At 58.5% G+C, this 57671-nt stretch carries 31 protein-coding genes, 1 tRNA gene and 3 pseudogenes (2 of these 35 only partly in view); 10 read left to right on the top strand and 25 right to left on the bottom strand.

All coding sequences use genetic code 11. From position 1 onward, the window contains the following. Positions 1-607: the 3' portion of a sensor domain-containing diguanylate cyclase gene (locus MRY17_RS00925; RefSeq protein ID WP_181283852.1), read on the top strand. It extends 395 nt beyond the left edge of the window; 607 of the gene's 1002 nt are visible here — the last part of the coding sequence; the start codon falls outside the window, past its left edge; the stop codon is at positions 605-607. 114 nt (positions 608-721) lie between these two features. Here MRY17_RS00925 and gabT read toward each other — a convergent pair whose 3' ends face one another. Both gabT and gabD read right to left on the bottom strand, forming a co-directional pair. After that, positions 722-1999: a 4-aminobutyrate--2-oxoglutarate transaminase gene (gabT, locus tag MRY17_RS00920; protein ID WP_191956672.1), complete on the bottom strand. Its 1278-nt coding sequence runs from the start codon at positions 1997-1999 to the stop codon at positions 722-724. Positions 2000-2179: 180 nt separating this feature from the next. Then, positions 2180-3622: an NADP-dependent succinate-semialdehyde dehydrogenase gene (gene gabD, locus MRY17_RS00915; protein ID WP_191956673.1), complete on the bottom strand. Its 1443-nt coding sequence runs from the start codon at positions 3620-3622 to the stop codon at positions 2180-2182. A 369-nt stretch (positions 3623-3991) separates the two neighbouring features. On the opposite strand from gabD, the gene MRY17_RS00910 reads away from it, so the two are divergent. From MRY17_RS00910 to MRY17_RS00880, 6 genes and pseudogenes are all read left to right on the top strand, one after another. Next, positions 3992-4068: transfer RNA gene (locus MRY17_RS00910), tRNA-Arg, on the top strand. Positions 4069-4153: 85 nt separating this feature from the next. Next, a pseudogene (locus MRY17_RS26460) lies at positions 4154-5716 on the top strand (DUF927 domain-containing protein); the annotation flags it as partial. Between the two features lie 98 nt (positions 5717-5814). Next, on the top strand, positions 5815-6657 hold the full coding sequence (locus MRY17_RS00895) for a chromosome segregation protein SMC (protein WP_243353134.1): 843 nt from the start codon (positions 5815-5817) through the stop codon (positions 6655-6657). Positions 6658-6721: 64 nt separating this feature from the next. Beyond that, entirely contained in the window at positions 6722-6931 is a 210-nt protein-coding gene (locus MRY17_RS00890; RefSeq protein WP_243353133.1) for a hypothetical protein, read from the top strand. Positions 6932-7396: 465 nt separating this feature from the next. Next, positions 7397-8467: a metallophosphoesterase family protein gene (locus MRY17_RS00885; protein ID WP_243353132.1), complete on the top strand. Its 1071-nt coding sequence runs from the start codon at positions 7397-7399 to the stop codon at positions 8465-8467. After that, positions 8425-10695, top strand: a complete 2271-nt coding sequence (locus MRY17_RS00880; protein ID WP_243353131.1) for a hypothetical protein — start codon at positions 8425-8427, stop codon at positions 10693-10695. Before MRY17_RS00885 ends, MRY17_RS00880 begins: the two co-directional genes overlap by 43 nt. A gap of 377 nt (positions 10696-11072) precedes the next feature. Here MRY17_RS00880 and MRY17_RS00875 read toward each other — a convergent pair whose 3' ends face one another. Then, positions 11073-15155 carry a KAP family P-loop NTPase fold protein gene (locus tag MRY17_RS00875; RefSeq protein WP_243353130.1) on the bottom strand — a complete coding sequence of 1361 codons (4083 nt, stop codon included), beginning with the start codon at positions 15153-15155 and terminating at the stop codon, positions 11073-11075. A 143-nt stretch (positions 15156-15298) separates the two neighbouring features. Here MRY17_RS00875 and MRY17_RS00870 point away from each other — a divergent pair. After that, positions 15299-15487 (top strand): annotated as a pseudogene (locus tag MRY17_RS00870) (transposase); the annotation flags it as partial. Between the two features lie 848 nt (positions 15488-16335). Then, positions 16336-16620, top strand: a complete 285-nt coding sequence (locus MRY17_RS00865) for a hypothetical protein (protein ID WP_243353129.1) — start codon at positions 16336-16338, stop codon at positions 16618-16620. On the opposite strand, the gene MRY17_RS00860 is transcribed toward MRY17_RS00865, so the two are convergent. From MRY17_RS00860 to MRY17_RS00820, 9 genes are all read right to left on the bottom strand, one after another. Further along, on the bottom strand, positions 16579-17202 hold the full coding sequence (locus tag MRY17_RS00860) for a LysE family translocator (RefSeq protein ID WP_065893848.1): 624 nt from the start codon (positions 17200-17202) through the stop codon (positions 16579-16581). The genes MRY17_RS00865 and MRY17_RS00860 overlap by 42 nt on opposite strands. A 175-nt stretch (positions 17203-17377) precedes the next feature. Next, the gene (locus MRY17_RS00855; protein ID WP_243353128.1) at positions 17378-17929 is read right to left on the bottom strand and encodes a hypothetical protein; all 552 of its coding nucleotides are present in this window, start codon (positions 17927-17929) and stop codon (positions 17378-17380) included. After that, complete coding sequence (locus tag MRY17_RS00850) at positions 17926-18498, bottom strand: RNA polymerase sigma factor (protein WP_243353127.1); 573 nt, start codon at positions 18496-18498, stop codon at positions 17926-17928. The genes MRY17_RS00855 and MRY17_RS00850 overlap by 4 nt, the downstream gene beginning before the upstream one ends. Before the next feature lie 139 nt (positions 18499-18637). Then, positions 18638-20272 carry a vWA domain-containing protein gene (locus MRY17_RS00845; RefSeq protein WP_243353126.1) on the bottom strand — a complete coding sequence of 545 codons (1635 nt, stop codon included), beginning with the start codon at positions 20270-20272 and terminating at the stop codon, positions 18638-18640. A gap of 211 nt (positions 20273-20483) precedes the next feature. After that, positions 20484-21134 carry a DUF799 domain-containing protein gene (locus MRY17_RS00840; RefSeq protein ID WP_057725334.1) on the bottom strand — a complete coding sequence of 217 codons (651 nt, stop codon included), beginning with the start codon at positions 21132-21134 and terminating at the stop codon, positions 20484-20486. Next, positions 21131-21493, bottom strand: a complete 363-nt coding sequence (locus MRY17_RS00835) for a DUF4810 domain-containing protein (RefSeq protein ID WP_057010471.1) — start codon at positions 21491-21493, stop codon at positions 21131-21133. The genes MRY17_RS00840 and MRY17_RS00835 overlap by 4 nt, the downstream gene beginning before the upstream one ends. A 29-nt stretch (positions 21494-21522) precedes the next feature. After that, positions 21523-22203: a CsgG/HfaB family protein gene (locus tag MRY17_RS00830; protein WP_181283834.1), complete on the bottom strand. Its 681-nt coding sequence runs from the start codon at positions 22201-22203 to the stop codon at positions 21523-21525. A gap of 445 nt (positions 22204-22648) precedes the next feature. Further along, a complete protein-coding gene (locus MRY17_RS00825; protein WP_243353125.1) occupies positions 22649-25237 on the bottom strand; it encodes an autotransporter outer membrane beta-barrel domain-containing protein in 2589 nt (862 codons plus the stop codon). Positions 25238-25654: 417 nt separating this feature from the next. Next, positions 25655-26347 carry a hypothetical protein gene (locus tag MRY17_RS00820; protein ID WP_065936142.1) on the bottom strand — a complete coding sequence of 231 codons (693 nt, stop codon included), beginning with the start codon at positions 26345-26347 and terminating at the stop codon, positions 25655-25657. 243 nt (positions 26348-26590) lie between these two features. Between MRY17_RS00820 and MRY17_RS00815 the strand changes: the two genes are divergently transcribed. Further along, the gene (locus MRY17_RS00815; RefSeq protein ID WP_005783616.1) at positions 26591-26848 is read left to right on the top strand and encodes a hypothetical protein; all 258 of its coding nucleotides are present in this window, start codon (positions 26591-26593) and stop codon (positions 26846-26848) included. Between the two features lie 100 nt (positions 26849-26948). On the opposite strand, the gene MRY17_RS00810 is transcribed toward MRY17_RS00815, so the two are convergent. The 13 genes and pseudogenes from MRY17_RS00810 to pgaA form a co-directional block, all read right to left on the bottom strand. Next, positions 26949-27398, bottom strand: coding sequence for an SMI1/KNR4 family protein (locus tag MRY17_RS00810; RefSeq protein WP_243353124.1), 450 nt, complete (start codon positions 27396-27398; stop codon positions 26949-26951). A 140-nt stretch (positions 27399-27538) separates the two neighbouring features. Next, on the bottom strand, positions 27539-27982 hold the full coding sequence (locus tag MRY17_RS00805) for a hypothetical protein (protein ID WP_243353123.1): 444 nt from the start codon (positions 27980-27982) through the stop codon (positions 27539-27541). Between the two features lie 149 nt (positions 27983-28131). Beyond that, entirely contained in the window at positions 28132-28857 is a 726-nt protein-coding gene (locus tag MRY17_RS00800) for a hypothetical protein (protein ID WP_243353122.1), read from the bottom strand. 115 nt (positions 28858-28972) lie between these two features. Continuing rightward, entirely contained in the window at positions 28973-29668 is a 696-nt protein-coding gene (locus MRY17_RS00795; RefSeq protein WP_243353121.1) for a hypothetical protein, read from the bottom strand. Between the two features lie 166 nt (positions 29669-29834). Further along, the gene (locus MRY17_RS00790) at positions 29835-30431 is read right to left on the bottom strand and encodes a hypothetical protein (protein WP_243353120.1); all 597 of its coding nucleotides are present in this window, start codon (positions 30429-30431) and stop codon (positions 29835-29837) included. Beyond that, positions 30428-38686, bottom strand: a complete 8259-nt coding sequence (locus MRY17_RS00785; RefSeq protein ID WP_243353119.1) for a DUF637 domain-containing protein — start codon at positions 38684-38686, stop codon at positions 30428-30430. Before MRY17_RS00785 ends, MRY17_RS00790 begins: the two co-directional genes overlap by 4 nt. 656 nt (positions 38687-39342) lie before the next feature. Then, on the bottom strand, positions 39343-39801 hold the full coding sequence (locus tag MRY17_RS00780; protein WP_083227352.1) for a hypothetical protein: 459 nt from the start codon (positions 39799-39801) through the stop codon (positions 39343-39345). Continuing rightward, positions 39802-50172: a hemagglutinin repeat-containing protein gene (locus MRY17_RS00775; RefSeq protein WP_243353118.1), complete on the bottom strand. Its 10371-nt coding sequence runs from the start codon at positions 50170-50172 to the stop codon at positions 39802-39804. It abuts the gene before it with no gap. Between the two features lie 31 nt (positions 50173-50203). After that, complete coding sequence (locus tag MRY17_RS00770) at positions 50204-51925, bottom strand: ShlB/FhaC/HecB family hemolysin secretion/activation protein (protein WP_279308380.1); 1722 nt, start codon at positions 51923-51925, stop codon at positions 50204-50206. Positions 51926-52487: 562 nt separating this feature from the next. Continuing rightward, positions 52488-52970 (bottom strand): poly-beta-1,6-N-acetyl-D-glucosamine biosynthesis protein PgaD, encoded by a 483-nt coding sequence (gene pgaD, locus MRY17_RS00765; protein WP_124425735.1) that lies wholly within the window; start codon positions 52968-52970, stop codon positions 52488-52490. Positions 52971-52972: 2 nt separating this feature from the next. Beyond that, the gene (pgaC, locus tag MRY17_RS00760; protein WP_191952593.1) at positions 52973-54313 is read right to left on the bottom strand and encodes a poly-beta-1,6-N-acetyl-D-glucosamine synthase; all 1341 of its coding nucleotides are present in this window, start codon (positions 54311-54313) and stop codon (positions 52973-52975) included. A 2-nt stretch (positions 54314-54315) separates the two neighbouring features. Beyond that, a pseudogene (pgaB, locus tag MRY17_RS00755) lies at positions 54316-56313 on the bottom strand (poly-beta-1,6-N-acetyl-D-glucosamine N-deacetylase PgaB). 12 nt (positions 56314-56325) lie between these two features. Further along, positions 56326-57671: the 3' portion of a poly-beta-1,6 N-acetyl-D-glucosamine export porin PgaA gene (pgaA, locus tag MRY17_RS00750; protein ID WP_243353117.1), read on the bottom strand. It continues 1135 nt past the right edge of the window; the window shows 1346 of its 2481 coding nt (coding positions 1136-2481); its start codon lies off the right edge, out of view; its stop codon occupies positions 56326-56328.

Genomic DNA, 57671 nt, shown 5'->3' with positions numbered 1-57671 from the left:
GCTCAGCGACAAATGCTATATCAACCAGCAGGCCGAGCCGGGCAAGCCGCTGATCGTTGTGGGTATGGCGGAGGACATCACCGAAAAAAAGCACCTGGAGCTGGAACTGCATCGCCTGGCCACCACCGACGTGCTGACCCAGAGCAGCAACCGACGGCACTTCTTCGAACTCGCCAACCAGGCCTTCGACAGCGCCTGCGCGCAGGGCACACCGCTGGCGTTCCTGCTGCTGGACATCGATGATTTCAAAGACATCAACGACACCTACGGCCATCTGGAGGGCGACCAGGTGCTGCGGCGTATCGCCGAAAGCGGGCGTGGGGTGTTGCGCCGTGGCGACCTGTTCGGACGTATCGGTGGCGAAGAATTCGCCGCCGTCCTGCCCGGTTGCGCCCCGGAGATGGCCCTGCAGGTGGCCGAGCGGCTGGGCAAGGAAATCCAGGCGTTGAGTTTCAGTGTCGAAGGCCACGCCTTTACCGTGACGGTCAGCCAGGGATTGACCAGCCTGCGCGAGGATGACTCAACGCTGGACAAACTGTTCGGCCGCGCCGATGCGGCGATGTATGAAGCCAAGCGTCAGGGGAAGAATCGCGTGATTGCAGCCTGACACTGTTCGAAATGTGGGAGGGGGCTTGCCCCCGATGGCGGTGTGTCAGCCGGTATATTCATCAACTGACACACCGCTATCGGGGGCAAGCCCCCTCCCACAGGGGTTCAGCGCTTACAGCTCGGCAAAGCACTCTTCAATGATTGCCAGGCCCTTGTCCAATTGCTCGTCAGGCGAGGTCAGCGGCACCAGTACGCGCAACACGTTGCCGTAGGTACCGCAGGACAGCAGGATCAGGCCCTTGTCACGCGCCTTGGCCACTACGGATGCAACGGCAGCGGCGTTCGGCTTGTGGCTGTCGCCATCTTCAAACAGCTCCACCGCGATCATCGCGCCCAGAGCACGTACTTCACCGATCACCGGGTATTTGGCCTGGATGGCCTTGAGACCGGTCACCAGGCGCTCGCCGACAGCCTTGCAGCGGTCCAGCAGGTGCTCTTCTTCGAACACTTCCATCACCGCCAATGCGGCCGCGCAAGCAATCGGGCTGCCGGCATAGGTACCGCCCAGGCCGCCTGGAGCAATGGCGTCCATGTATTCGGCCTTGCCGCACACACCGGCCAGCGGGAAGCCGCCGGCGATGGATTTGGCGAAGGTGGTCAGGTCGGCGGCAACGCCCATCTGTTCCATGGCGAAGAAGGTACCGGTACGGCCGGCACCGGTTTGCACTTCGTCGGCGATCAGCAAGATGCCGTGCTTGTCGCACAGCTCGCGCAGGCGCTTCATGAAGGATTTAGGCGCGACGTAGAAACCGCCCTCGCCCTGCACCGGCTCGATGATGATCGCAGCGATATCACGCGGCTCGGCATCGTTCTTGAAAATACGCTCGATGCTGGCGATCGCGTCGTCGTCGCTCACACCGTGCAGTTCGTTCGGGAACAGCGCACGGAACACGCCGCCCGGCATCAAGCCCATGCCGGCCGAGTACGGCACGACTTTGCCGGTGAGGCCCAGGGTCATCATGGTGCGGCCGTGGTAAGCGCCGGTGAACGCGATCACGCCGGCACGGCCGGTGGCGGCGCGGGCGATTTTCACGGCGTTTTCCACCGCTTCGGAACCGGTGGTGACCAGCAGGGTCTTCTTGGCGAAATCACCTGGGACCTTGGCGTTGATTTTTTCGCACAGTTCCACGTAAGGCTCGTAAGCCAGGACCTGGAAGCAGGTGTGAGTCAGCTTGTTCAGCTGTTCGGTCACGGCGGCGATGATTTTCGGGTGCACGTGGCCGGTGTTCAACACGGCGATACCGCCGGCGAAGTCAATGAACTCGCGACCTTCAACGTCGGTCACGGTGGCGTTCTTCGCGGATTCGGCGAAGATCGGGTGAATCTGGCCGACACCGCGCGGTACAGCGGCTTCGCGGCGTTTCATCAGGGAAGCGTTGGTCTTGCTCATAAAGTCCTCATTCGCCGCTCATCGGGCGGCGTGGCTCAAGGATAGGTGGCGGGGAGGCAACTACGGCAGCATGCGATGATCGACTGCCACAGCTTTCCCGGCCACTGCGAATAACGGGTAAAACACGCAAAGGGTCAGCGCTCTCGTGCCCTCTGCGTTTACTGCATTCCCTTACAGGGCTTAGATGCCCAGGCAGAGGTATTTGATTTCCAGGTAATCCTCGATCCCGTACTTGGAACCCTCACGGCCCAGGCCCGAAGCCTTGATGCCGCCAAACGGCGCCACTTCGTTGGAGATCAACCCGGTGTTGACGCCAACCATGCCGTATTCCAGGGCTTCAGCCACACGGAACACACGACCCAGGTCACGCGCATAGAAGTACGACGCCAAGCCGAACTCGGTGTCGTTGGCCATCGCGATCACGTCGGCTTCGTCTTTGAAACGGAACAGCGGCGCCAGTGGGCCAAAGGTTTCTTCCTTGGCCACGGCGGCGTTTTTCGGCACGTCGGTGAGGATAGTCGGCTCGAAGAAGTTGCCTTCCATCGCCTTGCCACCGGCCAGCAGCTTGGCGCCTTTGCTCAGGGCATCGGCAATGTGCTCTTTGACCTTGGCCACGGCTTTTTCGTCGATCAGCGGGCCAGTGGTGGTGCCTTCTTCCAGACCGTTGCCGATCTTGAGTTTGGCCACGGCCACTTTGAGCTTTTCGGCAAACGCGTCGTACACCGAATCCTGGATATACAGGCGGTTGGCGCACACGCAGGTCTGACCGTTGTTGCGGTACTTGGATATGATCGCGCCTTCAACGGCCTTATCCAGGTCGGCGTCGTCGAACACAATGAACGGCGCGTTGCCGCCCAATTCCAGGGAGACCTTCTTGATGTCCTTGGCGCATTCGGCCATCAACTGGCGACCGATCTCGGTAGAGCCGGTGAAGGACAATTTGCGCACGATCGGGTTGCTGGTCAGCTCGCCGCCGATGTCGCCGGCGCTGCCGGTGACCACGCTGAGCACACCTTTGGGGATACCGGCGCGGTGTGCCAGCTCAACCAGGGCCAGGGCCGAAAACGGCGTTTGCGAGGCCGGTTTGATCACCATGGTGCAACCAGCGGCCAGGGCCGGGCCGGCTTTACGGGTGATCATCGCGGCCGGGAAGTTCCACGGGGTGATGGCTGCGGTCACGCCGATAGGCTGCTTGATCACGATCAGGCGCTTGTCGGGCTGGTGGCCGGGAATCACGTCACCGTAGATACGCTTGGCTTCTTCGGCGAACCACTCGATAAAGGACGCGGCGTAGACAATTTCACCCTTGGCTTCGGCCAGCGGCTTGCCTTGTTCGAGGGTCATCAGGCGGCCGAGGTCGTCCTGGTTCTCGATCAACAGCTCGAACCAACGACGCAGCTTGTTGGCGCGCTCCTTGGCGGTGAGTGCACGCCAGGCCGGCAGAGCCTTGTCGGCAGCTTCGATGGCACGGCGGGTTTCCGCGGCGCCCATCTTTGGCACAGTACCGAGAATCTCACCCGTGGCCGGGTTGTTGACCTTGATGGTTTGACCGTTGTCCGCATCGACCCAAGCGCCATCAATGAAGGCTTGCTGGCGGAACAACTGGGTGTCTTTAAGCTGCATGTCGGCTTTCCTTAACAGCACCGCGCGCACGCGGAGCGAATTAGAGTTGTTGAAAGGCGCCTTGTGGGCTGCCGTCAGGAAATCAGCCTCGGTGCGCAACATCAATATAGAGCGCACGGGAGACAGAGCGTTTGAAATCTCAAACGAATCCTAGGATCAATGGGGGGAAGGGGCAATAGGCTGTTCGAAAAAAAGAACGTAAACGGGGCTTTTGCCGGATTTTTCTGATCAGCGTAGTTGGCCCGGATTTCATTGCATCGTTCAGTGGCGCCCAGCGCAGGGCCTCTATACGGCAGCTTCCTACACTCAAACGCCCAAAGACCAGCATGGACGCCCAAGGTCGACATGGGTATGATGTCGCCCGCACAAGCATCCGTAGCTCAGCTGGATAGAGTACTGCCCTCCGAAGGCAGGGGTCGTGGGTTCGAATCCCGCCGGGTGCACCATATACTGGTTTCTGGTTGTCTCAGACAATCTACGAAACACCCCAAGAAGCCCGCCCTGTGCGGGCTTTCTTGTTTCTGGCTATTCGTCGCCTGTAATCGCGACGACAAGGGCCACTACTGGGGCTTGTTGGTCGAGTCCGATGACCCGGACGGGCACCAAAAAGCGCTGGAACATTCCAGACCGAACCATGAGTGGTGACTTCGGCGAGAACGTGCTCGCGTGCTGGTAGACATGAGTCTTCGCCGTGCCGGAAGCCGGTCACGACGCAATGCCTGCAACTACCTGCAGAATAATCTCGGCGGCTTCGACAGCGCCCAGCGCGCACGATTGATGACGCGCCTGGGTTGGCACGACAACGCCTTCTTTTGCCAGGACAGCAAATCGGCGCGCTGTGCGTTGGTAATCACCACTTGGCGTTTGTCGTCTCTGTGGCCTTTGCAGACCCACTGTTGAACATGCTCGGACATGAGTCGGGCGGCTTCCACCTCTACGGCGACAGCTCAGGCGGCAAGACCACACACTTGCAAGTCGCCGCCTCGGTCTATGGCGGTCCGCGTCTGGTGCGTTCGTGGCGCTCGACAGATAACGCCCTGGAGTCCATCGCCGCTGCACACTCAGACGGCCTCCTGGTGCTGGATGAAATAGGCATGTGCGATCCGCGCATTATCGGCGAGACGGTTTACATGCTCGGCAACGGCACCGGTAAGGCCCGGGCGAATGATCGAGGACAAGCGGGCCGACAGGTGCAGGAGTGGCGCTTGCTGTTTCTCTCGACGGGCGAAAAGACGTTGGCGCAGCACATGGCGGATGCCAACTAGGAGCTGAAAGCGGGCATGGAGGTGCGCATGCTCGCCGTGCCTGCGGATGCCAGCAAAGGCCTCGGGATGTTCGATGTGCTTAACGGTTTTGAGGACGCTGCCGCCCTCTCCGATGCCCTCAAGGCCCGTGTAGCCAAATACTACGGCACGCCCCTCACCGCCTTCCTGCACGCACTATGCGCGCCAGGAGAAATGCTCAGGTGGTCGGTGATCGTTCGCCGCACGGTGGAGCAGTTCATCAACCAAAACCTACCCGCATCGGCCAGTGGTCAAGCCCAACGTGCCGCCCTTCGCTTTGGCCTCGCAGCAGCGGCCGGAGAGTTGGCCACCGCCTTCGGTGTCACCGGTTGGCCTGATGGTACGGCCACGACCGCCGCATGTGTGTGTGTGTCTGCATGCGTGGCTAGCAGAACGCGGAGGCGCCGGAAACTTCGAGGGCGATGCGATTTTGGCGCGGCTGAGGCAGGTCATCGAGCGCTTTGGAGAAAGCCGCTTTACGCGCTGGGAATCTGCCGCCGCCAAGATCGACGAACACGGCCCACGCACGATTGATCGGTTGGGCTTTCGCAAGACGATGGAGCACGGCATGGGCGAAGCCTTGCACACCACCAACACCTACTACGTGCTGCCGGAAGCCTGGAGGGCCGAAATCTTCAAGGGCATGAATATCAGTGCGGTGAACAAGGAACTGCTGCAACGGGGCGTGCTGGAGCCCGGAAGCGACGGAAAGGCGTACAGCTTGATTCGCCTGCCGGGGTTAGGACCTCAACGCTGCTATGTGGTGAAGACAGTTCCTGGAACGGATGAAAGCGAGGCCAAGGCCGCCTGATGGCATGCCTGCTGATCGAGGTAGCGCCGGCTCAATCCCGGCCTCGCCAGCCATTCGACAACCATCTCTATCAACCACACCACCCAGAGACAATACAGATGAACACTATCCAAGAATTGAAAGACCGCCGCGACCAACTGACCCTTGAAGTGGAGAACATTCAGCTCGACCTGGCGCCCTTTGAAGCGGCACTGGAAAGTCCAGAGGTTATCCAACAGGGCCGTCAACGGGCCGTGCAGGATGAAATCAACGATCACAAAAGATGCATCGACTCGCGAAATCTCGAGATCAGCGCACTGAACCAGAAGATTGATCGCTTTGAGACATTGGGAAACCGTGAGAGCTTGGCTGCGGGCTATCTCAGCGATATGGCGAACTGGAAAGCCGATGAGATGGAACTCAACGAAAAGCGCAGCAGCATCGAGACCCGGTTGCAGCAGGTCCGCCAGAGCGATCAGGAAGACATGGCAAAAGCTCGACAAGCTGAAACGGATGCAGCCACCGCCTATGCGCAGGCTGTCGCATGGGGCGACGTGGAGGGCGAGAAAGCCGCTAATGCAGAAGCTCAAAAGGCAGCAAAAAACCTCACAGCCGCGGTTGAGCATCACCGCCGTCAACAACTGCTTATCACCGCCCTGGAACAAGAGCTGGTGACGATTGATCTGCACATCACAGAGGCACAAAAAGAACGCGCCAAGATCGAGAAAAAAGCGGCTCACCTGGCTAACACTGTGCTGGAGGAACAATGGAATGAGGCCGCGAAAGCGCTGCTGGAAACAGGCGGTAAGTTGTGGGCCGCACGCGACCTGATTAATAGAGACCCGGTTGCATTGATGAAGCTGGATATCCCTGAACAGGGCGAGCGCTTTGGAAGCTGGACCTGGCAAGAACTCGCAGATCGCTCACGCCAACACAGTCTGCTTGACCTATTGGCGGCCTAAACCAAACCTCCCCCGAAGCAGCCTGCGAAAGACAGGTTGTTTCGGGCATACCATCGGTCTAACCATGAACAAACCACCACAGAACAGCGCACAGATGCCTGATTACCTAAAAACCCGAAAGCTGCATTTGAACGGAATAATTGCCGGCATGGAGGGCGTGAAAAAGCTCAACGTAAGGGCAAACACTGACACTAAAGTTGAGACGCTCACGATTGATGCAATCAACGCAGAGCTTGACTTCATTGACCTTCAACTCAAGAAAAAGGACGGGTAATTGAGAAGCGGAAGCCTAAGCAGCTTCCGCATCGCTAAATCCCTTCTTCACAAGCAAGGGTTCAGATTTACTCGGCTTTCGGCCTGTGGCGCCTGCGAGCTTATGACCGCTTCCGGCCAGAAGCGGTCATTCAGACAAAAACAACAACTCGGCTCGCTAATCCCACTTTTGACACTCTCATGTGGTCAAAGGCACTTGGCTTCGCCATAAAAAATTGTGATTCGCATGCTGGCCAGTTGACGCTATGGATTTGTCCGCGTAAATAGGAACCTAGCCAAGGAATTTTTTCAAGGAAGAGCCGCAGATGAGCAAGCCATTGTTCGCATACAACATCCTAATCAATCATTACGTTTTGCAGCGTCGTAGTTTATCTATTAAAAATTTGAAGAGTGGACTCTGAACTTCATCTTTTGTTTGCTTGGTACTGAACCAGCAGTCGTTATCGCCTGAAAGGATTATCATTTAGTGAAAACTGGAAATAGATTTAACTGGCTGCATATTAGCGACTTCCATCAAGGTATGCGAAGCTCAGAGCATCTTTGGTATGACGTAAAAGGAAGTTTTTATGAGGATATCAAGTATCACTGCCTTAAGTACGGAGACTTGGATGTCGTCATTTTTTCTGGTGATCTGACTCAACAGGCTCAGAAAGGGGAGTTTGATGCCGTAACAAAAGAAATCGAGGCGCTTTGGGAACAGTTCAAAAGTGTTGGCCAAAACCCATCTTTGTTTCTCGTGCCCGGTAATCATGATCTCGAAAGGCCTAAAGCTCACTCACCAGTCGCAATGGCTCTCCAATCATGGATGAATCCTGATGTTGTCGAAGCATTTTATCAAAAAGACGGCCCATATGTTGACCAAGTCAAAGCGATGTTTAAGACCTATTCTCAGTTCTTAAATAAACTAAGGTCTTCTAAAATCCCTTTATTAGAAGATAGTGTTGGCGTGCTACCGGGAGACTGCTGCGGAGTCTGGAAGCAAGGGGAAAATCGTGTTGGCCTGATAGGTTTGAATACTGCTTGGAGCCAACTTACCGGCGGAGCGCTTCAAGGCAAACTAGAATTAGGCGTCAAACAAATTCATCACATCACTAAACAACATATTGGTGAGTGGGCATCTGAGAATCATGCCAATTTTCTTGTAACGCATCATCCTGCAAGCTGGTTGTCTCCTAAGTCCGAAAGTGATTTCAACCTAGAAGTCAATCCCTTAGGCCGCTTCACAGCTCATCTTTTTGGTCACATGCATGAGTCTATAGCTGTACAGGAGGACTACGGTGACTCCGAAGTAAAACGCTCGTTCCAAGCCTCATCTTTGTTCGGGTTAGAAACTTACGGTGAAAAAAAGGAGCGACGGCACGGTTATAATTTTGGACAGATAGATTTCTCCAATGACGTCATTATGTGGTGGCCCAAGCGAGCAGAGCAGAGAGCTGGAGCCGGAGGCTGGACTATTCGTCCCGATACAGGTTCGCTGCCAAGGCAACAAAACGAGTGTGTTACCTACAAGATTCAGTTAAACAAAAAAAAAAATTAACTGAAGAGGCATCTATCCAAGGCAGAGTTGGCTCTATAGCGGCCTCAGTCCAGAAAGAATCGGATTTTGCGCATAGGAAAGAGTACATTAGTTCAAAATACCCTCTGCCAGCTTTCCATAAACATATGCTTAATGCTTTTCCAGCGAACGCTTTTAGGGAGGCGATTAGGCAGTTGCACTCAGAGAGAACTTTGTGGCTTGTCGCCTCATGGGATATGTACAGTGACGAGTTTATTCGCTGCTTGGAACATCAGACGGGCAGTAGCAAGGTTTGGGTTCAGTTAAATCTGGCAGAATACAAAGGTATAGACTATTTTTTTGAGAACGTTAATAACTGTTTAGGCTTCAGGCTTCAAGAGTTTTGCGCGATTTTAGCATCTCATCCAGATCATGCAGTTCTTATTGACAATGTTCCCGCGGAGTCACGAATTTCAAGCAAGGCTATTATAGATGAGGTTCTATCAATAACTCAGTACCTTAAGGATATGGTACCAAACATTCAGATAATTGTGAGAAGTCGTGCGCTTAGTTCTCGCGTCCCTGTCAACCCTGTTGTTCTGTTAGCCTTGGATGAACCAGCCTGTAATAAATTCACACTGTCTCACCCCTCAGGAAGTCAAGTTCCGGAAGCGGCGATGGCAGCAGGTGAGATTTACAGAATGTCTAACGGCCGCCCAGGAATTATCAATCAGATTTTATCTAAATTATCGTATACGCCTTTTACGGACTTAGCTAATGAAACTTCAGAGCTGGCAGTGCGCAATATAAATGTTGATGACTTAGCGCCATCATTAATTGCTGCAATTGACCGTCTACACAAAGCATCGAACGATGATCTTTTTCAACTACTGGCTTGCCTTTCCGTCTTTCCGTATGGTGAAGATATTGTTAGGCTAAAATATTTCCGCAAGAATCAGCCGTTTTATCCCGTGCAGACAGGTCAGTTGGTAAATGTTGGCCTGATTGATGCTATTACACATAGTTTTTTCGAACGTGAAAAAATCGAGCTGCCTAAAATAGTTAACGCTATTCGCCCAGCCCAGCTATATGTCCGTTACTTATCTAGAGACAGCTACAAAGATCTAACAGAAAAGGCAATTGCACTTTATTTTGGAAAAGATTGGCGCTTAAAAGAGTACAAGATCGGTTCAAATTTCTCTCAGAACAAATTAAATGAGTTTGAGTATGCAACGCTAAACGCAAATACTTTGTTGCGTCGATTTTTTAACGATTCTTTGATTTCATCTGAGTCCAGTGATCTGCTGGATAGCTTAGGGCTTTTGTCATTCTATACAAAAAAAATGGACACTGCTTGTCATCATCGCGAAATATGCAATCTTTGCTATTTGATTGTCCCCAAACTCAAGGAGAATATTAAACAGCGTCTTGCTCAAGACATTTTGTTTCGATATGCAAATAGCCTGCGCATTCTTGACGATGATAATAAAGCAATTGAGCTTTACGAGTATTTGCTCGGGGCGGAGAATCAAACACGCCAACGTAGGGCGAGCATTTATCTAAATATAGCTATGCTTCATGACGATAATGGCAACGCTTCTGATGCTGTTAAGTTTGCAAAGATGGCAAAGGATGAAACAGATAAAAAGGCCGCAACTTATCGGCATGCAGATTCAATTGTCATTGGCAGGTCAAACTCAAAGCACAAAATATTAAAGCTTCAGAGGTTGAATCGAGCATGTTTGCGTGACTCCCATTTTACTACAGCAAATAATATTGAACTTCGTATTGCGGCTTATCTTGACCCTGCGCTCAGAAAGGATATCTGTCTTCGGATGGCAAATAGAGCATTAAAAGAAAAAGACATCTTTAATTATGTTAAGTCCACAATTAACTATGCTTCGTTAGCACTTGAACAGGGTGATAAGCTATCTCACAGCATGCTAAACAACCTTAAAGGTTGTTACGATTATGTGAGGGCGCAGCGAAAAACCTTACTATTTAATCGTGCTCATATAAGCCTTTGGCAAGTGCTGCATGAGCGCGGAGAGTTGGCAGAGCTAGCGCATTTGTTCTCTCTAAGTTCTGTAACCTATCGATTAGCTCAGAATGGAAAAGCAGAGTTGAGCTTTTTGAGGCTTTTATTAGCCTCTGGCGCTCTTGGGTCTTCAATTCTCGAAGAGGATCGCCTATATATTATGGAGCGAATGAATACGTATGAGGCTGAGCTCGCTGAGTTGGCTGATCAAAAAAGCACATTGTTAAGCTGACTGTGTTTTCTTGTAGAGAGAGTGCCCATTTATATGGGCTACTTCCCTAAGCAAATAGTACGCCCCCGACTTGGTACGTTTTGCGGTGCGTTCGATTTCTAATTTTTTTGGTTTGTTTTTGTGTATGCGAATCGCCTCTGGTTTCCTAAACGCATCCGATTGGCTGTTTTTGGCCAACGGCACCTTGGGGTCGAAAGCTGCCGGTCGTGGGTTACTGCTTTCGACCCATACGACTCTCGGCAGTGATCACGAAAGGCGACGCCACTCACTCATTTGGGTCTGGCGGTATGATTGAAAGTCGTGAGTGTTTGGTTTATGAGTAGATCCTCTAGCCAACGGGCTGCCCCATCAGGGCAGCCTCAGACCTAGAAAGGCTTCTACTTGCGATTGTTCCAGCGTGTCATCAAACCTTTCATTGTCCGGCTATCGCCGAAAAACTTCCCAATGATACTCAGGTCTTCTTCCTTCAGCCCAGCAGGCTTCAATTCCTTGAGAACGGCGTCGGTACCCAGCACTTTCGCCCAAGTGGCCATATGGCCCTTGGCGGTCTCAGAGGCTGCGTTGCGAAGTTCGCTCAGCAACTGCTTGGCAAAGTCGACCCGCTCCTCATGTGTTACCAGCCGCTTACTGATGTCAACTCGCGACGCATGGACAGCAGACCAGCTCAGTGGACTGTCCGGCGTTTTGAAGATAGTAATCGCGAGCGTGAGTACCTCTCGCGACTCTTTGTGATCCTCTCCACCCTCAGCTCGGACGATTTGCTTGAACAGACGAGCTCTGTGTTCATCCGTCGTCTGCGCGTCGAGAAGAAGCTTTTTGAGATTGTAGTGGCCCTCGGCAGCCAGTGCCCGACACCATAGGGACAACGCAAGGTCAGGATCTTGTGTGTTGCCACGCATTCCTAAGAGCAGCACGCCCTTGGTGGTCTCAAAGTCCTCCTGCATCGACAGGTTGGGCGTCAGAGCCCTCCAGACGCGCTCCAGCAAAGCTACTTCATCGGCGTTCCCGAAGCTGATCGGGTCAGGCAAGTGGGCCATTTGCTCTACTGGAACCTCATGACCACTGGTGCTTAGGAACTCAGCGGCTTCTTCTGGGTTTTGCTCCCAAACGAAGCGCGCGATCTCCACAAGCGTAGTGGCAAGAGAAGACGGCACGATCTTTTCAACCAACATGCTGTTCAGCGATGCCAGAGTATGCCGTCCAACGTAACAAGGAACTTTTGTGACAGCGAGACGCGCCTCGGTGAACATCGCCTGCGGGTTGTAACCGCTGGTGAGAACATCCTCTGAAGGCCAACGACCGACCATCGTGCGGTGCAGCTCTTCATATACATCTGGGTAATCCTTGGCATTGCTGACCAGATTTTGCAGCGCTGGGCCCAGAACGATTGGGCTTGCCTGCAGTATGACGCGGCTCAATCCTGGAAGCAGGAATTTCAAGTAGCTATCCCACTCATCTGCTTTGCCTGGCAACGTTGTCAGAAGCTTGTCGAGATGCGCCTGCAGATCCGAGCGCCCCCAATATTCAAGAGGAATGTGAGTGGCTGCGTCGGTGTAGAGACTCTCGTCTCGCTCATCAAGCACGGTGCCTTCTGTCAGCTGTGTAAGATGTGTGGCAACAGCCTCCTGGTTCCCTTCAGACAGGTTCTCATAGGCCTCAAAAATCACCTTGCGACACTCGCGAGGAACGTCCTCTAGCGGCGTTGCGATCCAATGATCCAAAACCTCGCCGAGCGCGTCCTCATCAAGAATGACGAACTTTTCCAGGACAGTGGCCGCGTCGTTTTCGTAGCCTTCGATTTCGCTAAGCCCTGTGCAGAGATCGGCATACGCCTGGTAGTGCGAGGCATCAAAGCGTGGAAGCCGCGAAGCCCCGATGTCGATAAGCAGGCGGAAGGCTCGCGGGTAATCGAGTTGCTCCTGTTTGACCTCCCTGACACGCCTGCACAGGAGTTTCAAGCACTCCAACACTTGCTTATCTTCGGCGGAGCGATGGTGCTGCTCTACTGCATTCAGCACGCAGCTGATTGGCTCTGGCGCATAGAGGCTGCTTGCCGCTCTGATCTGTGCCCACATCTTGAACCGGCTGTCTTCACCTTCAATGGCCAGTTGCGCCCAGACGCGATCAACCCTGGCCACGGTAGATTCCGCCCCCAGCGCGGCCAGCGCTTGGCCGTCATCGATTTCGCCCGCTTCGTGCGCGAGCAGGGCCGCAGTCAGCTGATCCACATAGGCCGGTCCGATTTCTGGAAGCAGCGCTGACTCAAAGCTGTCCATCCATTTGTGGAAGTCGAGGAACGGGAGCTTGAGGGAGCCTTTTGCAGTGGTAACTGTTCGATCGGTAAGCCAGCTCATCAACGTTAGATTCGGCTGGGCTGGTAAGCCATGAGCGTCCAGCACGTGTAGCGCTGTGTTTGCGGCACACTTGGCGATGCTGATGGCTTCCTCCATGTTGGGCGCTTGGCCCGTAGGGAGATCAAGCATGCCCGGTTTCTCTATGTTGAGCAGGCTGTCGATGAGCACGGTAGCAACGTGCTGCTGATCCACTGGGTTGGCAGCCTTAACGATGCGATCAATTTTCTCAACGCCCAGAGACGTTCGGAGCTCTGGAGAGGTGACCAGGTCGTTGCAAAGAATGCCGAGTACCATTTCCCGAGTACGGACTGGCAGGCGATCAATGATGTCTGCCACCACGCGCATTGCGTTGAACTTCAGTGCTTGTTCAGTACGGTGCAACTCACTGAGCATATTGTGCAGTAACTGCCCCTCGACGTCGCTCAACAGTTCGTTTGCCCGCGGCGAGAGGGTTTCCAGGAAGCCTTGGGTGTCGCCTGAAACTAGCTGGTTGTAGATCTTTGAAGCGTGAGCACCATATTGGCGAGTGACGGTGTCTTCAGAAAGCAAGAGAAGGCTTTGCAGAGATTCGGGCCAGTTTATGCCGACCAGGCTTGCCAAGAACTGGCGTAGATCCCGGCACCCTTCCACAAGGATCGGCTTGTCATCTCCCTCCTGTGTAACGTATCGCTTAAGGACTTGATGTGCCTCTAGCGGTTCGTTATGAAGCGATGTTTGCCTGACCATGAGGTTGGTCAGGCGGAGCAGAAGCTGGGGATCATCCTGGAGATCACGGTAGAAACCCGGGAAGCTCACGCGTGCGGCACTTAGCGCGCCAAGTGCGATCGGGTGCTTCGTGACAGCCCCCTCATGCAGACCACCAGGGCGGTCACTGCCAATGGCGTCGAATTCCCGCGTCTTGGCGAGCCACCAGGTCTGAGTGAAGGCGTTGACAATCTGAAGGGCATTTCGAGGGTCAGTGACGTTCACGTGAATCATGCGATCCACGATCTGTTCCACTGAAGCACCCTTATCAGCGATATCTTGCACGAGCTCGGGGAAGCATTTTAGCTTCGAAAGCGCGAATTGGCGCATGTCATTGCGTGGCGGCGGCGGAATCTCAAGCCTGAACTGGAATATGCGGTCGAGGTAACGGCGCGCATCGGCAGAGCTGAAAATCGAGCCTGGCTGCTCAGGGTTACTCCGGCGCTTGAAGAGCGCGTCTGCCACCTTGCCTTCATCGCAAGAGATGACGAATACCAGCCCCAGGTTTTTGGGCAGTTTTTCTGTAGGGATTTCCATGAACGTGCGGACTGCGTCCAATCCCAACACCATCTCTTCTGCTGACAGGCGATCAAGGTCATCTACGAAAATGACAAGACGCTCGTAAGGCACTGAGTTGTCTTTGCTGGGCTTGAATTTGCGTAGCTGCTGGAGGAGTAACTCCTCGTACTGCTCGGCACTCACATTCGGCAGATGCACTCGGGTGATCGTGTTGAATGGGTTAACTGTTGAGGGCTTCATAACGCTAATCAGGTAGGCGTAGACTGCACTGACTGCGGTTACGAAGAGCCCTTGGGCTATGCCGCCGTCCAATGGTAGGTACAGCAGCCCGACGATCACCAAGATGACGTAGACAGTGAAGGCGAGCGCAAACGCGGGCACCGGCGCTGCCCAAGTGTGGAGGTGCTCTTTGATAAGCTCCTTGACCTTCTTGGGCACCGATGTGGTGTGAGTCACGTTTCGATACAGGTCGTCCTGCAGCTTGCTCTCCTCTCCCCCTAGCTCAAGGAACACGTGGCGAAGAAGCGCTCGTTTAATATCTTGCTCTTTGCCACCGAACCGCCAGGCGTTGAAAGTGATGCTCTTGAAGCGTTGACTTCTGGGCTGCTGTCCACCAGCAGTCGAGGTGTCGTCTGCAAGTGCCCTCGTATAGAGTTCCTTCACCGAGCTCTTGCCGGTCCCCCAGCCGCCCAGCAAACCGATGCTGAACGGGGGCTGATGCCCTTCATCCTCGATCAAGCAACGCAATGCTTGAGCATAGTGGCGGTGTCCAAAAGCGTCCTGGTCTTCGCGTTCAATATGGCGATCCAGGACGGCGGGCATCATGCGACGCGGATCTTGCATTCGATCATCCCTAAACTGTGGCAATTGGCTACCTTGGCAAGAGCTTACTGACCTTGTGGTCGGGTTACTAGCGCATCTGGGTGGAATGACCCAATGCCTGGCTGTCTTCTGACAGGAAGCTTGGCTTTACAATATGGTGAAGCATCGCGGCGACGCCGGCGTATCAGCGCTCTCGCCACGAACGTAAGAAGGTCGAAATGTTGTTTGCCCACCTCAAGCGCATTCTGAAACTGGATCGCTTGCGACTACTTGGCATGAGTGGCGCGTCCGATGAGTTCACGCTGGCCGCCGCGGTACAGAACCTGCGACGACTGGACAAATCTACCTTTTAAGGGCCACCTGCTACGGGATAGGTGCGCCTGCACGAAGCAAAAAACCTCAAACTAACCCACTAACCGAGTTGCAAAACTCAACGAAGGGCCGAAAAGCCAATCAACGTGGTGAGTAGGTTCCCGGTGGTGGTTGTGCCTGAGTTCAGACGAACTGAAAATTTGACTTTTCAACAGAATCGGTCGCAAGCTGCCCTCCATGAGCGGCAGCTTCTGGCGGTAGCGGCCCTTCTAAACGGGCCCCTAAGTCGATGGCACCCGCTGTAATCATCACAATCAGCTCCAGCCAAGACATTCATTGATGTAACACCTCTTTGCCATGTAACACGCATATGGACAAACCTGCCACAGCTGTGTAACGCCATATAAAGATATTAAAATCATATAGTTATATACTTATGTAACACCCGTAACACCCGTAACACTGTTTTATTAGGGTAACCCCATAGCCCCTATAGTATTGCTCCTTCAGCGAAGCTGAAGTGGGTCATGCTCTTGGCTTTGGTTCGACAGTAGGGACCCTGAAGCATTCTTTTAGGTACGGGGCATAGAACCCGTGCGTTCGTGTTAGCGGATGGATTTTATAAGTTGGTTGACAGGTTGACGTGGTTGACACCCATCACCATGGTTGACGCCATGCAGGTGTTCACTATCAGCAACAGATAGAGTGACCTTTACCTAAGCTGTAACGATAGCCCTTTTTCTTCAAGATCCTTTCAATTTCAACGATTGAAATTTCAGTAACTTCCGGCACTTCCCACTAACTCGATCCCGCGGGTTTCATGCCCCGTGTACTCAGGATATCGTCAGGGTCCCCAGCACCTTTTTCTGCAACCCACCCGAGATCTCAGATGAGTAACCTCCAGAACCTAATCGTCAATGCCCGATCCGGCTTAGCTCTCGACGAAAAAATCTCTAATGACCGTTGGCAGGCAATCGCTAAGCAATGCGGTGCCGCTGAGATCGAAGAAATCGAACAGCGTATCGTCAGCTTACGAGCCGAGTTAGAAACGGTTGAGGAATGGGACGGAGATACCCAAGATGACATCCACCTAGCAATTAATACCTTCACCCAATTACTGAAGGCCGCGAAATCATCGACTGGCTATCAGCACAGGAATGGCGTTGTTCAGTGAAAACGCCACCAGGAACACGGCCAGCCCTACGTCGATCTGTCGGGTGTATTTGAGAAACAGTGCCTTGATCGGGCCCTGGCCGAACAGCAGGGCCACCACGGAGTACCAGATCACTTCCAGGGTGGAACACAGCAGCACCACCAGGACTTTGTCGATGTCCGAGCGCGGCACGGATAGAAAGCCGGCGTAGATGCTGATCATGAAGGCGATGGTTTTCATGTTGCTGATATTGGTGATAACGCCCACGCGGTAGGCCTTGGCGAAACTGGTCACGCCCGGGGCGGTGCTTTCGGCCGTGCCGGTGTTCTTGGCCAGTACGCTTTTGATGATGCTGTAGGCGATGTACAGGAGGTAGGCCGAACCGCATAACGTGGCGACTTTGGAAAACGCCGGGTACTGGTGCAACAAGGCCGCCAGGCCGAGCAGGGAAAGGGTCGAGAAAAACACGCCCACCGTGCAGATGCCCAGCGTCGCGCCGATCCCGGTGGTCACCGAGCCCAGCGAGGCGAAGCGGCTGACAATTATAAAGTTGGGGCCCGGGCTTATCACCGCCAGGATGTAGATCAATGCTGCTGTGAACATGGGAACTCCTTGTATGAAGCAGCAGCTCTCCAGGCCAGCCAGCAGGGACAATGATGTCTTTTCGACGATTAACTTAGCAGTAATTACACGCCCCGCTACTGACTATAAATTCATATGCTTATGACCCCTTTCACCCAGACTGGCGATGGTATCGCGCGATACCATCGCCACAGCGTCAGCGAGGCTGCAATGCTTTGAGCCGCTCCTCAAGATTTTGCTTAGGAAAGCGTTTTTGCAACTCAGCCACTTTCGCCGCCGCCGCTGCATCATCGCCCGCCGCGCGCAGGCGCAACACGTCCTGCAAGCCCTGCTCCAGCGGCTGCGGCGCAGCGCTCTTGGCCAGCTTGCCTTGGGGCAAGGCGTCACTGTTCATTTCGGCGCTGAACGACTCGGCACGCGGCGGCGCGCTCATGGGCGCAGGCGTGGAGAAAGCTGCCGGGGCAGCGAGGCGCGTGTTCTGTACCGGGGCAAGCTCGGGGGTGCGCGTCATCACGCCCGCCAGCAACGCCACACCGGCCACGCTGGCGAACGCCATCTGCCAACGCGGTTGCTGGCACAGCCGCAGCCAGCGTTGCCACAGGCTGGGCTTGGGGGCAGGCGCTTCGCGGCGGGCGGCGTTGAGAATGAATGTGTCCAGGAATGCGGGCGGTTCGCCGGCACTGTTCTGGCGATAGTGCTGGATCAGCGCTTCGTCGCGCGGATCGTTCGGGTCTCGGGGGGCAGTCATACAGTTACCTCGTCAGCCAGCAGGCGCCGCAATTTCTGCAGGGCATAGCGCAAGCGGCTTTTAACGGTTTCCAGCGGGGCACCGGTGAGGGTGGCGATTTGCGGGACTTCGAGGTCGCCGTGCAGGCGCAGCAGGAAGACTTCGCGCTGGTCTTCGGGCAAGGCTTGCACGGCGGCGTCGAGGCGCGCCTGGTCGCGGTTCAGGCTCAGTTGCTGTTCGGGGCCGGCGCTGTCGTCGGGCTGGGCGTGCAGTTGTTCATCGTAGCTGTCGTGCAAGGGGTTGTGGATGCCGTGCTTGCGCCAGTGGTCGATCAGGCGGTTGCGGGCGATCTGGAACAACCAGGTGCGAAAACTCGCCCGGCCTTGTGGCTGGGTGGTGCTGCGGATCAGGCTGAGCCAGGTGTCCTGGTAGATTTCTTCGGCCAGTTCGGGTTTGTTGCACAGGGATACGAGGAAGCGGTACAGGCCCTGGCGGTGCCGGGCGTACAAGGCTTCGAACGCAGCAGCGTCGCCGATGCGGTAGCGGGCCAGCAGCGATTCGTCGCTGGGGGGATCGTCTGGAACGGCCATGTAATGGGCGAACTCCTTCTGTCAGATCGAAGTAGATCCAAGTGTGGGAGGGGGCTTGCTCCCGATGGCGGTGGGTCAGTCAGCACATTTGGTAATGATAGGCCGCTATCGGGGGCAAGCCCCCTCCCACAGTTGATCTTCATTGTGCTCGGGATAAGGGTTTCAGGCTTTGGGCCAGTTCGACCAGTTGCACGAATTCATTGCGCAGGCCGAACGGGTCGTCGCCGCGGGCCGAGCGGGCCAGGGCGGCGGTGTCCTGCAAACGCATGTTGCCAGTGTAGCGGCCATCTCCCTTGAGTTGTTGGGCGAAGGCGGCTACGGCGGCGCTGAAGCGCAGGTCGTCGCTGGGCTTGGTGGATGTTTTGTCGACGGCCCGTTCGATCAACTGGCTATCACCGCCCGCAGCCTTGTAGCGTACGCGCACCGTCGCCAGTTCGGCCGAGGTGTTTTCAGTCGCAGGCGCTCTGGCGTAGCGCAACGGCTCCAGCCAGCCCTTCTCGCCCTTCGGCACGATTTCATACAACGCGGTCACCGTGTGCCCTGCGCCGATTTCGCCGGCATCGACTTTGTCGTTGTTGAAATCCTCACGCTTCAGGGCGCGGTTTTCATAGCCGAGCAGGCGGTATTCGCTGACCTGTGCCGGGTTGAATTCCACCTGCAATTTCACATCACGCGCCACCACGGCCAGGGTCGAGCTGAGCTGGTCCACCAGCACTTTGCGCGCTTCGCGCAGGTTGTCGATGTAGGCGTAGTTGCCGTCACCGGCGTCAGCCAGTTGTTCCATCAGGTGTTCGTTGTAGTTGTCCACGCCAAAGCCGAGGGTAGTCAGGGATACGCCGCTTTTGCGCTGGTCCGCTGCCATGTGCTTGAGGCTGTCGAAGTCGCTGATGCCCACGTTGAAGTCGCCGTCGGTGGCCAGCAGGATGCGGTTGATGCCTTGGTCGATGAAGCCTTCGCGGGCCATCTGGTAGGCCAGTTCGATGCCGGACGCGCCAGCGGTGGCGCCACCGGCGGTGAGTTGGTCGATGGCGTTGCGGATTGTGGTTTTGTCACGCCCGGAGGTGGGTTTGAGCACCACGCGGGATTCACCGGCGTAAACCACCAGTGATACGCGGTCCTGGTCGCGCAGTTGATCCACCAGTAATTTCAGGGTGCTTTTAACCAGCGGCAAGCCTTCGCGTCGGTCCATGGAGCCGGACACGTCCACCAGGAACACCAGGTTGGCCGGGGCCAGTTCTGCCACGGTTTTGTCGGAGGCCTTGATGCCGATACGCAAGAGTTTCGTGCGTGGGTTCCACGGCGTGGTGGCGACTTCGGTGGTGACGCCAAAGGGTGAGCCGTCGGTAGGCAGCGCGTAGTCGTAGGGGAAATAGTTGACCATTTCCTCTAGCCGCACCGCGCCTTCAGGCGGCAGGCGGCCCTGGTTGAGGAAGCGTCTTACGTTGGCGTAGCTGCCGGTGTCGACATCCACGCTGAAGGTGGAGACCGGGGTTTCGGCGACGCGGTGCACGGGGTTGTCGGGCAGGTTGGCGTATTGCTCGCGCGGTTCGCTGCGCTCATCCCGGGTCGCCGTTTCCCGCATCATCATTGGGGCAGGCATGACCATGCGTTTGACGACTGCGCCTTGGGCCGGGGCGCGTTGAAGCGTTGCGATGGGCTCCGCTGGTTTCGCCAGGTCGGGGGACGACGACAGCCCGCATCCGGCCAGCGCCATCAGCAGGGTAACGGTGAAACCTTGGGCAGCAGGACGCAGGGAGAGCAGAGGGTGGGACATGGGCTGGGCCTCGTGAGTGAATGAGCCGTTCACAAGGTCAGACGCGGGGTGGGTGGGGTTCGGGTTAAGCCCCATTTACCTGACAGCAAAAAAACAATGTGGGAGGGGGCTTGCTCCCGATGGCGGTGGGTCAGTCACTGCAGTAGTGACTGATACACCGTCATCGGGGGCAAGCCCCCTCCCACAGTTGATCTTCAGTGTTTGAAGAACGTCAGTCCGTGCCGTATTTCGGGTTACGCGGGCCGTACAGGATGCCGGTGCGTTGCCCTGCCGACAGCAGCCGTGCACTGGTGATACCGGCAATCGGGTGCGCGGCATCGGTGGAGCTGTTGATCACCTGCTTGACCGCCGCCGTGATCAGCATGCCCACCAGGCCGCCACCGTTGTTGTTGCCTTCCTCGCTGGACGCCCGCGCCGCGCCGGTCCACAGGGTGGTGCCGGTGCGCAGGTCCACCAGCTTGGCCGAGGCCGTCACTGAGGTGTCGCTGGAGATCAGCATGTACTTGGTGCCGTATTCACTGACGGTGATGTACAACGCCGCGTCGGCACCGAAGATGTCATGCAGCTTGGTCGGCGGCACACCCTGGATGTCGTTGGCGGTGGTCAGGCCGTTCTGGCGGAAGGTTTCGTCCACCAGTGCAATCGGCAACACGTAGTAGCCGGCTTCGGCCAGCGGGTAGGTGACTTGCGACACCAGGCTGTAGGACGCCTGCACTTCCGGCGATTCATTGATCGGCGGCAGTACCAGGATCGACTTGGGCCGCGCCTGTTTGTACGCCGAATAATCAACTGTCTTGGGCGCCGCGCAACCGCCGAGCAACGCCAGGGCCAGCAGGGCGCCGGTGAGTTTTAACAGGCTCATTTGGTGGCGACTCCGGTCTTGGCGTTTTTCAGCAGAAAGTCCATGTACGCAGCGGACTCGGGGAACAGGGCTTTCTCGGTGCGAAACTCCTGCACCATCTGGTCATCCTTGCCCATGTTCATGTACAGCATGCCCAGGTGCGCGTGGTAACCCGGCGGCGCCTTGCGGCCACTGGCGTTGATCTTCTGCAGATCGCGCTCCAGTGCTTCCACCTGCGCTTCCTTGGGCTCGCCCTTGAAGTACTCGTAAACCTGCGGCTGGTAGCTTTCCCATTGATACAGGGGCTGGGGCGCCGTCTGGCACCCGGCTACCGTCGCGATTGCTGTCAGCATCAGCGCCAACTTCACTGCCTTGCTCATCCGTGTACTGCTCCTTGTGGTGTGGCTGATCAGTTACGCGGGTTCCAGGCGCCAGCGTTGATGCCGTCGACCAGGCGGTTGATCGCTTCGCGCATGGCCAGGTCGAGCACCTTGCCATTGAGGGTGGAGTCGTAGCTGGCGGTGCCGCCGAAGCCGATCACTTCACGGTTGGACAGCGCGTACTCACCGGCGCCCTGGGTGGAATACACCACTTCGGAGGTGTTGATGTTGACGATATTCAATGCGACTTTGGCGTAGGCCACTTGGGTCTTGCCACGGCCGAGGATGCCGAACAACTGGCGGTCGCCGGTTTCTTTGCGGCCGAACTCGGTCACATCGCCAGTCACCACATAGTCAGCGCCCTTGAGCTTCTGCACGGTGCCTTTGATTTTGGCTTCCTGGGAAATTTCGCCCATGTTGTCGCGGTCCAGCACGCTGAAGCGGTTGGTCTGCTGCAGGTGGGTGATGAGGATGGTCTTGGCCTGGCCACCGAGGCGGTCGACGCCGTCGGAGAAGATGCCGCGCATGTAGCTGGAGCGGTTGTCGAACTTGCCCACGGCAATCGGTACGCGCACGCCGGAATAGGCCACGTTGGCGCTGGCGACCTGTTCCACCGGCATCGCGCGGTTGCTCTCGGTGGCGCAACCGGCCACGGTCAGCAGCGCCGCGGCGGTGAGGCCCGACAGCAGGATTTTGGACAGTGTCTTCACAGGGTGCTCCTTGGGTGAGGAAATCAGCGTTGCTGGGTTTTCCAAGGAGTTAGGCAGCCTGGACACTATGCTGGCCTGAATTCTTCCCTGAAAGACCGTGATGCAACGGCTGCGGCATTTTACGGGGTTGAGAGCGGTTCTCAAGGTGTTTCGGCCCGAGTAGTGAAATCCAACACAAACCTTTGGAATGTGGAGATCCAATGTGGTCAGTCAACCCATCATTGACTGGTCTACCGCTATCGGGGGCAAGCCCCCTCCCACATTTGGTTTGCGTGAATCCGGGGCAGCTTGCGCTGTCTCAACCTGCTTACGTAGAGCGTGATGCCTCTGATATCAGTGTGGGAGGGGGCTTGCCCCCGATGGCGGCGAGCCAGTCAACACATCATTGACTGACCCACCGCTATCGGGAGCAAGCCCCCTCCCACACTTTGTTTTGCGGTGTGGCTTAGAAGGCGTAGCGCGCCTTGAGCATTACGCCGTCGGCATCAAAACCACTGCGCGCTTGGCGGGTGTAGCTGGCGCCGACGGTGAAGTCCGACACCTGGTAGTTCACGCCCACGCTGGCCTCGTAGCTGTCACGCGCCACCGATGCGCCGGTCACGGTAAACGCCGAACCACCGGCGACGAAGCTGGAGGTTTGCGCCACGCGATCGCCCATCAGGTCGTGGTAGGCCATCAAGGTCGCTTCCGGTTGCAGGCTGCCCGCGCCCATCGGCAAGTTGCCCGCCAAACGCACACCGGCACCCAGTTCGCCCACTTCATAACGTTGCGAAGACGTGCTCAAGGCCGCCGACGAACCTTTCTCGGTGTAGCCATCCATGCGCACGTTGGCATAGCGCGCAGCCACACGCGGCTCGATCACCACCGCCTGGGACGGCTTGAAGCTGTAGCCGCCGATCACGCTAGCCGACAGCACATTGCTGTCGTAACTGCCCTTGGCCGTGGTGCCCGCGACGTGGCGCTTGCTGTCATTGTCGTTATGACCATAGCTGAGGCTGCCATCCACGAACCAGTTTTGCAGCGCCCAGTTGCCGTACAGCGACAGCGCGTGGCCTTCGACGTCGGTTTTGTTGCCCAGATCCGAATGAATGTTCGAATTCAGGTAGCTGTACGCCACGCCCAAGGTGGTGGTGTCGTTCACACGACCGTCCACGCCCACCGCCATGCCGCTGCTGTTGGCCGAGTAACCGTTGTTGCCGCCACGGCCGTCCTGATCCATGTTGCTGCTCAGGCCCTGCACCCACACACCACCGACTTGGTGGCTTTCACGCTGGTCGGTGAGGCGGTTGAAGATCGCGCCATTGACCACGGTTTGTCCCGACAGCGCCACGTCGAGGGCGCCACGGTTGACGTCCGGCGTGAGTTGATCGGCGAGCTGCGCCAGTTGCTGCGCAGTCCCGGCGTTGGCCAGGCTCTGGAACACCGGATCGTTCTGGTTGAGCCCGCCGAGCACATCGTTTTTCAGCACATTGACGGCGGTCGCGGCCGACGCACCCGCGCTGACACCCGCCAGTTCCTGCTGAACTTGCTGGTCGCTTTTCACCGCCACCACGGCCTTGACCGTCTGCGCGTCGGCCGAGTAGCTGAGCACGTTCAGCAATGACGACGCACTGGCCACGGCCACGCCGTTGTTCTGCACGTTGGTGGCTTGCAGCAAGGTGTATTGCGTGCCGGCTTTAGGCGCCGCGAAGTCGCCCGGGTTGGCGCTGACCGTCAGCTTGGAAGCTTGAGCCAGATTGGCCGTGCCGTTGACGGTGAGGTACGGCGTGGTCGGCACCACGCTGTCGGCCAGGTGCATATCAATGCCCGCACCGCTGGCCACATTGAGGTCGCCGGTGATAGCAGTGCCGGGCGCCGAGAGGTTCAGCGAACCCGAGTTGACCGACACCGGCGCGATGATACGGCTACCGCTGAAACCCGCCTGACCGCCGATGTTGACGGCGCTGAGTTTGAGCAGGTCGCCGGTGATTTTGCCGCCGGTCCAGTTCAGGCTGGCGAGGTTGTTGGCGTCGACGGCGATGCCGCTGTTGCTGCGGATTTCGCCGGCTTGCTGGTTGATTTCAAACGCCGCGACCTGCCTGGCCGCATCCACCTGGATCGCCGTGCCGTCCGCCGCGATGAGTCCACGGTTGACGATACCCCGTGCGCCTGTGGCGCTGTTCTGCGCAAAGCTGGCGCCGAAAAGATAGAAGGCATTGGCCGACGCGCCCTTGGCTTCAATGGTGCCGGTGTTGAGAATGTAATCGACGGTGCCGGAGAAAAAGCTCAGCCCCCTCGCCTCATTGCCAGTGGCGGAAATCAGGCCGCTGTTTTCAATACGCAGGGGGTTGGTGTCGGTTTCCACTTCCATGCCCCAGGCGCCATCACCGGTGGCGATAATCGAACCCGAGTTCAACAGCTTGCCGCCGATGGTGGTCGGCGTGTCGCCGCTGACGTCAAGGATCAAGCCAATCGCATCCGGACCGGCCATGTCGATCACACCGGTGTTGGAGACGTCGCCCGCAATGGTGGTGCCGTGCAAGTAAATGCCTTCGCCGCCGCCCAGGTAGCCGGGCGTCGTCACGGTACCCACGGGAGGTGTAGAGCGGATGGTGCCGGAGTTGATAACACTGCCGCCAATGGTGGTGGTACCGATTTCAAGCCCTTCATAGGCGCCATGGTTCATCAGGATATTGCCCGCCTGAACCACATCCCCGGTGATGGTGCCGGGAGTCAGATTGGAAGGGCCAGACCAGAACATCGGGTCGATGGCAATCGCACGAATGGTTTTGCCCTGTGAGTCCAGCGTGATGTCCGCGCGGTTGATCAGCGAGCCTTGAATGTTGGTGTTCACAAAGCCGAGACCGGCGGGATCAGTGGTGCTGGAATCGACCACCCGGGAAAACTTGCCGGTAATGGTGACCGGCTCGTTAAACGTCTCATTGGCCCAAATATTCTTGCCCTGCCCCAGGTCGAACTCGACTGCCAGCACCTGCGTGCTGATTGCCCCGACCATGATTGCCAACAGACTTTTCTGGAACTGCTTGCGCTTCATTTCAAACTCCATGAACTACAGTCAACGCCGCCAATACGCCCGGCAGCAGTAGGTGTGCTGTGCGAAAGGATCAATCAATCCGAATGAGGCTCTCCCGGCGTCCCTGGGAATCGCAGGCGCGAGCCGGTGCACCGCAGGCGGTGGCAGACAGGAGGCCGTAATAGGGAGAGGTTCACATCAATCCTTAATGTCATTTGAAAACGCTGCAGTCCATGCAGCCCGACCGGTTGCGGGTGGGCGGGGTAAGGACATCGAGATAAACAAAATGTTCAAAGCCATTCAACACGCCCCCAATCCCGTAGGAGCGAGCTTGCTCGCGAAGATCCCCAACGATAACGCGAGCAACCAGAAACACACGGTGCCTGAGCGTTCACCATCACGCCCGCACCAACCAACCGCGTTACCTCACCATCAGACCTACTTGAGCTCCTTCACCAGATACTGCGCAGAAATCTGCGTAATCCCGGTCAGTGCCCGACGCAAGGCCTCCGGGTCTGTGCGATAGGTGAGCGGCGTGTAGCCATAAACGTTCTGGCCATTGAATGGCGTCACCGTTTCAAAGGTGCGCCAGATCATTTCATCGCCGCGATTCATCTGCGCCACCACGCTGAGGGTAGGGTAAATCACGCTGCTGAAACCCTGGGTCAGGCGAAAGCCCCACTCGGACACGGTCAACTGGATCTGCGCATCGGCCGGTTCATCGTCGCCGACCACCTTGAGCGTCGAAGTCTTGCCCAGCGCATCGACAAAGCCCTGCTTGAGCAACACGCCTACATCGAGTTTTTCCGCCTCCATCACCGCCAGAATGGCCACCGGCGTCGGCATCTCGGCCAACTGCCCAAGCTTCATCCCGGCGGCAAACCCGGCACCGCTCAACGCCGCAGTGCCGACCTTGGACGCCCCGCTGGCCATGCCGGCACCCGCGCCCAGTCCGGCACCCAACGCAGCGCCCCAAGCTTGTTCACGACCGAAGTACACCATGTTCTTTTCCCACTTCACGGGCAGGACGTTGACGGTCTTGATCTGCGCGCGGTTTTCGGGAGTGAGGGGGTGGCTGACGCAACCGCCGAGGATGAGGGTGGTGAGGAGGATCAGGAGAAGGTTTTTCACATTGGTCCTTTAATGTTTGGGGTGGGGCTTGTGGATTGGCGTATTAGTGATGCGTTTGTTCGTCGACAATGAGTGGGAAGACATTAGCGGTTGGGGGCACTCTTCGACGGGGCGGCATTTTGATGCCTTGCGTGGGTTTGGTGGTGCGGCTTATAGTCCGGCGGTCGCCCAAAAGGCGACCGGGTTTGGCGACCCGAAGAACGAGCCCTCAATAATCCAGAGAGCTTAATGATGAATCGATACATGCCCCTAACCGGCCACGACTGCACCGTCCCAGCGCTGATCATCGACACCCAGGCACCTCTCGACGTCCTTCACGACGCCGCCGTGCACCGCATTCGGGCCGTCACCCAACTGCTGGAAAACCTGGCCTTTCGCGAACAACTCAGCAGCGATGCCGTAGTGCTTTCAGACTTCGCCCACTTGCTGGCCATTCCGCTGCGCGATGGGTGTGATTTGCTGGATGTCATCAGTCGCAGGCTTAATGCCGATCCGTCCTGAGTGAAAATCGGGCGACCTTGGTGTCGCCCGCTTTGTGCGTGATCAGCGCAAACTAAATAAATCCGTCCCTTTTTAATCTCATCCCCCACCTGACAGCGTCTTATTGCTCCGCGCGCCAATCGACATAACCTTTCACCACAATCAGCTGATTACGGATGAAGCTTGAAAAGTTATCGGCCAACACCGCCACCTCATCGATTTCCGAATCAATCTCTACTATCGACCAATTATTACCTACATCAAAAGCATAAAATACATCACTGGTAGTAGCCGCAAACACATACATCCGACTATAAGCATCCACATCACATCCGGCGATAGCAGCGTATTTAGCCGGACCGTCTTCGATATAAAGCGCGCTGTCTAAATCGCCAAATCCAAAGGCGCCTAGAAAAGCCAGATAGTCTACAGGAACACTGTCGCGGTCCGCTGCATCAACCCCACTCAGTATAGATTCATGGTCAACCAGGCGGCTCCCGTAATCACCCTCGTACAGTTCAGCAGAAGTGATATGGTTGATGAGTTCACGAATTTCAAGTGTGTATTCCATTCTCTTTTCCGCCCTTGTTTTTTCACATCAGTCATTAGCTCGAAAGCATGCTGCAAAAGAACAAAAGAGAACAAAAGGGGACAGGTTTATTTAATAGCTCCCGGCGCAAATTTAAATAAATCAGCCCCCTTTTTCTCGCGTCATTTAACGCAGCACACCTGATCATCAGAAAGATAATAAAGTCCCTCCAGCTTTCCGCAAATGGAAGGAAGACCAAAAACCGGTTCTGAGGCATAAGAAATAGGCAGCTCGGATCTAATCGAACCGGCAAACTCCGAACTTTCCCACACTGGAGTTACTATACCGCTCCAAAAACTTACGGCGCCTCCCTTATCAGACAATACAACAGGTTTTAAGTATTCAATTGCGGCATTGGAGTCCCAATATAAATAACCGCGATACACAGCGCCACTTTCACCAAAAAAATCAGCTCGAACGACAATCTGAAAGTCTGAGCACGTTTCCTGTTCGACGAGGGGGCGTACAGTTAATTCATCCTCCACGGTGTCGCCCATCGGAAAAAACCAAACGCTATAGCGATCAAGATCATCAGCCGTTAGCTCATATACTTGTTTGTCCGACACAAATCGCCCCCCATGTAATTAAACACAACAAAAGGGGACAGAATTACTTAATAGGTCTCTCAACTCTAATTTAAATAAATCTGTCCTTTTCTCCGTTTACTTCCTCTCAGCCCCTTATTCAGCTCGCTTTCATTGCACGGCTCTAGATTTCACACTTTAAATAAAATCTTTCTCAGCATGACTTGCCTTTCAGCCTGGATTCCTACATCCGCTGTAAAACACTGCTCGCAAGCAACAACCTTCAAAACATCACCCAAATCTTTTACGAAAAAACAGTCGACATTCATCAACTCTTTTTCGTCCACGCCTAATGATTTAAGCAAAGACTTACCAACCCACATTGGCGCACCAACCGCCTCTATATAACCTTTCCTCAAAACCCAGCGCCCAGGATTATTTGATATATCTACAACCTCTTGGGTAAGCGGAAAAGGTAATCCATTGCTTTTTTTAGGTAGATGGGAGTGCTCAACATTGGCCACTTCGAAGAGTGTGATATTCTCGGCATTTTGCCACCAATCATATTCAGCATCATAAACTCGAGCCTGAACGAAAGCTGGCTCATCTATTAATGAAGCAATCAACGAGTGCGCCATCTCAAGAGAATTTGCGAAACTCTTTATATCTAATCGGCACAGTTCTTTATCCGCCACAAGCGAAAATTCGATAGAACCACCCGCAAACTCAACAAAAAAACTTTTGCGCTTATTTTGTTCCAAGTAGCGCAAAACCTCACCAAATAACATTTTTTTGCCGGTGAATCCATCAATCACCTCGGATTCCTTAAAGTGATTGAGCTGCTGCACCAATCGCCGCCATACATCTGGCGAGCTAGCGTACAAGCCTTCGCTAAAAACAACTTCGACTTCAAACATATGATTATCCGCCAAGAACAAAAGGGGACAGATTTATTTAATGCGCCTTTAAACTCTAATTTAAATAAATCTGCACCCTTTTCTCGCACCCTTTTCTCCATACGTCTTATAGCGTCTATTGTTTCAAATCAGCTATTAGTTTAGCTATCACTAACTCGAAAGCATTCTGCAAAGTGCTACGGAGAGCTTCAGGATTTATTGAGTACTCTTGAGGTGTATACGCCTGGACATTTCCCTCACTGAACGCTGTGACAGTTTCGAAATTCCTCCAAACTACTGCGTCGCCGAGCTTCATGGTCGCTACAATGCCCACTGTGGGATAAAGCTCTGCACTGTAGTTTTTTAAGGCAAAGCCCCATTCTGACACGACGAATTCTATATGCGCATCGGCCCGGCTGTCCTCCGAAACAACTTTGAATAAATGCTCAGCACTTATCCGCGCTTCCATCTGCTGCTTAAACAACTTCCCTGGATCTATTTTGTTGCGCTGCAAATTCAACAAAATTGCCTGCCGTGGACTTAAAACTCCACCATCAGCTACTTTCGCGCCCGCTACCACACCCACGCCAGCCATAGCACTGGTAGCGACTTTGGAAGAATCCGATGCCATTCCCACAGCCGCTCCGGCACCGGCACCTAAGCCGGCCCCCCAGGCTTGATCCATACTCGTGTATTTGAACTGCTGCTCCGAAAACGAGGCAGGCAAAATAGTGACAGTCGTGATTTTATGGCGGTTTTCAATGCTCAGGTCTTGTGTTACGCAGCCACCCAGCAGAAATATAGTGCAAAAAACTACGAAAATTTTTTCCATATATAACACTCTTGAAAGTTAGGCGAACTTGAAAACTAACCCCAAAAGACTTACCCCCTAAGTAAACGCAACTTCGCCCATCAAATCTTAACGCCCACCTTAGTTATAGCACGACGAAAGGCCATTTTTGTGTCAGATTCACGTATAAATCGCCTCAACGCCACGACTAAACATAGCGAAACTTCCAGAGATCACCGCTCTTCATCCAATACCTCTCAGCATCTGGTATTAAAAAACTAAAATCTGAACACTTGGATATCCAATCAGAATATGAGAGTTCCTCGTGGAATCGGTCTTGATCCATATGCATATATATTCTTCTATCAAAATTAATATAGAATACGGGCAACCTAGACGCTATACGCCCAACAAGACCGAATATATCCGCACTCAAACTCGCGCCTGACAAAAAGTAGCCCTCAACCTCTTTCAACAGCCGGGGCAAACTACAGTCGTCATCCAGCTCAAAAATTTTTGAAAGGTCTTCACCCGTCAACACGCTTTCACTAACACTATTTAGATACTGTGGAAAATTATCGGCTGTCAACTTTAAAATTCCACCACGGAACACCCTACACGCTTCTTCATACTGCGCCTGGGTAATATGCCCTTTATCCAAATATGCGCGATAGTCTTTTTCTGCATCCAATGAAAAGTTATACTTATAATCCAAAACCCAATAACACTTAGCACCACTTACAAAAAAACAGATACTTTTCTCACCAGACCATAAATCATCAAGCACTTCTTTATTTAAATTCAATTCCCGAACTCCTTTAAAAATTCTTCATGAGAGTAAACGCGGGCGTTGCTTGAGTGCTTTTCAAGCAATGATTCCCACACCTTAGGAAGCTCCAGCGCTGTCCCAGGCTTGGTCGGATCTACAATCTTAGGCGCTGACGGGTCTCGGTTGACTCCTGGAATCGGACGTTGAGGAACTGCGTTAGCCATAATTTCACTATGGAGTTTAGCATCGACATCAAATACAACTACAGTGCCATCCGGGCGTTTGTTTGTTAAGTAGTAGTTAGCGTGAGCGGCGTCCCCCACGCTGACGCAGAGCTGACCAGTGCAACCGGGATTGATACTAATACTCCCATCAGCATTTGCCGTGAGGCGGTTCTGGCTAGTTGCGGCTCCGGCGCCCCCGCCTTCGACTCTGAAATACTGCTCTGTTTTAGGCGTTTCCACCGTTGGCGGAGCTTTAGGATAAACACCGAATCCATCCGCGTCTGCTGAGATACCAGCCCCTTTATCGCCGACACCCGCCGTCGCTTTACCCACCGGAACCTTATTCAACCAGTTCTCGGTAACCAACGCATTACCCAGGTTAACGAGCATCGCAGCCCTTTCCGATGCATCCAGCGCTTTACCTGCTGCTCTTTCAAGCCAGGTAGTTTTTTTCATCCACTCGTTTAGGTGCGTTTCCTCAGCAGGGGTAAGCCATTTCTCTTGTATATACTTGGCGAAGATAATTTCATCGTCAGTCGCATAGGTCGCGCCCCATGGGTCTACACCTTGAGCGGGAGAAGCAGGTTTTTTAGGGTTCCCAACAAGCATCCCGTACATGTCGTAAGACACCGTGTGCTTGAACGTATCCAGGAGTTTTTGCGCAACGGGATCATCCATCTTGATCGTTGCAGACCTGATGCTTTCTGCACATTCGCGGGATTCACAGGCACTGATTGCTGCGGAGCGCGATGCTGAAAGTTCCTCATACTTTTTAATAATGCTGCGGATTTTTCCGTCAGAGCACCCTGTGCTGGCTCGACAACCATCCAACTCATTAAGCAGCTTTTCGGCTGTTGGGTGATCAAGGCTGTTGAAGGATGTCGCTTGCTGAGCGATCCATCCGGCGACGGCTTGATCCTTGTCGGAACCGCCCGTCGCGGCACTAACCGTCACACCAATCAGTTGAGAGGTCATTGCCAGCAACTGGTCGTGCATCGGCCCGTCAAAAATCGAGTCGCCCAAGGCCGTGACGAACGCTTCATTGGCTCCGGCGGCTAAAGCGCCAGACTTGAAACTGCCGCCCGCTGCCTCTGCGAGCAAACCACCCACAATGGCATGGGCACCTACCTTCGCAGGAATTCCCGTGAACTCTAACTGGGTACCCAATTTGTTATAGACAGACGCACTCAGCACGTTGGCTATCGAACTAATACCTGCTTGAGTAAGGGTCTCACTCAAACTACCGCCATTGAGTGCGGTGTTAGTGACCGCACCGAAACCTTGTTGCGCCAAGGTGTAGCTCGCAAATTTTGTGAAACCCTCCATCTCCCCCAAATTGAAGCCATGGGTAGCAGAACCTGCCTCCTCGGGCGATACCGAATAGGCTTTGTCGAGTACACCTGCAGCAAAACCTGCAGCGATTCCTGATGCGAGATAACCCTTGAGGCTATCGCTTGAAGTAACGTCCTTGAATGTATCGCTCAAGTTACCTTTGTTATTGATCCCGCTGACGACACTCTGAGTAATCATCGCCGTGTAGCTGGCAGATGCAGCGGCACCAGCAGCAGTACCTATGGTCGCTGCGGTAGTCGCACTCAACCCCGCCGCCGTTGCTGCGCTCGTTGCGCCTGCGCTGGCAGATGCCCCGGCTGCCGCCGCTGCTCCGCTACCGGCCGTCAAGACCGTCACAACGATGATCACGACAAGCATCGCACCAGTGCCCATGCCGGAATGGCTGTACTTGAAGGAATCATGCGTTTCCTTCACAAGCCGCCAATCGACATCGCCCCGCTTTTCAGCGTCTTTAAGCCACGCAAGCTGTGGGTCTGCCTTCACCATGGTGTCGATGGTTTGGCTGATGGTGTTCTGATTAATTTGCTTTACATCAATGTGCAGGCCATTTACCGCTTTAACGACCAAATCACCTTGGGAAATTAATGCCGTCTGACGCAGAGTTTCATCGGTGTTGCCCTTCCCCTTGGAGCTGTTCCACGCTAAGTCACTTTTGCTTTTCTCATGACTTTCCTGATGCAGGTCCTTGACCGCCTCGAACGTTACTGCCCCTCCGCTGATCAACGAGAGGTCCTTACCACTCTCGAGCTTGGCCCGCTGATATAGCTGATCACCGCCACTAACCAGCGACAAATCGCTACCAGTCTTGATCTCAGTCCCCACATTCGTGACGCGGGTCACCTCATCACGCTTGGTCTTCTTCGCGCCCCAGCCCCCCTTCTCCTTCATGTCGTAAAGGCTGTAGGTGCTGTTCTGCGCCGCCAACAAACTCAACTTATCCCCGCTATACAGATAAGCCTCATTCCCCGCACTGATCCTGCTCGCCACAATCGTGGTATCACGCCCCGCCTGGCTGACAAAATCCCCTCCCGCCGTCAGTACGCTCGCCACTTGCGTGGTCTGGTCGTCCGAGGTCTTGATGCGTTTTTTGCCGTCCTTTTCCTTGCCCTCAACATTGTGCATGTCGCTGACCGACGCGACGTTGAGGTCGCGGCCGGCGGCGATGTTGAGGTCTTTGCCGGCGGTGGCGGTGCTGCCGATGATGTTGACGTCTTGCCCGGCCTGCAGGTTGAGGTTGCCGCCCGCCGTGACGCTGGCGGCGAGGTTTTTGACGTCGGTGGTGATGCTGGATTTGTGCCCGCCGTCGCTGAATTCGTGCTTCACGCGAGTATCACTGGCGGCGACTAAATTGAGGTCGCGGCCGGCGGTAAGGTTGGCGTCGTTGCCCGCTGTCAGCGCGCCTCGGTTGGTGAGGTCGCGGCCGGCGTCGATGGCGAGGTTTTCGCGGGCGACGATGGTGCCGGCGCTGGTGTCGGTGAGGGTGCGCATGCCGGCGCCGTCACGTACCTGAATGGCGGTGGTTTCGTTGGTGATGTCGCCCTTGAGGGCCGTGAGGCTGACTTGTTTGCCGCGGATTTCGCCGGCCATGGCGTTGCGGATGCTGTCTTGGGCCAGCAGGTTGAGGTTGTTGCCGGCTTCGACCAGACCGCCGGTGTAGATGCTGCCGCTGCTGATGGCGGAGAGGTTGTTGCTGGCGCGCAGGGTGCCGACGTTGATCAGGTCGCCGCCGGTGACCAGGTTGAGGTCGCGGCCTTGGATGAGGCTGTTGCCGCGCACGTTGCGCGAGTCGGCCTGGGCCAGGTACAGCACCGGCACGAGCACGGTCTGGCCGTCGATGACGCGGTTTTCCATCCACACGATGTCGTGGGTCAGGGCGCCGACTTGCTGGCCGGTGAGGGCCACGCCGAGGCTCAGGCGCAGGGCGTCTTTGCTGGCCAGCGCGTTGTCCATCAGGTAGCGGAACTGGTCGGCGTCGCTGTACAGGCCGCCGGCGAGGAAGCGTTGGCCGGTTTGCGCGAGGACGGCGTCGCGGATCAGGCGGGTTTCGTACTGGCCGTCACCGAGGCGGCGCCAGGCGTTGTCGGCGTTGAAGCCGAGTTTGCCGAGCATGTAGTCGGAGCTGAAGAAGCCGGACACCGAGGTGAACTCGGGGTTGGTCTCGATCAGGTAATGGCTGGTGGGGTCGGCGTTTTTGACGAACAGGCCATACTCGCCCTTGGGCAGTTGGAAGGTGGGCGAGGTGGTGGGGTCGACCGGGGCGAAGGCGGTGCCGGTGTAGTCCACCGGAACGAAGCCGCCGCCGGGGGCCACGCCTACGACGGGCAAGACGCTGCCGGGGGCCTGGGCGCTCGGGTCGTTGGCGTGTTTGCTCAGGTTGATGTTGATGCCGCCGACGGGGATGCCGGTCTGGTCGTCGCCGAGGGTGCCGGTCAACTGGGCCAGGGTGTTGTTGTGCAGCGTGCCGTTTTGCAGGGTGCGGGCGACGTTGAGGTTGACCGTGCCGCCCGCCTGCAGGGTGGCGTCGTAACCGGGGCCGCCGTTGTCGGTCCAGGTGGTGACGTCGCTTGAATGGACGAAAGGCCGGCTATTGGGTGAGCGGCTTTTCAGTTCTTCGAAGCGCGCCTTATCGAAATTGCCCGCCGCCGTGGCCGCATTGAACGCGGGAACGTCGACATAGCGCATGCGCTCAAACAAATCGTCGGGAACGTGCCCCGGCGTGTTGACGACAATTTTGCGTTGCCCCGTGCGCGTGGCGGCGCCTTGATTGAGCAGGTCACCGGCGGTGATGCTCAGGTCGCCATTGGCGGCCATCAGGCTGTAGCGGTTCTGCACATTGTCGCCTTGCAGCAGCATGTTTTTGCCGGCCACCAGGCGCGCCGATACTGAATCCTTGGTCGCCGCCTCAAGGTACGTTTCGTAGATGGTGATCTCGCCACGTTCCCAGTCGTCTTTCTCGCCGCAGTGTTGCGAACAAACCCAATACAGGCTGCCGGTGGTGAGCGTCTGCCCGAGTTCGAATTCGTCCTTGGCGTTTTCGATAAAGCCTGCATTGATGCCGATCGAGCCTTCGCTTTCCACGGTGCCGGAGCGGTTGCTGAACAGCACGGCGCGCCCGCCATCGCGGGCGGCGAAGCTCAAGTTGCCTTTGCTGTAGACGTCGCCATAGCTGTTGCTGAAGCCATTGCTGCGCAAGGTCATGTCGCCGCCGCTGAACAGCAGCGAATCGGCGGCATTGGTGATGCCGTTGACCGCCGTGAGGTTCACCGCGCCCTGGGCACCGAGGGTGCCACGGTTGTTGATTTGCGCGGCGGCGATATCCAGTTGCTGGCGGGCGGTGAGGAAACCGAGGTTGTCCAGGGTGCCGCCCAGGGTCAGGCGGGTATTGGTGGCGGCCAGGCGGCCGCCGTTCTGGCTGAGGTTGTTGGCGGCGACGGTGAGTGTTTGCAGGGCCGAGACGCGGCCGCTGTTGCTCATATCGCCGGTGGTGATGCTGATGTCACCGTCGCTGAGCAACTCGCCGCCGTTGTCCAGGCTGGCCACGTTGAGGATCAAGCCCTTGGCGCTGGCCATGCGGTCACCGGCCTTGAGGGCCAGCGCCTGGTCGCTCTTGTAGGTGAGCACATCGTTGAGTTGCACGCGGCCCAGGCCGTCGACGTTGCCGAAGGCCCAGTCGGCGCTGCCCATGCCCTGGATATTGCCCTGGCTGCCGGAGAGGCTGGCGGTGTTGAGGTGGAACAGGCCGGTGCCGGCGTGTTGCAGCATGCCGTTCTGGTTGTTGAGGCTGGCGGCGTCGAGGCTGAAGGCCTGGCTGCCGAATTCCAGGGTGCCGTTCTGGTTGTTCAACGCACCGCTGAGGTTGACGCTGCTGCTGGCGCCGCCCAGGGCGCGCAGTTGCCCGCTGGCGCTGTTATCCAGGTTGCCGCCGGTGAGGGTCAGGCCCTGGTTGGCCTCGATCAGACCGCCCTGGTTGGTGAGGGTGTCACGTGAGGTCAGGCTGATCTGATTGCCGCTGACCTGACCGCCCGCGCTGTTGTCGAGGGTGGCGCCGCTGACGGTCACGTGTTCTTTGCCGAACAGTTTGCCGCCACGGTTGGCCAGGGTTTCGACAGTCAGTTGCAGGTTGCCGACCAGGCTTGCCATCAGGCCGCCGCTGCCGTTATCGACGCTGTTGGCGGTGACGGTCAGGCTGTCGCCCTGCACGGTGCCGCCCTGGTTGTGCAGGCGGGTGGTGGTGAGCACGGTGGGGGCGCCGCTGCTGAGGATCAGGCCCTTGCGGTTGCTCAGGTCCTGGCCGCTGTAGGTCACGCCTTCGGCGCCGGCCAGCAGTTGGCCGTTGTCGTTGTTCAGCTGCTGCGCGGCGATGTCCAGGCGCTTGCCGCGCAGGGTGCCGCCGTCGTTATTGAGGGTGGTGAGTTGCTTGACCAGCACGCTGCGTTCGCCCGCGTCGATCTGGCCGCCGACGTTGGTGAGCAGGTCGCTGACCTTGAGCACCACGTCGCCGCCATCGCTGACCAGTGCGCCTTTGTCGCTGTTGTTGAAGGTCTGCGCGGTGACGTCGACGGTCTGGCCCAGCAGGATGCCGGCGCTGTTGTCGAAGCGCTCGCCCTGCAGTTGCAGCAGGCCTTCGCTCTGGATGCGGCCCTGGGCATTGAGCAATTGGCCCGGGCCTTTGAGCAGCAGGCTTACGCCCTGGGCGCCACCGGCGAGCAGGCCGGCGTTGCGGTTGTCGAGGCCGGAAGCGCGTACGTCGAGGCGGTCGCCCAACACGCGCCCGGCGCGGTTGTCGATGTCGCCACCAGCCACGTCGAGCAGCAGTTGCTTGCCGACGATCGTGCCGCCCTGGTTATCCAGGCTGGCGGCGTGCAGGTCGATATCGCCCTGCCCGGCCTGCAGGCGACCCTGGGCGTTGTTGAGCTGTTGCGCGGCGGTCAGCGTGAGCTTGCCGGTGTCGGCGCTCAGCACGCCGTCTGCGTTGCTGCCGAGGGTGCCGGCTGTAACGTTTAGATCGGTGCTGGCCTGGGCAAAACCCTGGTTGTTGTTGAAGGTGTTGGCGACGCTCAGGTTGAGCGCGCCGCCGTCGGCCTGGATCAGGCCCTTGAGGCTGTTGTCGAGGTCGCTGGCATTGACGGTCGCGGTTTTGGCTACCAGTACACCGTTCTGGTTGTTCAGGTTGCCGGCGTTGACGGTGAGGTCGTTGGCGATGACTTGCCCGCCGTTGTTGTTAAGGTCGGCGCTGGTCAGCGCGAGGCTGCCGCCGGCCATTTCGATACGGCCCTGGCGGTTGTCCAGGGAGGCGCTGTTGAGCGTGGCGGCCTGGCCTTCGCCGAAGCGGATCAGGCCGCCGAGGTTGACGATGGCCGGCGAGCTGATCACCAGGCTCTGCTCGCCGAACAGGCGCGCGGTGGCGCCCTGGTTGGTGAGCTTGGCGCTGCTGACCTCGATGTTCTTGGCCTGGATGATCGCGCCCTGGTTGGTCAGCGCTTGCGCGGCGGTAATCGCCAGGCCTCGGCTGGCCAGCAGGTTGCCGCTGGTAGTGACGGTTTGTGCGTTCACCACCAGGTCGCCGGTGGTGTTGCGGGTGTTATCGGCGGCGACGCCGGCTTCGATGATGCCGGGGTTGTTCACGCTGGCCGCGTTGATCTCGATGCGCTGGCCGGCGGCGATGCTCTTGCGGTTGACCAGGTCCTGGGCGCTGCTCAGTCGCACGTTGCCGTTGGCGTAGACCTTGTCGGTGAGGTCGACGGTCTGTGCGCTGACGTTGACGTTACCGGTGGCCGCCGCCTGCGCCATGCTCAGGCGCCCGTTGGCGTCGAGTTGGATATCGCCGCCACTGGCGGCGAGCGTACCGTCGAGCTTCACGCCCACACCGGCCTCGGTGCCCACCAGCTTGATCGCGCCGGCGTACATGCCGCCCAGGGCCGACGAGTCGATCGCCAGCTCGGGTTTGGCGCTGCCGTCATCGGCGCGCACGGTGGTTTTCAGGCTTTGCGCATCGACGTCGTTGCGCCCGGCGATCACGTTGAGTTCGCGGGCGTTGATCTGAGCGTTGATTTTGGCGGAGCGAGTGATGATGTCGAAGCGCTCGACGTTGCTGGCGTTCAAGCCTTCGCCGTCGATGGTCACGGCGCCGCCATCGACCTGGTAGCTTTTCAACTGGCCGGTTGGGTCGATGACCGGCTTGCCGGTGGTCAGGGTGACGTTGGGCGTGTTGATAAAGCCGCAACCGCTGCACGTCACACCATACGGGTTAGCCACGATGACCTTGGCCGACTGCCCCGCCACTTCGGTATAACCGCGCAACTGACTGGCGCTGCCGCCGTTGACTTCGTTGAGGATGACGCTGGCCGCGCCGCCCTTGAGGTTGGGGTTACCGACAATGATCCCACCCAGTTGGGTGTTGACCATGGGGCCGTTGCCATTGTTAAGGATCACGCCGTTGGGGCCGACGTTGTAGTCCTTGAACTGGTTATGAGACAGACCCGCGCCGTTCGGCGTGGCGATATTCACCACCGGCACGCCGTTGCCCGCCGCGCCCACGGTAGTGCCCGGCGCGCTGACCACGATGCCCTCGGCCTGGGCCAGCAGCGGCTGCCAGAACAACGCATTGGCGAGGATCAACGCCAGCCCGCGCTTGGGCAGGCCTAAGAACGCGTTTCGCGGCTTCAGGGCAGCAGAAGGTTGGCGGGCCAGGAAGGCGAATTGTCGAACGTCCATTTTCGTAGTCTCGTTGCAGCGGGCATTAAGGACATGCGGCAGTAACCGGCGCTGGGTGCTCGCTCATTACTGTCGACATGCGATCATCAGGCTGGCTGGCTGACTGGAGATAGAACGTCAGCTCTTATTTCCATATTGAGAAAATGCCATTACTTAGCCATCAAATCGCCGAATAGGTTAGTACAAAGAAAGGGGGAAAAGTTCGCGAGGGATGTGTGAATTGGATCCCACTTATCGGAATTTATGGGTGGGGGTGGTTTGAATAGCGTTGGCGCAGCGGGCGAGTGGGATTGATCAGTTGCTGCCACGTCAGTGGAGGCCTACCTGAGTTCGGAAGAAGCGGCCGAAGCTCAGGGAGGATATCTATTGTTTTGCGCAACTAGTCGATGGGACTTCTGCGACAGGGCCGGGCGTCTCTAAACTGGAGTGCTCTCATTGTGGCGACTAGGCCTGGAATACTGGCGATTCTGCACAGATTTTGGAGGACGAGGATACTTGGAAATATTGGAGCGGGCTCTGCGTGATGAGGTGCGCCATCAAGCGCAGAGCTAAGGGTGAGTTTGTGGGGATTCCTCAGGGTCTGGCCCCTATTCCCCCAAAAACACCGGCGCAAGGCCGGTGTTGAGAATGTCAGATGAAGTTGAAACTTCAACAACTCACCAGACCTCATGAGTCTCAGCTCTGTAATTATTTTCAATACGCTCAACAAGCAATGGCGCACTGATAATTCCTCTTGTGGAGTGCCTCAGCTCTTCCGAGCTAATCTCTCTCTCCAGCCGAAGTGCTTCGCTTCCATTCCACAGCCAAATAGAGCCTCCCGGCCCGCCATTCCTGGAACGGAACGTAGGAAACACTTGTAACCTTTCGGGAACCGGAACATTTGCCACAACGGATAGAAGGCCTTGATTTACCGCACTTTGAACAACAAAAAATGCGGAAAATTGTGGTTCACCATCAACTACAACCGAAAAATCTTTTGGTTGTTCATTATGAAACCCTGGGAAAACACGAATTAAAAAACCAAACTCCGGATGTTTATGAGTAACTTGCGCATATGCGACACCCTGCGAGGTTAACACCTGCAAAATGTCGCCCAGCTTTACTTTCTTAGCCATTTAAAATCCTTCATATCCAGCTTTTTTCAGCAGCTCGGCGCCGCGAATCAAACCCTGTTCATACTTAGTTGGATTTTTGACAGACGATATAGAGTTTATCTTATTGATTAATGTGCCGCCATCTTTACCAAGGCCATGGTAATCGATCAGTGTTTGCTCGACTGCCCGTGCGTCAGCACGTGACAGGTTCTGTAAACCCTCTATTCTGTCAATCGTGATGCCTTTTTCTCTGAGGTGAGCTTGACCGCGCTTAACTATGTCGTCGGTTATTCCAACATAACGAGTCACGCCATCGACAACGCAGTTATAAATACAGGTCTTTCCGCCTATAGAGGCAACCTCACCTGCGCCTTTTGCATCACCGCTAACAACATCCGCTCCAACCGCTCTCGGCTCATTGCCCACGTAACGCTGCCAATCCGGATGGTAAGGATCAGCCTTCATCTCGTCCGTAATCTTGGTAAGGCTAGTCGGCTTAGGAACTTCACCTGCGCCTTTTGGACCAAGAGCGCCACCTGTTACAGTCTCAACATTCCGCGCCGCCGCCGCAGCATCCGCAGTAGCAGCTACCTCCTTCCCAAGACTACCAAATCCACCAACGCCCAGAGCCCCACCGCCAGCCATCGCAGCACCAAAAGGCACCTCTACTGCTGCTATTGTCAGTTCGGTACAAGCTACCGGGTTCATCCCACAGGCATTTAACAGGGCTGGACCAAGTAACATGCCTCCTGTCACTGTTCCGACTACAACAACACCACCCACCAACGTATAAGCAAGGCTTTCACGACGCTCACCATACATTTGCGCCGAGCACGCCTCTGTGCTCAGTCCTGCACAGTTTTGCTCCTTGTAGTGCTCGTTTTCAGCGTTGATGCGCTCTTCGGCTTTTTGTTCAAGCGTCTTACCCTCAGTTAATGCAATGGCAATATCAGCCACTGAGTTGTTCTCAACGGCATTGTTGCCAGCCTTTGCACCGGCAAGTGCACCGCTCAGGTCACCTCCTGCAAGCCCGCCTGCCAAGCCCGACGCCAATGTCGAAAGCGCCGATACTGTCTGTTTCTGCTTCTCGCTCAAATTCTCGGTTTTAATACCCGGATACAACTGCGCCGCAATCAACTCCCCCGTACCAGCTCCTGCGGCACCGGCAACCGCCGAGTTCCCTTGGGCTTGTGCAACTACAGCACCCAATACCACGTGGGCCATGATTCGGGCGGTATCGTTGCCCTGCGCTGACTGCTTGATGAGGTTCGCCAGATAGGGCGCCGACGCGCCCGCAAGTGCGGAGCCGATGTCCCCGCCTGCCAGCCCTTGCAAAGCTGCCGTCACCGCTTGAGCGGCACGTTGATAATCGCCCCCCGTTCCGTACGGTTCCATCACCGTACGGGTCACCTGTGCAGCGATCTCTTTATCCGTCGGCTGGGTATTGCCCTCACGGATAAGCTTGTCGCGCGCAGCCGCTACCGCTTCGGGATCTTTTTGAGCATTGGCCGCGTTAATGGCACCTTGAGTGCGTGTGATATCCGCCGCCTGAGTACCAATATCCGCAATCAACTGCACTTGCCGCAGCCGTTTCTGCTCTTTCTCCTTATCGAAGATGGGGCTGATGGCGCCGTTGGCGTGTTCAACATCGTGGCTCAGCGTCGCAACATCCTGCTGCTGTTTGGCAGGGCCGCGGATGTTGAGGGTGCCGTTGGAAATGGCCGAGGACGTGGTGCCGCTGTCGCTGTCGCCATGGTTGAATGCGACCAGCGTGCCACTCGGCATATTGCTGACAAAGCCTTCGGCACCATTATTGCCACTGCTGACGCTGGCGCTCTGCAACTGGCTTGTGTAGTCAGCCTTGTTCTTTAAAACGCTCCAGCCGAGGGTGCCGGTGTTCAGGCGGTTTTTGTCCGGCGTGGCCGTGCTGGCGATCACGCTGCCATCGAGTTGGGTATGGTTGCCCACATCGACCTGGTAGCCGCCCTTGCCGCCGAACAGGCCAGTTTGCTCCTGCACACTTGTATAGTTGGAGTCGATCTTGCTTTTGCTGACGCTCAGCGAGCCGCTACCCGTCATGGTGCCAATCGTGAAACTCGCGCCGCCGCTGACATCTGTTTGCTTGGACTTGTAGTCGTCGGTGTCCTGCAGACTTTGCAGCGTCAGGTCGCGACCGACTGCGGCTTTAATCTGATCTGCACTGACCTGCGCGCCTTTAAGGATGGTGTCGCGCCCACTGATCAGACTGACTTGCTTGCCAGCATCCAATGTCGTTTCTGTCCAAGTTGTACCGGTGCCTTTCTCGTTGCCGCTGCCCTTATTCGCATTGGCAAAGATGCTCAGGCCAGCACCACTGGAACCGAACCCAAAGCTGAGACCTATGGCACCACCGCCACTGCTGTTCTTGCCATCAAGCTTTTGTGTGTTGGCGGCGGCTTCCAGGCGGATATCACGCTCTGCAGCCAGCGTCATTTCATTGCTGGCCTGGAGCTTGCTGCCCTGAACGCGGATATCACCGGCGTCACCCGGCGTACCGTTCCCCTGCGCCACGATGGTGAGTTTATTGCCGCTGGTGAGGCTGCTGCCTTGGCTTGCTGTCTGCTCCTGGGTCTGTTTGGAGCTGGATTTTTGCGAGCCGAGCGAGATGGCAATGCCGACAAACTGCCCAGCGTTGGCGCCGGTCATGCCTCCATTCTGCTGCGCCGCTTGCCACGCCTGCACCCCCGTCAAACCCGCCTTCACACCTTGCAGCGCCGAGAGGCGGCCGTCGTCCTCGCTTTTGGCTTGCTTGGCAGTTCGGTAAGCGGAGTCCACCGCGCTACCCACGGTGCCGGAGAGTGCCAGGGTCAAACCACTGGTTTTGCTTTTGGCCGTCTGTTCGCTGCGGTTGTTGTTTTCGGACGCCAGGATGCTGACATTTTGCCCAACCAGGCTGATGTCTTTACCGGCAACCACGTCAGAGCCTTTGATGGTGAGGTCTTTGCCCGCCCGGATATCCACGCTGCCCAGCACACTGCCGACGTTGCTGGCCCGGGTGGTTTCGGTGCTGCTGGTGAGGGTGTTTTTGTTGCTGCTTGAGCCCAGGGTGACGCCGATGCCACCGCTGCTCATCAAGCCCGATTTTTTGGTCGAGGACGAATGGCTTTGCTCGAAGGTTTCCGTCGCGCCGTCGATCACCACATTACGCCCGGCGATCAGGCTGGTGGCGTTGGTGGAGACCACGTCACTGGCGCTTGTGCCGATGTCTCGACCGGCACGCACGACCACCGTGTCGGCGCTGATGGAGGAACCCTGTTGGGTAATCTGGTTACTGCTGTCGATACGCGTCTTCTGGCTGCTGGACAGCAAGCCGTTGCTGGTCTTGGTCTTGCGGTAGTAGCTGTAGTCGCTGTCTTGGGCGGCGTTCAGCGTCAGATCATTGCCCGCGTAGAGATAGGCTTCCTTGCCCGCGCTCGCGCGGCTGGCGCTGACGGCGAGGTCGTTGCCTGCACTCAGGGAGAGGTTGTCGCCAGCTACCAATGAGGTGCCTACCTGCTGAACGTGATCCTCTTTGCTGGTGACCTTCTTGGAATCAAACGCCGAATGCTGTTCATTCGCCGCCGAAGCCAGGTTCACATTGCCCTTGGCCACCAACGCCAGATCACGCGTGGCATTCAATTGGCTGCCAATGGCGCTGATGTCCCGCGCCGCCACAATCTGGAAGTCCCGCCCGGCTTCTACCACCGTGCCGTACTGGGTCACGTTGCTGCTGCGCGAGTAGGTGCTGACGCTATTGGCGTTACGTTGTTCGGCAGTGACGAGGTTCACGTCACGCCCGGCCTGGATACGGGTGTCGGTACCGCTCTTGAGCACACCGCCGGTGCTGTTGACGTCGCGACCGGCTTGCAGGGTCAGGCTGTTGGCGGCTTCGATGCGCGCGGCGTTGTCGACGAAGTCGCTGCGTTCGGTGCGGTAGCCGCTGCTGCTCTGGTGGCTGGTGACCGTGCGTTCGTTGAGCACATCGCCATTTACCGCAGCGGCGCTGACGTCGCGCCCGCTGATGATGCCGCCGGCGCGGTTGGTGAGGCTGTTGCCGGCCAGCAGGTCGAGACGGTTGCCCGCTGCAATGAGGCCACTGTTGACCATGTTGCGTCCGGCGCTGGCGGCCAGGTTATTGGTGGCGCGCAGGGTGCCGACGTTGGTCAGGTCTGTGCCGCTGACCAGGCTCAGGTCGCTGCCGGTGATCAACGCGCCATTGGGCGCCAGGCGGTTGTTGGCCTGAGCCAGGTAGAGCACCGGCACCAGCACTTGCTGGCCGGCGACGGTGGCGTTTTCCATCCACACAATGTCGTGGGTCAGGGCCGCGACTTGTTCCGCGGTGAGGCTTACACCTACCGACAAATTGAGCGCCTGGCGGCTGCCGATGGCGTTGTCCATCAGGTACTTGAACATCGCCGTGTCGCTGGTTTGGCCGTCGATGAAGCGCTGGCCGGTGCGGGCAATGACCGCTTGCTGGATCAGGCGCTGTTCATAGAGGCCGTCGCCCAGGCGTTTTTGCGCCTGGTCGGGGTCGTAGCCGAGCTTGGACAGCATGTAATCGGAACTGAGGAACTGGCCGAGATTGGTCAGCTGCGGGTTGGTTTCGATCAGGTATTTCTGTGGGTTGGAGACGAACTGGCTGTCCGGCAGGCCTTGCACGCGGTTGAGGGTGACACCGTCGGCCGAGGTGCCGGTACCGGCTACCACCGGCGCGGAAACCGGGGCTCGGTCTACGCTGCCGCCGCCCAGGGTCCAGCCTTGCGGGCCGGTACTGGCCGGTGCGCTGGCGCTTTGGCCGCTGAGGCGGAACAGGCCGCCCTGGCCGCTGGGCAAGGTAAAGCCGGGCAAGCTCAGCGGGTTGATCTGCTGCTGGGCCAGGTCCGGAGGCAATTGCGCGTTGAGGGTGACGCGGGTCGAGTAACCGTTGGCGGCACTGGCGCCGGTCGCGCCGGTGGTGGTTTTTGCACCCGCCCCGATGTAGGTGTAACCCAGGCGCACCACGCTGTTGTCGATACCGGCCTGCGCCTTGACGTCCACCGCGCCGCCAGCCTGAATCACGGCGGCGTAGCGCTGATCATCGCTGGCGATTTTGGTGACTTTGCCGAACTGGGTGCGCTCGCTCTCCATGATGCCGACGAAGTTGGCCACGGCCGCTTCAAGGCCGCCAAGGTCGTTGGGCGTGTAATTCGGGCTTTGGTACCAGTACTTGTTGGTCAGTGCGCTGGCGGCATTGAACCAGGCACGTGGATGTTCGGTGCGCGCGGAGGTAAAGAGCCGGTACGTCTCGGTCTCGCCGGTTTCGATCCCCGTATTGACCAGGCTGTTCAGGCGCGCCGTGAAGTTGCCGCCGGCTGCAATCGAACTGCTGCTGTTGAGCAGGTCGCCGCCGGCCAGGGTCATGTTGCGGCCGGAGGTGATGCTCGAGCCGGCACTGGCGGCGGTCACTTCCAGTTTGTCGCGGGTCACCACTTCCCATACGTAGTTACGCCCTGTGCCACCGGCATGGCAGTCGCCGGCGTTGACGTATTCGATGCAGGTGCCTTCGGTGGCGGAGGCGGTGTATACGCCCGCATCGTTGACGGTCAGTACCGCACGTTCATTCTTGATCGTGGCGGCGGTGAGGGTCAGGTCACCATCACTCTGCATGCTCGATGAGCTGTTGATAATGCTGTCGGCCAGGCCGCCCTTGCCGTCGCGATCGACACTCAGGTTGCCCATGCTGTAGAGGTCGCCGTAGCTGTTGTTCAGCGACGCCACGCGCAGGCCCATGTCGGCGCCGCTGAAGATCAGGCCGTGGTCGTTGAGCAATGCGCCGGTGTTGACCGTGAGCGCTTGCCCGCTGCCGAGGGTGGCGTAGTTGTTGAGCGCACCTGCGTCGATCAGCAGGTCGGTGGCCGAGGTCAGGCGGCCACGGTTGTTCAGGGTGCCGCTGAGGGTGGCGCGGGTCACGCCGCCGCCGGCGATGCTGGCGGTGTCACTCAAGTTGGCCTGGGCGGCGGTCAGGTTCAGTTTGCCCAGGCTGCTGATGCGTCCGCTGCTGTTCAGCGCGCCGCTCAAGCTCAGGTCAAGGTCGCCGTCGCTGGCGATAAGGCCGTTGGTGGACCAGTTGCCACCGCTGCCGATAAAGCGCCGGGCGCCGAGCAATTGGCCGGTCGCGGTCTGGTCGAGGCTGTTGACGTTGACGGTCAGTTGCCCGGCCTGGATCACGCTGCTGTTGGTCCAGGTGTCCTGGGCGATGGTCAGGTCGCCACGGGTGACCAGGCTACCGCCCACATCATCGAGATTGCGCGGCGCGATGCCGAAGGTGCCGGTGCCCACATGCAGCACGTTGCCGCCGAGGTTCTGCAGGCGGTCGGCGTCCAGGGTCAGGTTGGTGTTGGCCGTTTCCAGCACGCCGTTGCGGTTGTCGAACAGCCCGCCAATGGCGAACTCGGTGGTGCCGCTGTTACCCAGTGCGCGCAGGCGGCCGGTCTGGTTGTCCAGGCTGGCGGCGCGGACCTTGAGGGTGGATTCGCTTTCGATGATGCCCAGGCGGTTATTCAACGCGCCGCTGAGGTCCAGGTCGACCTGGCGGGCGGCAATCTGGCCATCGTTGTCGCCGCTGTTATCGAAATCGTGGCCGACCACGCGCATCAGGCCTTTGGCATAGAGCCCGCCGTTGCGGTTGTCGAAGTTGCCGGTGGTGACCAGGCCGTCGCCGGCCTGGGCGGAAATGCGCCCGCCGTAGTTGTCTACGCCACCGGCCTGCAGGTCCAGGGTCTGGCCCTGCATCACGCCGCCCTGGCGATTGTTGGTGAGGTCATAGCCGTTGCGCAGCACACCCACCACTTTGGTCTGCAGCAAGGCCTGGAGGCTGGCGAGGGTGCCGCCACGGTTGTCGAGGCTGGCTGCGCCGGCAGTGAGGTTGCCGGCCTGGGCGAGCAGTTTGCCGCTCTGGTTGTCGACCGCATCGGCCACATCGAGGGTCAGCGCGCCCTGGCTTTGCACCGAGCCTCTGGCGTTGTCGAGACGGTTGGCGCTGAGCGTGAGGTCAGCGTTCTGGCTGTAGATCAAGCCGTCGTTGCCGTTCTGTACCAGGCCGCTGGCGGTGATGCTCATGCGCGCGTTGGCCGCCAGCGTGCCGCGATTGCGGTTATCCAGGCCGCCGGTCAGCAGCGTCAACAAGCCTTGGCTGGCGAGCTGGCCGCCCTGGTTGTCGATCTGCGCGGCACGGCTGATCAGCAGCGGGCCGGCGCTGGCCAACTTGCCGTTGGTGTTGGTCAGGGTCGCCAGCAGGTCCAGGCGAGTGGCAGCGCCGCCGTTGATAGAGCCGGCGCTATTGTTCAGATTCTGCGCGGTCAGGTTCAAGGCCGTGCCGCTGTCGATGGCGCCACCGTTGGCGTTGTTCAGCAGCCCGGAGACGTTGAGGGTTTGTTCGGCGGCGCTTGAAAGTACGCCTTTGTCGCTGTTGTCCAGCTCGGCGGCGCTGACCGTCAGCGCTTTCTGGCTGACCAGCGCACCCGCGCCGCTGTTGAGCAGGCGGCCGGTGAGCGTGGCATTCAGGTCGCCGTAGCGGCTCGACAAGGTGCCGCCGTTGCGGTTGTCCAGGCTTGCGGCAGTCGCGTTCAGGCCTTGCCAGCCGGACATCAGCCCGTTCTGGTTGATCAGTGCGTCGGCGTTGAGCACCAGCAGGTTATTGCTGATCAGCTTGCCACCGCTGTTGTCGAGGGTGCGACCACTGAGGCTCAGGGTCTGCGCGCTGGAGAGTTCGCCGCCCTGGTTCTTCAAGTCGCGCAGGTGATTGATGCTCAGGTTGCCGGCAGTGGTGATCAGGCCACCGGTGTTGTTCAGGTCGCCGGTGGCGGTGCCGAAGTCCAGGGCAATCGCGCTGCCCAGCAGCGAGCCGTTCTGGTTGGCCAGGCTCGCGGTATTGATGCTCAGAAGGTTGGCCGCGTTGATCAGGCCCTGGGCCTGGTTGGTCAACGGGCCGCTCACGTTGAGCAGGGTGTCGCCACGGCTGGTGAGGGTGCCGCCGCTGTTGTCCAGGCTGGCGGCGCTTGCGTCCACCGCAGCGGCGGCAATCATGCCCTTGACGTTGGTCAGGGCCTGGCCGATGCGCAGCGCCAGGGTGGTGTTGCCGAGCACCTTACCGCCGCTGTTGTCGAGGTTGTCGGCCGTGAGGGTGAACGCCTGGCTGCTGGAGATTTCGCCGCCCTGGTTATTGACGTCCTTGAGATTGTTGAGCATCAAGAGCGGGCCGTTGATCAGCCCGCCCTGGTTGTTGAATTGGCCGCGATTGAGTTCAAGGGTCAGGCCGGTGGCGCTGGTCACCTGGCCGCCTTGCTGGTTGTTCAGGTCGCGGGTGTCAATGCGCAGCGCATCACGCGCGCTGAGGGTACCTTGTTGGCTGTTGTCGACGCGTGCGCTGGTCAAGGTCAGGCTGCCGTCCGTGACCAGGCGCCCGCCCTGGTTGTCCACCGCGTCACGGGCGGTGATGCTCAGCGGGCCGGCGCTGGAGAGCGCGCCACCACGGTTGACCAGGGTGCCCGTGGTCAGGGTAAGCAGCCCTTCGCTGCTGATCAGGCCCTGGTTGCGGTTGAGCAATTGATCGACGTTCAGGTTCAGGCCAGTGCCGGCCACTACCAGGCCGCCATCGCTGTTATCCAGTTGCGTGCCGTTCACCGCCACGCCCGCACGGCTGGAGAGTTCGCCGTTGCGGTTGTCGATGCTGGCGACCTCGACCTGCACGCCGCCGGTGCTGGCGACCAGGCCTTTCTGGCGGTTGTCCAGCTTATTGCCGGTGAGGTGAAGAACGCCCTGGCTGGTGACGCGCCCGTTCTGGTTGTCGAGCGTGCCGGCGTTGAGGCTCAACGCGTTGCCGGCCGTGACCAAGCCTGCGACGTTGTCCAGGGTGGTCACAGTCAGGGTGGCAGTGTCCAGGCTGGAGATTTCGCCGCCGGTATTTTGCACAGTGCCCAGCGTGGCAGTCAGCGGCCCGTTACTGGCGATCAAGCCGCCCTGGCCGTTCTGCAGCGCGCCGGCGTCGATAGCCAGCGCGGTGTTGCCGAGGACTCGTCCGTTGTTGCGGTTATCGAGGGCAGTCGCCGTGACGCGGGTGCTTTGCCGGGCGCTGAGAGTGCCGCCCTGGTTGTTCAAGGTTGGGGAATCGACGCTCAAGCTGCGGCTGCCGATCACGCTCACGCCGTTGTTGTTAATGGCCTGGCCGTGCAGGCTGACGTCACCAGTGGTGTTGCGGGTGTTATCGGCGTTGACGCCGGCTTCGATGATGTCTGCGTTGGTCAGCGTCCCGCCGCTGGACAGGGCAATGCGGTCGCGTGCGGCCAGGCTTTTGCGACTGTTGAGATCGCCCTGGGTTTGTACATCCAGAGCGGTACCGGCATACATCGGTCCCTGAGCGTCAAGGCTGGCGGCTTTGACATTGATTGCGCCGCTGGCGGCGGTCTGGGCCAGGCTCAAGCGCCCATTGGCGTCGAGCTGGATATCTCCACCACTGGCGGCCAGGGTGCCGTCGAGCTTCACGCCCACACCGGCTTCGGTGCCTACCAGTTTGATCGCGCCGGCGTACATGCCGCCCAGGGCCGACGAGTCAATCGCCAGCTCGGGTTTGGCGCTGCCGTCATCGGCGCGCGGCGTGGTGTTCAGGCTTTGTGCATCGACGTCGTTGCGCCCGGCGATCACGTTGAGTTCGCGGGCGTTGATCTGCGCGTTGATCTTGGCCGAGCGGGTGATGATGTCGAAGCGGTCGACGTTGCTGGCGTTCAGGCCTTCGCCGTCAATGGTCACGGCGCCGCCATCGACCTGGTAGCTTTTCAACTGGCCGGTCGGGTCGATGATGGGCTTGCCGGTGGTGAGGGTGACGTTGGGGGTGTTGATGAAGCCGCAACCGGCGCAGGTCACGCCGTACGGGTTGGCCACGATGACCTTGGCCGACTGCCCCGCCACTTCGGTATAGCCGCGCAACTGGCTGGCGCTGCCGCCGTTGACTTCGTTGAGGATGACGCTGGCCGCGCCGCCCTTGAGGTTGGGGTTGCCGACGATGATCCCGCCCAGTTGGGTATTTTGCAGCGCGCCGTTGGCGTTGTTGAGAATCACGCCGTTGGGGCCGACGTTGTACTGCTGGAACTGGTTATGGGACAGCCCCGCGCCGTTCGGCGTGGCGATGTTCACCACCGGCACGCCGTTGCCCGCCGCGCCCACGGTAGTGCCCGGCGCGCTGACCACGATGCCCTCGGCCTGGGCCAGCAACGGCTGCCAGAACAGCGCGTTGGCGAGGATCAGCGCCAGCCCGCGTTTGGGCAGGCCGAAGAACACATTTCGCGGCTTCAGGGCAGCAGAAGGTTGGCGGGCCAGGAAGGCAAATTGTCGAACGTCCATTTTCAGTTTCTCGCTGCGGCGCAACGTTGAATTACAGGAAGAAATCCAGGCGGAAGTAGATCGGCGCTTCGCGCTCGGTGACGACGCCGGGTCTTTCCAGCGAGTGGGCAAAGGTCACGCTGGTGCTGACGTTTTTGCCACGGGCGAACAGCTCCAGGGAGTTGCTGGACACGCGGCCGTGAACGTTGTCGTTGTAGCGGTCGTTGCGGATCACACCCTGGTCGTAGCCGACGCTGGCGCCGTATTCGAAAAACGCCGGACGCATCCAGTCGAGAGTCACCGGGCGCGCCCAGCGCACTTCGTTGCGCCAGTAGCCGCCGCTGTCGCCGGTCAGCAACTGGTCCTTGAAACCGCGCACCGAAGCCGAGCCGCCGAGGCTCATGCGCTGTGGCGAGAACAGCGGGTCTTCACTGCGCTGGCCGGTGGCCAGGCTGCTGAAGCTGAACGACTCGCCCCACAGGCTGAACGGTTGCAGGTAGCTGACGGTGGCGGTGTATTTGCGGTAGCGCGAGTTCGGCTGACGGCGGCCGAAGGCGTCGCGCTCGTCCTGGGACTGGGCGTCGAGCAAGCCAATGCCGCTTTGCATGCCCAGGTCCAGGTTGACGAAGGCTGTGCCGATACGCCGACCGTGGTTGACGCCCAGTTGCAGTTCGCTGAGGCGGTTGCTGCTGGGCGCGGTGCGCACATCGAGGATGTAGTTGTTGGTGCGCAGGTGTGCCAGGCCGACGTTGACCGAGGTCTTGCTCACGTCATCGCGGTGGATGACCCGTTCGGCGCGCAGTTGGTGGTTCTGGTTGTCGCCGTCCTGCTTGTATTTGAAGTCATCGGTCACGCCGAAGGTGCGGTAGTCGCTCTCGCTGTAGGTGTAACTGAAGTTCCACCAGCCCCACGGCACGTTGTAGTAGAGCATGGTGTTTTTCGAGGTTTTCTGGTGGTCGCTGATGGCGTCGTGGCCGCCGCGCAGAATCAACTGGTCGCCCAGGCCCAGCGGGCTGTCCCACTCAAGGCCGGCGCCCCATTGCTGTTCGCCGGTGCTTTTCTGGCCGTCGTTATTGCGCGACAGGCTGGCGCGCCAGGGCTTTTGCGCGGTGTTCTTGACCACCACGTCGCTGCCGCCGACTTGCTTGCCGGGGGTCAGCTCCATCTGCGCCTGTTTGGACGGCAGGCGGTTGAGCTGGTCCACCAGTTGCTCGATTTCGCGCAGGTTCAGCGCTTCGCCGACCTTGCCGGGAAAGGCCATGGCCAGTTCGCGTTCGGTCACGGTGCTGCCTTCGGCGCTGCGCAAGGCTTCGAGCTTGCCTTCCACCACCAGCACCTGCAGGTGGCCGGTGGAGAGGTCTTGCTGCGGCAGGTAGGCGCGGCTGGTGACGCGGCCTTTGCCGAGGTAGTAGTCGGTGATGGCCTTGAGCAAGTCGTTGAGCTGGGACACGCCCAGGCATTGGCCGACATAGGGCTTGAGCAGGCGCTCGCGCTCGGAGGCCGGCAGGCTGTCGGCGCCTTTGAGCTCGATGTCCTTGATCGGGAAGCAACGGGTGTCGGCGGGCGCGCTGGGCGCCTCGGGTTTGGCCGCTTTGCCGGGCAGATCCTTGAGTTCTTCAAGGCGCCGTTGTTGCTCCTCGAGCAGGCGGTTCTGCCGATCGCGGATCAGGTCCTGGTCCCCGGGCGTGGGGGCAGCGAATGCAGTGTTCAGGCCCAGGCAAGTGAGCAGGAAGGTGCATAGAAGAAACCGAGTCCGTGGCATTGGCAGAGGCATGTTCGATCCGTCGAAAATCAAAGGCCGGCAAGCTAACATCGAACTCCCGGCAGTCCAAGATGCTGGGCTGCGGGGCGTTCGAGCGTGTCTGCGGGCCAACCTAATGATTAGTAACAAAAAATAATTATCGAACAGGGTGCGGCCGGATTGCTGAGACGTTTAATCCGACCGGCGGCAACTGTTTCGACAGCGATTCGACTGACGGGCAATGATCGCCACTATTTAGCCATCAAGGGTCGTCGAGTTAGGTTTAGTACCGGGGAGGGGAGGAAAGTTCGCGGCGTTTTTGTGATTTGGGTCCCATTTATCGGAAATCCGATCAGTTTTGTTGAACCCGTGCGCACTCACAGCGCTGGAGATCAATGTGGGAGGAGGCAAGCCCTAATGCCAGCCAGTTAAGGTTTTTTGTAGGAGCGAGCTTGCTCGCGAAAAACGTCAACGATAACGCGTGCTTCCTGAATGAACGCGGTGCCTGTGAGTTTTTCGCGAGCAAGCTCGCTCCTACTGAGGGGGGCATTAGGGCAAGCCCCCTCCCACATTGGATATTTGCAGGACTGAAGAATCAGCCAAGGCCTTTGTCTTTTTCCGAGCCGGACACCAGGGCCAGGCCGGGGCGTTCGACGTCGCGGGAGACGTGGGATTTGATTTCGCCCACGCCGCCTTCTTCATCGTTGTGGATCACCAGCACACCGGGACGGCGCAGTTGTTCCAGGTCGCCCTCGCCCAGCTTGAAGCTTTCACTCAAGTGCTGGTCGCTCAGGGCATGCGCCTCGGCGCGGCGCTGGGCGAATTTGCGGCCTTTGCGTTGCTGGTAGCGCGCCCAGGCGACCAGGATCACGGCATTGAACAGGGCGATCCACAGGTAGATTTGCAAGGTGTTGAGCGCGGCGAAGATCGGCGCTTCCAGGCGCGGGCCGCCGTGGGTTTCGAGCATGGCGCTCATGCCCCGGGCCAGCAGCCAGACCAGGCCGGCCCAGGCCAGCAGGGTGAGTAACACATCGATAATCCACATCGCCAGGTTCTGGCGGGTTCTGACCAGTTTCATCGTCACGCCTCCTCTTGGGCAGGTTTGATACCACGGTCCGGGCTGACCCAGCGGGCGCGTTTCTGGTGTTGGTTGAACAACACCTTGGGAAAGCTGACCAGGGTGGTGAACAGGCTGACCAGCCAGAACACCATCGGGTACCACACGGTCCAGAACAGGGTTTTCCACAGGTCTTTTTCGTAGCGCCGGTCAATCAGGATGCTCACCGCGAACTGCAGCAGGCACACCATCGCCAGCACCAGCCCGGTAAACGCCGGCGGCACCAGGGAGTCGACGGTAATCGCCTGCGGCAACACCATGAATTTGCCCAGGCCCCAGAACACCACCGAGAGCAGGAAGGTGAAGGCCCAGCCGGTGGACAGGCAATATTCGAACAGCAGCGGCCACAGGTAGCGATGGCGCCATTGCCAGATGCCACGGATATTCTTGAACAGCACTTCAGCGCCGCCCTGGGCCCAGCGCAGGCGCTGTTTCCACAGGCCGCCGACGGTCTCGGGCATGAGAATCCAGCACAGCGCGCGCGGCTCGTAGAAGATCGCCCAATGATCGAGTTGCAGCTTCCAGCTGACATCGATGTCCTCGGTGATCATGTCGGTGCTCCAGTAGTCGATGCGGTTCAGCGCCTTCTTGCGGAACGCCACCACCACACCCGACACCGTGAAGATGCGCCCGAACACGCGCTGGGTACGCTTGATCAGGCCGATGATCGAGGAGAACTCGCCCACCTGTACCCGGCCGATCAGGGTCGAACGTGTGCGCACACGCGGGTTGCCGGTGACGGCGCCCAGGCGCGGGTTGTCGAGCATCGGCGCGACCATGTAGGCCGCCGCGTTTTTGTCGAGCAACGCATCGCCGTCGATGCACACCAGGTATTCGCTGCGCGCCGCCACCGCCCCCATGCGCAGGGCCACGGCCTTGCCCTGGTTCTGCGCCAGGTGCAGCACCCGCAAGCGTGGGTGTTGCAGCGCCAGCGCGTCGAGTATCGCAGCGGTGTTGTCGCTGGAGCCGTCGTTGACCGCAATCACTTCGATGTTCGTGTACACCTGGCCCAGGGCGGCCGCCATGGTGTCGGCGACGTTATCGCCTTCGTTGTAGCAAGGGACGATGATCGAGATCAGCGGGTTGCCGGCCAGGGTCGGCGCCGGCGTGTCTTCCTGCCACGGCCAGTGGCGTTCCCAGTGCAGCCAGAAGTACAGGCCGCCGGCGATCCACAACGCGGACATGAACAGCGGGTAGAAAAACACGAAGTCCATCAGGAACTGCCCGGTGACCAGGAAGATCAGGCCCAGGGGCACGCCCAATACCAGTGCCAGCACGAATATAGCCAGGATTCTGTCGAACATGATCAAGGGTTCCACTGGTTGGAAAGGGCCGGACGTACCGTCTTCAGGTCCGGGGAATTTTCCAGGAAGTTGTCCGGGTAGTAGCCAAAGCTCTTGACCCCCTGGCGTTTGAGCACGCCCATCCATTGCGCCAGTTGCTCAGCGCTGATATCCGGCGCGGCGTTGGTGCGCCAGTCTTTGGCTTGCAGCTCGAACACAGTTTTTTCCATGGCGCCGGGGCGCGCCTTGACTGTCGCCACCAGTTTTTCCAGCCAGGCATCGGACGCCTTCAATTCCTGGCCTTCCATCAGCGGCATGGCCATCGGCGCGGTCCAGTCGTAGGCCTGCAGGAAGTCATCGAGGTTCTGCGCGAACCAGGCTTCGCTGGCCGGGTTGAGCATCGGCTCGGCGAAGATATTGCGCGCGGTCTGCACCTGCGGCCCGGCGATGGCGCGAACCTTGGTGGTCAGCTCTTGGGTGAAGTCGATCAGGTAGCGGCTCTTGAAGCGGGTCCAGCGCTGCAGCGTGGCGGGATCGGCGCGCAAGGCGGCGACAGTGTCCGGCAAACCATTGGCCGCGTAGGCCTTGAGCGCGGCGGGGCTGGCGTCTTCGAAGTCCGAGAGCACGGCATCGTCGTGGTACAGCACACCATCGATGGCGCTGTTGCGGGCCAGGTCTTCGTAGATTTCACCGATGATTTTGCGCACCTGCGGGTCGAACGGCGACAGGCGTTTGTACTGGTCGGGGTCAGTGCCCAGCCTGGCGGTGTGCGGGTCCCAACGGGTCACGCGCGGCAGCTTGGGGTCGAGGGCGAAACTGAGCACGGGCATCCAGGCATACACGGCGGCGTGGGCACGGGTGTGCAGCTGCCAGGCAACGCGGTTGAACAGGTCGGCGCGCACCGGCAAGTGACGGTTGGGGAAGTAGAGCGAGTGCACCAGGCCGTCGCCCTTGGGGTCGGCGAAGGCTTGCAGAAAGACGGTGCCGGCGCCCATGTCCACCACGCGCTGCACCAGTACGTCGAGATTGCGCGCCTGCTGGGCCGGGTCAGGGTCGTAGACGTTGTCCAGGTCCACGTGCAATACGCGCATCGGTGCCGGGGTCTGTGCGGCGACGATGCTGTTGGCGAAGTGCTCGCCGTCGGGGTCGGAGGCCACCAGGAAGCGCGGGCTGTTCATCAGATCACTGGAACTGTCGAGGCCGTCTTCCAGGGTCAGGGCCATCTGGTAGCCCTGCTCACCGACGATCGCCAGCGACGTACCTTTGGCCGCGCCATAGGGCCACACCCACACCCGTGGTTTCTTGCCGGTCACGGCCTGGATCTTGTTGGAAATCGCCACGACGTCCGCGCGCTGCCGCGCATCGAACTGCGCCTGGCTTTCATAACGCCCGGTGGCCGGGTCTAAGCGCAGGGACGTTGCCGCCGGCTCCAGGTTGCCTTGAGGGTTGGCCAGGATGCCTTTGTGATTGGCATCGGTGTGCGCGGCGATTTACACCAGGCCCGACTGGGACACTTCACGAACCTGCTGCCAGGTGAGGAATTCTCCACGGGGGCGCGGTGAACCGGCAAAATCCACCGGCTTGTTCAGCGGCGTGTCGATCCAGTAGCCCACCGGCGCCAGCAACGCCGGCCAGTGGTAGGCACGCAGAATCGGCATCACACGGGTGTAGAAGCTTGCGTAACCATCGTCGAAGCTGAGCATGATGGCCTTGGGCGGCAGCGCCGGGCCGCCGTTGCGCGCGGCCAGGATCTGGTCGACGCTGACCGCCTGGTAGCCGTTCTCGCGCAGCCAGGCCAGTTGTTCGATCAAGCGTTCGGTGCGCACCGCCACCACCGCCTGATCCGGGTCGCGATCATTGACGTCATGGTAGGCAATGCCCAGGAAATGGTTTTTCGGCCACGGCGCTTCGTTGAGCGCGGTTGGCCGCTGCGCGGGTGGGGTATAGGGCGCGGGTTGCTGGGCGCACGCGGCGGCCAGCATTAGACCCAGGACCAACAAGCAACGGCTGAGGACGGTCATGGTCAGGCTCTTCTAGAAACGGTAAGTGAGGTCGACGAGCAGACGCAGATCGCGTTCGCGGTCGCCGTCATAAGGTCGGCTGATCAGGCTGAGGTTGGCGCCCATTTCCAGTACGTCGTTCCAGCGAAAGCGCTGGCCGTAGCCGACAAGGCCGATGCCGCCGGTGGAGTAGTCGTGCTGGCTGTAGGTGCCCGCACCGATCTGGAACTGCTGGCTCCACTGGGTCTCGTAGCGGTGATAGAGCACGTGGTTGACGTTGATCACGGGCAACACCGTGAAGTCCGACTTCGGGTTGAAGTACGCGGTGTCTTCCTTGCTGTTGCGGCTCGCGCCGACTTCCAGGCCCAGGTCGATTTGCACATGGGGCGAGCTGTAGAGGCCCTCGCGTCCGCTGAGCAGCGCTTCGACGCGGTCGTTGCCGTCACTGAAGTGCGACGGGCTGAGGGTAAGCTTCCACTCGCGGCTTTCATTGGCGCGCCAGCGGATGAAACCACTGCCGCCATTGGCCGTGACGCCGTCGTTCAAGGCGCGCAGTGGCGTGGTGCTGAGCAGGTAGCCGACGCTGCCGCCGTACTGCCAGTGGTCGTTGATGTCGCGGGCAATCGAGACGGCCGCACCTTGCTTGGAGCCATCGCCGTAGGAGTGATTGGACACCTCGGCTTCGATCGTCATATCGCGGGTACGCCGCTCCACGCCCACGCGCTGCCAACGGTGCTGGCCGGTGCCTTCGCTGAAGTCGGCGGTGGCGTAGCCGGCACCAGCGAACAGGCGCCAGTCTTCGTCGATGGGCGGCGTGTAGATCACACTTTCGATGCCCCAGTCGCGGCTACCGGCCACTGCGCCTGCGTCGTTGTTGTTGCCGCCGCCGTAGCTCTTGCCGGTGTAGGCCTCGACGCGCAGTTCGGCCATGTCATGCACATCGCGCAGGCGACTGAGGCGCTGCACCTGGCGGTTGTCCGGGTTGCGTGCGACCACGTCGTCGGTGAGGGCGTCCATCTGGCGCCACTCCTGCAGGTCCATGGCGGTGTAGGCCTGGGACACTTGCAGGCCGATGTCGCGGGGCGCCTGGGCTTCGGTTTCCTTGAGGGTACCTTCGGCGCGGCGCGGCCAGTCACGGGCGCGGTACATGTCGGCCTGGGCGATGCGCAGGCCGACGTTGCCCGGCGCCTTGGCTACCAGGGCTTCCAGGTTGGCTTCGCTGCCCGGCAGGTCACCGCCGAAGGTGCCGGCCTGGGCGGAGAGTTGCTGCGCGTCCATCCAGTTGTCGTTGGGGTTGCCAATCGGCAAGCCCTTGAGTTCGACGCGGGGTTTCTGTTCCCTGGCCAGGGTGTCGGCGACCTGGCGGGCGTCCTCGACTT

It is taken from the genome of Pseudomonas orientalis (genome assembly GCF_022807995.1).
Classification (GTDB): Bacteria; Pseudomonadota; Gammaproteobacteria; order Pseudomonadales; family Pseudomonadaceae; genus Aquipseudomonas; species Aquipseudomonas orientalis_B.
Note: the sequence above shows the minus strand (reverse complement) of the source record. Positions and strands in the feature narration are given on the sequence as shown.

Excerpts from the sequence above, each read along its gene's own strand:
- pgaD (WP_124425735.1), bottom strand. The coding sequence starts at position 52,970 with ATGAAACTGGTCAGAACCCGCCAGAACCTGGCGATGTGGATTATCGAT.
- MRY17_RS00775 (WP_243353118.1), bottom strand. The coding sequence starts at position 50,172 with ATGGACGTTCGACAATTTGCCTTCCTGGCCCGCCAACCTTCTGCTGCC.
- MRY17_RS00895 (WP_243353134.1), top strand. The coding sequence starts at position 5,815 with ATGAACACTATCCAAGAATTGAAAGACCGCCGCGACCAACTGACCCTT.
- MRY17_RS00850 (WP_243353127.1), bottom strand. The coding sequence starts at position 18,498 with ATGGCCGTTCCAGACGATCCCCCCAGCGACGAATCGCTGCTGGCCCGC.
- MRY17_RS00770 (WP_279308380.1), bottom strand. The coding sequence starts at position 51,925 with ATGCCTCTGCCAATGCCACGGACTCGGTTTCTTCTATGCACCTTCCTG.
- MRY17_RS00890 (WP_243353133.1), top strand. The coding sequence starts at position 6,722 with ATGAACAAACCACCACAGAACAGCGCACAGATGCCTGATTACCTAAAA.
- MRY17_RS00845 (WP_243353126.1), bottom strand. The coding sequence starts at position 20,272 with ATGTCCCACCCTCTGCTCTCCCTGCGTCCTGCTGCCCAAGGTTTCACC.
- MRY17_RS00840 (WP_057725334.1), bottom strand. The coding sequence starts at position 21,134 with ATGAGCCTGTTAAAACTCACCGGCGCCCTGCTGGCCCTGGCGTTGCTC.
- gabT (WP_191956672.1), bottom strand. The coding sequence starts at position 1,999 with ATGAGCAAGACCAACGCTTCCCTGATGAAACGCCGCGAAGCCGCTGTA.
- gabD (WP_191956673.1), bottom strand. The coding sequence starts at position 3,622 with ATGCAGCTTAAAGACACCCAGTTGTTCCGCCAGCAAGCCTTCATTGAT.
- MRY17_RS00875 (WP_243353130.1), bottom strand. The coding sequence starts at position 15,155 with ATGCAAGATCCGCGTCGCATGATGCCCGCCGTCCTGGATCGCCATATT.
- MRY17_RS00800 (WP_243353122.1), bottom strand. The coding sequence starts at position 28,857 with ATGTTTGAAGTCGAAGTTGTTTTTAGCGAAGGCTTGTACGCTAGCTCG.
- MRY17_RS00795 (WP_243353121.1), bottom strand. The coding sequence starts at position 29,668 with ATGGAAAAAATTTTCGTAGTTTTTTGCACTATATTTCTGCTGGGTGGC.
- MRY17_RS00810 (WP_243353124.1), bottom strand. The coding sequence starts at position 27,398 with ATGGAATACACACTTGAAATTCGTGAACTCATCAACCATATCACTTCT.
- MRY17_RS00855 (WP_243353128.1), bottom strand. The coding sequence starts at position 17,929 with ATGACTGCCCCCCGAGACCCGAACGATCCGCGCGACGAAGCGCTGATC.
- MRY17_RS00865 (WP_243353129.1), top strand. The coding sequence starts at position 16,336 with ATGAGTAACCTCCAGAACCTAATCGTCAATGCCCGATCCGGCTTAGCT.
- MRY17_RS00835 (WP_057010471.1), bottom strand. The coding sequence starts at position 21,493 with ATGAGCAAGGCAGTGAAGTTGGCGCTGATGCTGACAGCAATCGCGACG.
- MRY17_RS00785 (WP_243353119.1), bottom strand. The coding sequence starts at position 38,686 with ATGGACGTTCGACAATTCGCCTTCCTGGCCCGCCAACCTTCTGCTGCC.
- MRY17_RS00825 (WP_243353125.1), bottom strand. The coding sequence starts at position 25,237 with ATGAAGCGCAAGCAGTTCCAGAAAAGTCTGTTGGCAATCATGGTCGGG.
- MRY17_RS00780 (WP_083227352.1), bottom strand. The coding sequence starts at position 39,801 with ATGGCTAAGAAAGTAAAGCTGGGCGACATTTTGCAGGTGTTAACCTCG.
- MRY17_RS00860 (WP_065893848.1), bottom strand. The coding sequence starts at position 17,202 with ATGTTCACAGCAGCATTGATCTACATCCTGGCGGTGATAAGCCCGGGC.
- pgaC (WP_191952593.1), bottom strand. The coding sequence starts at position 54,313 with ATGTTCGACAGAATCCTGGCTATATTCGTGCTGGCACTGGTATTGGGC.
- MRY17_RS00815 (WP_005783616.1), top strand. The coding sequence starts at position 26,591 with ATGCCCCTAACCGGCCACGACTGCACCGTCCCAGCGCTGATCATCGAC.